At 65.4% G+C, this 57,671-nt stretch carries 44 protein-coding genes and 1 tRNA gene (2 of these 45 running past the window's edge); 22 read left to right on the top strand and 23 right to left on the bottom strand.

Going from position 1 to position 57,671, the window contains the following annotated elements:
• From G6P88_RS01350 to G6P88_RS01325, 6 genes are all read right to left on the bottom strand, one after another.
• Positions 1-135 carry the beginning of a tetratricopeptide repeat protein gene (locus tag G6P88_RS01350; RefSeq protein ID WP_165321483.1) on the bottom strand. It extends 396 nt beyond the left edge of the window, so 135 of the gene's 531 nt are visible here — the first part of the coding sequence; the start codon lies at positions 133-135; the stop codon falls past the left edge of the window.
• Between the two features lie 35 nt (positions 136-170).
• Positions 171-1,337 carry an RsmB/NOP family class I SAM-dependent RNA methyltransferase gene (locus tag G6P88_RS01345; protein ID WP_165321482.1) on the bottom strand — a complete coding sequence of 389 codons (1,167 nt, stop codon included), beginning with the start codon at positions 1,335-1,337 and terminating at the stop codon, positions 171-173.
• Positions 1,338-1,343: 6 nt separating this feature from the next.
• Positions 1,344-2,801 carry an IMP dehydrogenase gene (gene guaB / locus G6P88_RS01340; RefSeq protein ID WP_165321481.1) on the bottom strand — a complete coding sequence of 486 codons (1,458 nt, stop codon included), beginning with the start codon at positions 2,799-2,801 and terminating at the stop codon, positions 1,344-1,346.
• Between the two features lie 129 nt (positions 2,802-2,930).
• Positions 2,931-4,070 (bottom strand): GGDEF domain-containing protein, encoded by a 1,140-nt coding sequence (locus G6P88_RS01335; RefSeq protein WP_165321480.1) that lies wholly within the window; start codon positions 4,068-4,070, stop codon positions 2,931-2,933.
• 51 nt (positions 4,071-4,121) lie between these two features.
• On the bottom strand, positions 4,122-4,574 hold the full coding sequence (locus G6P88_RS01330; protein WP_165321479.1) for a hypothetical protein: 453 nt from the start codon (positions 4,572-4,574) through the stop codon (positions 4,122-4,124).
• Between the two features lie 60 nt (positions 4,575-4,634).
• Entirely contained in the window at positions 4,635-6,233 is a 1,599-nt protein-coding gene (locus G6P88_RS01325) for a phosphoenolpyruvate carboxykinase (RefSeq protein ID WP_165321478.1), read from the bottom strand.
• A gap of 254 nt (positions 6,234-6,487) precedes the next feature.
• On the opposite strand from G6P88_RS01325, the gene G6P88_RS01320 reads away from it, so the two are divergent.
• The 8 genes from G6P88_RS01320 to G6P88_RS01285 all read left to right on the top strand — a co-directional run bounded on the left by G6P88_RS01320 (position 6,488) and on the right by G6P88_RS01285 (position 12,220).
• Complete coding sequence (locus G6P88_RS01320; protein ID WP_165321477.1) at positions 6,488-7,195, top strand: response regulator transcription factor; 708 nt, start codon at positions 6,488-6,490, stop codon at positions 7,193-7,195.
• Positions 7,182-8,771 (top strand): sensor histidine kinase, encoded by a 1,590-nt coding sequence (locus G6P88_RS01315; protein ID WP_165321476.1) that lies wholly within the window; start codon positions 7,182-7,184, stop codon positions 8,769-8,771. The genes G6P88_RS01320 and G6P88_RS01315 overlap by 14 nt, the downstream gene beginning before the upstream one ends.
• Positions 8,772-9,212, top strand: coding sequence for an HPr kinase/phosphorylase (locus G6P88_RS01310; RefSeq protein ID WP_165321475.1), 441 nt, complete (start codon positions 8,772-8,774; stop codon positions 9,210-9,212).
• Positions 9,209-10,135: an RNase adapter RapZ gene (rapZ, locus tag G6P88_RS01305; RefSeq protein WP_165321474.1), complete on the top strand. Its 927-nt coding sequence runs from the start codon at positions 9,209-9,211 to the stop codon at positions 10,133-10,135. Before G6P88_RS01310 ends, rapZ begins: the two co-directional genes overlap by 4 nt.
• A gap of 19 nt (positions 10,136-10,154) precedes the next feature.
• Entirely contained in the window at positions 10,155-10,562 is a 408-nt protein-coding gene (locus G6P88_RS01300) for a PTS sugar transporter subunit IIA (protein ID WP_165321473.1), read from the top strand.
• Positions 10,559-10,831 carry an HPr family phosphocarrier protein gene (locus tag G6P88_RS01295; RefSeq protein WP_165321472.1) on the top strand — a complete coding sequence of 91 codons (273 nt, stop codon included), beginning with the start codon at positions 10,559-10,561 and terminating at the stop codon, positions 10,829-10,831. Before G6P88_RS01300 ends, G6P88_RS01295 begins: the two co-directional genes overlap by 4 nt.
• Positions 10,832-10,922: 91 nt before the next feature.
• Entirely contained in the window at positions 10,923-11,726 is an 804-nt protein-coding gene (locus tag G6P88_RS01290) for a TrmH family RNA methyltransferase (protein WP_165324827.1), read from the top strand.
• A gap of 5 nt (positions 11,727-11,731) precedes the next feature.
• Positions 11,732-12,220: a GreA/GreB family elongation factor gene (locus tag G6P88_RS01285; RefSeq protein WP_165321471.1), complete on the top strand. Its 489-nt coding sequence runs from the start codon at positions 11,732-11,734 to the stop codon at positions 12,218-12,220.
• Positions 12,221-12,389: 169 nt separating this feature from the next.
• Here G6P88_RS01285 and lon read toward each other — a convergent pair whose 3' ends face one another.
• Positions 12,390-14,792, bottom strand: a complete 2,403-nt coding sequence (gene lon / locus G6P88_RS01280; RefSeq protein WP_165321470.1) for an endopeptidase La — start codon at positions 14,790-14,792, stop codon at positions 12,390-12,392.
• A gap of 134 nt (positions 14,793-14,926) precedes the next feature.
• Between lon and opgC the strand changes: the two genes are divergently transcribed.
• Positions 14,927-16,075, top strand: coding sequence for an OpgC domain-containing protein (opgC, locus tag G6P88_RS01275; protein WP_165321469.1), 1,149 nt, complete (start codon positions 14,927-14,929; stop codon positions 16,073-16,075).
• 80 nt (positions 16,076-16,155) lie between these two features.
• Positions 16,156-17,532, top strand: coding sequence for a class II 3-deoxy-7-phosphoheptulonate synthase (locus G6P88_RS01270; protein ID WP_165321468.1), 1,377 nt, complete (start codon positions 16,156-16,158; stop codon positions 17,530-17,532).
• A 118-nt stretch (positions 17,533-17,650) separates the two neighbouring features.
• Here the strand turns inward: G6P88_RS01270 and G6P88_RS01265 are convergent, their stop codons facing one another.
• Entirely contained in the window at positions 17,651-17,836 is a 186-nt protein-coding gene (locus G6P88_RS01265) for a hypothetical protein (protein ID WP_165321467.1), read from the bottom strand.
• A 137-nt stretch (positions 17,837-17,973) separates the two neighbouring features.
• On the opposite strand from G6P88_RS01265, the gene G6P88_RS01260 reads away from it, so the two are divergent.
• Positions 17,974-18,049, top strand: a tRNA-Glu gene (locus G6P88_RS01260).
• A 274-nt stretch (positions 18,050-18,323) separates the two neighbouring features.
• Positions 18,324-23,612 (top strand): lamin tail domain-containing protein, encoded by a 5,289-nt coding sequence (locus G6P88_RS01255; RefSeq protein ID WP_165321466.1) that lies wholly within the window; start codon positions 18,324-18,326, stop codon positions 23,610-23,612.
• Between the two features lie 63 nt (positions 23,613-23,675).
• Here the strand turns inward: G6P88_RS01255 and G6P88_RS01250 are convergent, their stop codons facing one another.
• Positions 23,676-24,290 carry a response regulator transcription factor gene (locus G6P88_RS01250; RefSeq protein WP_165321465.1) on the bottom strand — a complete coding sequence of 205 codons (615 nt, stop codon included), beginning with the start codon at positions 24,288-24,290 and terminating at the stop codon, positions 23,676-23,678.
• Positions 24,283-25,878 (bottom strand): PAS domain-containing sensor histidine kinase, encoded by a 1,596-nt coding sequence (locus G6P88_RS01245; protein ID WP_425594485.1) that lies wholly within the window; start codon positions 25,876-25,878, stop codon positions 24,283-24,285. The genes G6P88_RS01250 and G6P88_RS01245 overlap by 8 nt, the downstream gene beginning before the upstream one ends.
• A gap of 515 nt (positions 25,879-26,393) precedes the next feature.
• Here G6P88_RS01245 and G6P88_RS01240 point away from each other — a divergent pair.
• Complete coding sequence (locus G6P88_RS01240; protein WP_165321464.1) at positions 26,394-27,659, top strand: MgtC/SapB family protein; 1,266 nt, start codon at positions 26,394-26,396, stop codon at positions 27,657-27,659.
• Here G6P88_RS01240 and G6P88_RS01235 read toward each other — a convergent pair.
• Together G6P88_RS01235 and G6P88_RS01230 are read right to left on the bottom strand one after the other, a co-directional pair.
• The gene (locus tag G6P88_RS01235) at positions 27,591-29,225 is read right to left on the bottom strand and encodes an MBL fold metallo-hydrolase (protein ID WP_165321463.1); all 1,635 of its coding nucleotides are present in this window, start codon (positions 29,223-29,225) and stop codon (positions 27,591-27,593) included. The genes G6P88_RS01240 and G6P88_RS01235 overlap by 69 nt on opposite strands.
• Positions 29,226-29,282: 57 nt before the next feature.
• Positions 29,283-30,089: a universal stress protein gene (locus G6P88_RS01230; RefSeq protein WP_165321462.1), complete on the bottom strand. Its 807-nt coding sequence runs from the start codon at positions 30,087-30,089 to the stop codon at positions 29,283-29,285.
• A 260-nt stretch (positions 30,090-30,349) separates the two neighbouring features.
• Here G6P88_RS01230 and gltB point away from each other — a divergent pair, with 260 nt between their 5' ends.
• A complete protein-coding gene (gltB, locus tag G6P88_RS01225) occupies positions 30,350-35,002 on the top strand; it encodes a glutamate synthase large subunit (RefSeq protein WP_165321461.1) in 4,653 nt (1,550 codons plus the stop codon).
• A 13-nt stretch (positions 35,003-35,015) separates the two neighbouring features.
• A complete protein-coding gene (locus tag G6P88_RS01220) occupies positions 35,016-36,452 on the top strand; it encodes a glutamate synthase subunit beta (protein WP_165321460.1) in 1,437 nt (478 codons plus the stop codon).
• Between the two features lie 103 nt (positions 36,453-36,555).
• Here G6P88_RS01220 and typA read toward each other — a convergent pair whose 3' ends face one another.
• Entirely contained in the window at positions 36,556-38,376 is a 1,821-nt protein-coding gene (gene typA, locus G6P88_RS01215) for a translational GTPase TypA (protein ID WP_165321459.1), read from the bottom strand.
• Positions 38,377-38,732: 356 nt separating this feature from the next.
• On the opposite strand from typA, the gene G6P88_RS01210 reads away from it, so the two are divergent.
• Together G6P88_RS01210 and G6P88_RS01205 are read left to right on the top strand one after the other, a co-directional pair.
• On the top strand, positions 38,733-39,920 hold the full coding sequence (locus G6P88_RS01210) for a toxic anion resistance protein (protein WP_165321458.1): 1,188 nt from the start codon (positions 38,733-38,735) through the stop codon (positions 39,918-39,920).
• A gap of 12 nt (positions 39,921-39,932) precedes the next feature.
• Complete coding sequence (locus tag G6P88_RS01205) at positions 39,933-40,646, top strand: hypothetical protein (protein ID WP_165321457.1); 714 nt, start codon at positions 39,933-39,935, stop codon at positions 40,644-40,646.
• Here G6P88_RS01205 and G6P88_RS01200 read toward each other — a convergent pair.
• Entirely contained in the window at positions 40,634-41,494 is an 861-nt protein-coding gene (locus G6P88_RS01200; RefSeq protein WP_165324825.1) for an ABC transporter substrate-binding protein, read from the bottom strand. The genes G6P88_RS01205 and G6P88_RS01200 overlap by 13 nt on opposite strands.
• A gap of 67 nt (positions 41,495-41,561) precedes the next feature.
• Here G6P88_RS01200 and G6P88_RS01195 point away from each other — a divergent pair, with 67 nt between their 5' ends.
• The gene (locus G6P88_RS01195) at positions 41,562-42,566 is read left to right on the top strand and encodes a FecCD family ABC transporter permease (protein WP_165321456.1); all 1,005 of its coding nucleotides are present in this window, start codon (positions 41,562-41,564) and stop codon (positions 42,564-42,566) included.
• A 6-nt stretch (positions 42,567-42,572) separates the two neighbouring features.
• Here the strand turns inward: G6P88_RS01195 and G6P88_RS01190 are convergent, their stop codons facing one another.
• Complete coding sequence (locus G6P88_RS01190; RefSeq protein ID WP_226946676.1) at positions 42,573-43,547, bottom strand: glycosyltransferase family 2 protein; 975 nt, start codon at positions 43,545-43,547, stop codon at positions 42,573-42,575.
• Positions 43,544-45,028 carry a hypothetical protein gene (locus G6P88_RS01185; RefSeq protein ID WP_165321455.1) on the bottom strand — a complete coding sequence of 495 codons (1,485 nt, stop codon included), beginning with the start codon at positions 45,026-45,028 and terminating at the stop codon, positions 43,544-43,546. Before G6P88_RS01185 ends, G6P88_RS01190 begins: the two co-directional genes overlap by 4 nt.
• A gap of 87 nt (positions 45,029-45,115) precedes the next feature.
• Here G6P88_RS01185 and G6P88_RS01180 point away from each other — a divergent pair, with 87 nt between their 5' ends.
• Entirely contained in the window at positions 45,116-46,006 is an 891-nt protein-coding gene (locus G6P88_RS01180) for a LysR family transcriptional regulator (protein WP_165324823.1), read from the top strand.
• 5 nt (positions 46,007-46,011) lie between these two features.
• A complete protein-coding gene (gene mazG / locus G6P88_RS01175) occupies positions 46,012-46,752 on the top strand; it encodes a nucleoside triphosphate pyrophosphohydrolase (RefSeq protein WP_165321454.1) in 741 nt (246 codons plus the stop codon).
• Positions 46,753-46,755: 3 nt separating this feature from the next.
• Here the strand turns inward: mazG and hflX are convergent, their stop codons facing one another.
• The 7 genes from hflX to dusB all read right to left on the bottom strand — a co-directional run bounded on the left by hflX (position 46,756) and on the right by dusB (position 56,029).
• Positions 46,756-48,072 carry a GTPase HflX gene (hflX, locus tag G6P88_RS01170; RefSeq protein ID WP_165321453.1) on the bottom strand — a complete coding sequence of 439 codons (1,317 nt, stop codon included), beginning with the start codon at positions 48,070-48,072 and terminating at the stop codon, positions 46,756-46,758.
• Positions 48,069-48,551, bottom strand: coding sequence for an RNA chaperone Hfq (gene hfq / locus G6P88_RS01165; protein ID WP_247710560.1), 483 nt, complete (start codon positions 48,549-48,551; stop codon positions 48,069-48,071). The genes hflX and hfq overlap by 4 nt, the downstream gene beginning before the upstream one ends.
• Before the next feature lie 175 nt (positions 48,552-48,726).
• The gene (gene ntrX / locus G6P88_RS01160; RefSeq protein WP_165321451.1) at positions 48,727-50,115 is read right to left on the bottom strand and encodes a nitrogen assimilation response regulator NtrX; all 1,389 of its coding nucleotides are present in this window, start codon (positions 50,113-50,115) and stop codon (positions 48,727-48,729) included.
• A 3-nt stretch (positions 50,116-50,118) separates the two neighbouring features.
• A complete protein-coding gene (locus G6P88_RS01155; protein ID WP_165321450.1) occupies positions 50,119-52,377 on the bottom strand; it encodes a sensor histidine kinase in 2,259 nt (752 codons plus the stop codon).
• Between the two features lie 93 nt (positions 52,378-52,470).
• Positions 52,471-53,934, bottom strand: a complete 1,464-nt coding sequence (ntrC, locus tag G6P88_RS01150) for a nitrogen regulation protein NR(I) (protein WP_165321449.1) — start codon at positions 53,932-53,934, stop codon at positions 52,471-52,473.
• Entirely contained in the window at positions 53,931-55,052 is a 1,122-nt protein-coding gene (locus G6P88_RS01145; protein WP_165321448.1) for a two-component system sensor histidine kinase NtrB, read from the bottom strand. The genes ntrC and G6P88_RS01145 overlap by 4 nt, the downstream gene beginning before the upstream one ends.
• Entirely contained in the window at positions 55,028-56,029 is a 1,002-nt protein-coding gene (dusB, locus tag G6P88_RS01140) for a tRNA dihydrouridine synthase DusB (RefSeq protein WP_165324822.1), read from the bottom strand. Before dusB ends, G6P88_RS01145 begins: the two co-directional genes overlap by 25 nt.
• A 122-nt stretch (positions 56,030-56,151) precedes the next feature.
• Here dusB and G6P88_RS01135 point away from each other — a divergent pair, with 122 nt between their 5' ends.
• Both G6P88_RS01135 and G6P88_RS01130 read left to right on the top strand, forming a co-directional pair.
• Entirely contained in the window at positions 56,152-57,303 is a 1,152-nt protein-coding gene (locus G6P88_RS01135) for a bifunctional 2-C-methyl-D-erythritol 4-phosphate cytidylyltransferase/2-C-methyl-D-erythritol 2,4-cyclodiphosphate synthase (RefSeq protein ID WP_165321447.1), read from the top strand.
• Positions 57,304-57,316: 13 nt separating this feature from the next.
• Positions 57,317-57,671, top strand: partial view of a CinA family protein gene (locus G6P88_RS01130; protein ID WP_165321446.1) — the 5' portion only. The gene runs 182 nt beyond the window's last position; the window shows 355 of its 537 coding nt (coding positions 1-355); it begins with the start codon at positions 57,317-57,319; the stop codon falls past the right edge of the window.

Genomic DNA, 57,671 nt, shown 5'->3' with positions numbered 1-57,671 from the left:
CAGCGCCGACTGGCCCTCGGCAAGCAGGGCGAGCGACCGTGGATTGATCTGGTCGTCGGCCTTTTGCCCGCTGACCCCGCTGGACACCGCGAGAAGGGTCAGCGACAGAACCAGAGCAACGGGCGAAACTCGCATCAACATCTCCAACAGCGCGCTTTTCCGGCGTTCTATCATGCACGCACCAGCCTTGCGACGAAAAAGCCGTCGGTCCGGTCGTGCGCCGGGGTGAGCAGACGACCTGCACCATCCTGACGTCCGGCGATGAACCCAGGCTGATCGAAGCGATAATCGCGATACCGCTCGAGAAAGGCGTCGGCCTGAAGGCGGCCTTCCTCCGGCAACACCGAACAGACCGCGTAGACCAGCGCCCCGCCCGGCTTCACGAGTGGAGCAGAAATGTCCAGAAGGCGCGCCTGCAGTTCGACGAGCTGTGCGAGACGGGCCGGAGTCAGCCGCCAGCGTGCCTCGGGATTGCGCCGCCAGGTCCCCGTGCCCGAGCAGGGAGCATCGACGAGGACCACGTCGCAGCGATCGGCCAGATCGGCCAGCGCAGCGCTTTCGCGGCCCGGATCGAGCAGCCGCGTCTCGATGGCGATGCCGCCCGTGCGGCCCGCGCGCGGCGCAAGCCTGGAGAGGCGGGCCCGATTGCTGTCGCTGGCGATCAGGCGACCTTGCCCACCCATCGAGTCCGCCATCGCGAGTGTCTTCCCGCCCGCACCTGCGCACAGGTCCAACACCGTCATTCCCGGCGCGGCTCGCGCGGCAAGCGCGATCAGCTGGCTGCCCTCGTCCTGGATTTCGACGAGCCCCTGGGCCCATGGCTCGCTGGCTTCGACCGGGCTTCCTTCCGGCAGGCGCAGCCCGGCCGGAGAGAAAGGCGTAAGCTCGGCTGCGAGGGCGGACGCCATGCTCGCGCGATCGGTCCGGGCAAGATTGACCCGCACATCGAGTGGGGCCCGCTCCAGAAGCGCGGCATGCTCTTCCGGGGCAATGCGCGTGGACAGCCAGTCGGGCAGGACCAGGCCATCACTCCCCGCCTCGACCGGTTCGATCGGCGACGGCGCGTGCGCCCCGCCATCGAACAGGGCGGCAACGGCATCATCTTCCCTTGCCAGACCGACAAGCGCGGCGCGACCATGGTCAGGGATGTTGCCCGACCGGCGGATGGCCCGGTAGACGAGCTCGCGGATCGCGCGCCGGTCTTTCGACCCGGCATAGCGCCGCGTCTTGAAATAGCGCGCGATCAGCGTATCGGCCGCGGCACCCCCACCCCGGGCGCTGGCGATGATCTCGTCCAGCAGGTCGATCGCCGCCTGCGCGCGCGCGCCGGGCGTCATCCTGCCTCAGCGTGTCGGATAATTCGGTGCCTCACGGGTGATCGTCACGTCGTGGACGTGGCTCTCCTTGAGGCCCGCATTGGTGATCCGGATGAAACGCGCGCGTTCCTTCAGTTCGGGAATCGTCCGCGCACCGGTATAGCCCATCGCCGCCTTCACGCCGCCGACCAGCTGGTGGATCACGTCGCGCGCAGGCCCCTTATAGGGCACCTGCCCCTCGATCCCTTCGGGAACGAGCTTCATCTGATCCTTGATATCCTGCTGGAAATAGCGATCGGCCGAGCCGCGCGCCATCGCGCCGACCGAGCCCATGCCGCGATAGCTCTTATAGGCGCGGCCCTGATAGAGGAAGGTCTCGCCGGGGGCTTCCTCGGTTCCGGCGAGAAGCGATCCCACCATGACCGTGCTCGCGCCGGCGGCCAGCGCCTTGGCGATGTCGCCCGATGTCCGCAGGCCGCCATCGGCGATGACCGGCACGCCCGACTTGGCGGCTTCGGCGGCGGCTTCCATTACCGCCGTCAGCTGTGGCACGCCGACACCCGCGACGACGCGCGTGGTGCAGATCGAACCCGGGCCGATCCCGACCTTCACGCCATCGGCGCCGGCATCGATCAGGGCACGGGTCGCTTCAGCCGTCGCGACATTGCCGGCGATGACCTGGACCGAATTGGACAGCTTCTTCACACGCTCGACGGCCCGCGCGACGTCGCGGTTATGGCCGTGCGCGGTGTCGATGACGATCAGGTCGCACTCGGCGTCGATCAACGCCGCCGTGCGCTCATAGCCCTTGTCGCCGACCGTCGTCGCGGCGGCCACGCGGAGGCGACCGCTCGCATCCTTCGTCGCCGACGGATAGTTCACCGCCTTCTCGATGTCCTTGACCGTGATCAGGCCGACACAGCGGAACGCGTCGTCCACCACCAGCAGCTTCTCGATCCGGCGCTGGTGCAGCGTGCGGCGCGCCTCTTCCTGGCTGACCCCGGTCTTGACGACCGCCAGATTCTGACGGGTCATCAGTTCCGACACAGGCTGCAGCGGGTTTTCGGCAAAGCGCACGTCACGGTTGGTGATGATGCCGACCAGCTTTCCGTCCGCCTCGACAACCGGAATACCCGAGATGCGGTTGCGCGACATCAGCTCGAGCGCGTCGGCCAGCGTCTGCTCCGGCCGCATCGTGATGGGATTGACCACCATGCCGGACTCGAACCGCTTCACCGCGCGGACGGCGGCCGCCTGTTCCTCGACCGTCAGATTGCGATGCAAGACGCCGATGCCGCCCAGTTGGGCCATGACGATCGCCATGTCGGCCTCGGTAACGGTGTCCATCGCCGACGACAGGATCGGAATGTTCAGCGAGATCGCCTTGGTGACCTGCGTCGCGGTGTTCGCCTGGCTGGGCAATACGTCCGACTCGCCGGGCCGCAGAAGCACGTCGTCGAAAGTAAGGCCGAGGCTGATATCCATGAAGTCGAATCCCCGCGAGGTGTTTAAGGATTCGAGGCCATATATGATGGTGGGCCCGCTACGGCTAGCCCCGCCGTCCGCTTTTCGGCACGGCGGCCTCCGGGGGACGTTGCCGTCCCCCGGAGCGGGTCAATCCTCGCCTGCGATCAATACGCGGTTGCGGCCGGCATTCTTGGCCGCATAGAGCGCCTCGTCGGCGCGCCGGAGCATGTCACCCTCGTCTTCCCCGGTCTGAAGCTGGGCGATCCCTGCCGAGAAAGTAACCGTGCCGAGGGGCTCGCCAGTGGTCTTGGAGACAAGATGGCGTCCGGACAGTTCGTCGCGGATCTCGTCGATCCGCATCGCCGCCCGACGCCCCATGATGCCGTCGAACAGCACCAGGAATTCCTCCCCGCCGAACCGGCCGACAAAGGCATCCTCGCCGGCCCCATCGACGAGTGCGTCGGCCACCATCTTGAGGATTCGGTCACCCGTATCATGACCGAAATTGTCATTGATCTTCTTGAAATGGTCGATGTCGCAGAAGGCCACGGACAAGGGCGTGCCCTCCTGCGTCGCCTGAGCCATGGCGCGGGCGAGACGCGACTGGAAGGCCCGGCGGTTGGCGAGGCCGGTTAGCGGGTCGCTTTCGGCCACCGCCTGCGCCTCGGCCAGATCGTCCTGCAGCGACGCCATCTGCGAGCCCATTTCGGCAAGCCGGCGCTCGGCATCCTGGGTCTTGCCGATCATCGTCCGGGTCAGGTCGAGCATCAGTTCGAGCGCCCGAGTGGCGGGTTCGCCACCGGCGTCGAGAGCAGCAGCGCCGCGGTCGAGTGCGTTGCCGTAGGCGCTAGCATCGCTTCTCGACTGACCGACAAGGCTCGCTGCCAGCAACATGCTCTGATGCGCCTGATCGATCAGCTTCTCGAGCAACTCGGACGACACGGTGTTGGCCGTGCTCTCGACGATCTGCTGCGCGACGTCGTGCCGCAGGAAGCCATCCTGTGCGATCGCCGCATCGACGGCCGCCACGACGGCGGGATCGTGACCGCCTAGATATTGGTACCCCAGATCATAGTTGGTCGGCGTCGGATCGAGCCGATGCGTCTTCAGGAAAGCGCCGACGCGAGAGAAGAGGTCGTTTGCCGCCACGTCGGTCGATGCGGGTGTCGACGACACCGACGGCGCAACCTGCCGCTCCGAAACGTCGGCGTCCGCCGAACGCCCGAAGATCGAATCCAGACTCCAACCCTTGCGGGCTGGCGATGACGGGGGCTTTCCTTCGTACATGGCACCTGCTCGGAAAATGACGCGTTAGGGATATTCCCGGCCGCTTAATTTTCAGTGCTCTGAAGATGGTAAATATTCCCTGTCGGGTTCGACCCAGCCCCGCCGCGCTTCCACAGAGAAGAGCCTTTCGCGGCTGAAAAAGCGGAGCGGCCAGTCGCGCTGCCCCTCCTCCACCTGCAGCAGTCCGTTGACGCGATCGAGGAGGCCCGAATCGTCGCAACGCCTCAACCACTGGCGGACCCCAGCCACGAAGCATCGCGTGATCGTGTGATGATATCCGCTGGTGTCGGAGTTCGTCCCGCCGCTTGCTTCGTTATAGGCGCGAATGATCCCTGGCAGGTCGCGGTCGACGTTTACCTCGGGGCATTCCACGAGCAGCCAGAGGCAGGCGGCAAGATGCGCCTCGTGCGTCCAGGCCTGCAGGGGAAGCGACCGGTCCAGCAAGCCCCTTCCGATCGCTCGTATCTCCGACTCATCGTCGAACAATCGCGGCTGATCCATCATAGCTCCAAAGAAAAAGGGCGCCCCGACATGGCCGGGACGCCCTCGATCGGATCGAGCCGATCAGGCTGCTTTTGGCGCAGCCTGGCGGACGCCCTCGTCGACATGATCCGCGAATTGCGCGAAATTGTCGATGAACTGGCCGACCAGCTTCTTCGCCGTCGCATCATAAGCGTCGGCATCGGGCCAGGTTTCGCGCGGATTGAGGATCTTGCTTTCGACGCCGGGGACCGCGACCGGAACCTTGAAGCCGAAATTGGGATCGATGCGGAACTCGGCCGAGTTCAGGCTGCCATCGAGCGCAGCATTGAGCAGCGCGCGGGTCACCTTGATCGGCATGCGGTGGCCGACGCCATATTGGCCGCCAGTCCAGCCCGTATTCACCAGCCAGCAGTCGACTCCGCCCTTGGCGATCCGCTCCTTGAGCAGATTGCCATAGACCGACGGATGACGCGGCATGAAGGGCGCACCGAAGCAGGTCGAGAAGGTCGCCGACGGCTCGGTCACGCCGATCTCCGTGCCGGCGACACGCGCGGTGTAGCCCGACAGGAAATGGTACATTGCCTGGTCGGGGGTCAGCTTGGCGATCGGCGGCAGGACGCCATAGGCATCGGCGGTGAGGAAGATGATGTTCTTTGGAACCGGGCCGAGATTTTCCTTCGATGCGTTCGGGATGAAGTCGATCGGGTAGGATCCGCGGCTGTTCTCGGCGAGGCTATCGTCGTCGAGATCGATCACGCGGGTATCAGGATCGATCACGACATTCTCGAGCACCGTGCCGAAGCGCTTCGTCGTCGCGTAGATTTCCGGCTCGGCCTCGGCCGACAGGCGGATCATCTTCGCGTAGCAACCGCCCTCGAAATTGAAGACAGCCTCGTCCGACCAGCCATGCTCGTCATCCCCGATCAGCGTCCGGCTCGCATCGGCCGAGAGGGTCGTCTTGCCGGTGCCCGACAGGCCGAAGAAGATGGCGGTGTCGCCATTCGGGCCGATGTTCGCGGAACAGTGCATCGGCATCACGCCGGCCGCCGGCAGCTTGTAGTTGAGGATGCCGAACACCGACTTCTTCATCTCGCCGGCATAACGCGTGCCGCCTATCAGGATCAGCTTCTCGCTGAGGTTGACCGCGATCACCGTCTCGCTGCGGCAGCCATGGCGTGCCGGATCGGCAACGAAGCTGGGCAGATCGATGATGGTGAACTCGGGCGCGAAGGCGGCGAGTTCGGCGGCTTCGGGGCGCACAAGCAGCGTACGGATGAAAAGGCTGTGCCAGGCGAATTCGGTGATGACGCGCACGTTGACGCGGTGCGCCGGCTGCGAACCGCCGAAGAGATCCTGGACGAACAGCGTGTCCTTTGTCTTCAGATGAGACAGGAAATCGGCCTTCAGCGCCGCGAACTGCTCGGGAGTCATTCCCTTATTGGTCTTGCCCCACCAGACCGTCTCTTCGGTTTCGGCGTCGCGCACGATGAATTTATCGTTGGCCGAGCGGCCGGTGTGCGCGCCGGTCTTTACGACCAGCGGGCCGTCCTTCGACAGCAGGCCTTCGCCACGCTGTACGGCGAGCTCGACGAGCGGAGCGGTTCCGAGGTTCCAGTGGAGCTGGGCGTCGACGTCGATACCCTGTTTGTCGAGCCCGAAGGCGGGCGTGAGCTGAGGCACATTTATCTCCTATACGGGTGTGGCCACCGTTTTCCGGGTGCCGCTCCTAACGTGTAGGTACGTGAAGACTGCGCCGAATCCAGCCGGGCATCCTCCGTACCTTTGTGTCTTTCTTTTCGCGCATAGTTTCAAAGCCGGGGATCGTAAAGGGTGCGCTGCACGGTTGAACCTGCCCCGGCGCTGGGCTACGCAGACGGCATCATTCAGGCCGTCCGCGCTGGCCGTCATCATCTCTCGGGAGGCCCAACGGTCCCATGTCGGCCACGATCGCGTTAGTCGATGACGATCGCAACATCCTCACTTCCGTTTCGATCGCGCTGCAATCGGAAGGCTTCACCGTCCGGGTCTATTCGGACGGGGAAACGGCGCTGCGGTCGCTGCTGGATAACCCACCCGATCTTGCCGTGCTCGACATCAAGATGCCGCGCATGGACGGCATGGAGCTGCTCCGCCGGCTGCGCGAGAAGAGCAGCATCCCGACGATCTTCCTGACCTCGAAGGATGACGAGCTGGACGAAGCCCTGGGCCTCGCCATGGGCGCCGACGACTATATCACCAAGCCCTTCTCGCAGCGTCTCCTGATCGCCCGCATCCGCGCCATATTGCGCCGGACCGAAGCGCGCAGCGAACAGGATGGTCAGGCCGAGACGCCTGCGGCCGAGAAGATCCTGCGCGGCCGCCTCGAAATGGATCCTGCGCGCCACCGCGTGACCTGGGAGGGCAAGGACGTAACCCTGACGGTAACGGAATTCCTGATCCTGGAGGCGCTTGCCCAGCGGCCCGGCTTCGTCAAGTCGCGCGACCAGCTGATGGACACCGCCTATCAGGACGATGTCTATGTCGACGACCGTACGATCGACAGCCACATCAAGCGCTTGCGCCGAAAGTTCCGGCAGGTCGATTCCGAGTTCAAGGCGATCGAGACCCTCTATGGCGTAGGCTATCGCTTTGCCGAGGAATAGTCTGGCGCTGGGAACGCCCGAAGCTGCGGCACGCACTTCCCTCACCTCGCGAATCCTCGCCGTCAACATCTTCGCCCTCGCGATGCTCGCGGGTGGGTTCTTCTATCTGGACAGCTACCGGTCACAGCTGATCGACGCGCGGCTGGAGGAAACGGAGACCCAGGTCCGCCTTATCGCCGAAGCCTATGTCGTGACCCCGCCCGACGATCGCGGACGGCTGCTGGCGAAATTCGGACATGTCACCGAGACACGCCTCAGGGTCTATCCCTATGCATCCGGGGATAGCACTCCCCCGAAATCCCCGCCGTCGCTCGACAGCTGGTCCTATTCGAGCCCGACCTATGAACTGCGCGATCCCACCCAGGAAGACTGGCAGAAGCGCGCGGCACGTTTTCTCGATCGCACGATCGACGTCATCGTTGGCGCGGATCATCCAAAAAGGTTCAGCGAACCTGCCGTGGACGTGCTCGACGCCTGGCCGCTCGCCTGGCAGGCCGCTCAGGTCCATGGGCTTGCAACCGACGTGCAGCGAGCGCCCGATCGGACACCGATGATCCTCGCGGCTATCGACATCCGTGACGGCCGTGGCGGCGGCAATGTTCTGCTCTCGACCGAAAACCAGCGCGACATAACGCGGATCGTCCGCGCGGAACGGTTGCGGCTCGGCGTCGTGCTGCTGATCGTGGTGCTCGTCTCGGTCAGCCTGTCTCTGTTTCTCGCACGAACGATCGTCAGGCCCTTGCGGCGCCTCGCTCTGGCTGCCCATCGGGTGCGGCTGGGACGCGCTCGCGAAGTTCAGGTTCCCCGGCTGCCCGAGCGTCGCGACGAGATCGGCACGCTCGCCCGCGCGCTGTCCGACATGAGTCTGGCAATCCGCCAGCGGATCGACGCAACCGAAGCCTTCGCCGCCGATGTCGCGCATGAGCTAAAGAACCCGCTCGCATCGCTCCGGTCAGCCGTCGACAGCCTCGATCTTGTTAAAGATCCCGATCTTAAACAACAGCTTATCACCGTCATTCGTGACGACGTGGCAAGGCTCGACCGGCTGATCACCGACATTTCCGAAGCGTCGCGCGTAGATGCCGAACTGGCGCGCGCGCGGTTCGAATCGATCGATCTCGGCGTCATGATCGAAGGCCTCCTGGCGACGCGCGAGGCCCGTGGACGCAATGGCAGCGTGAGAGTCGCCTTCGCGCGCCCGCATCGCGGCACGGCCGTCGTCTTCGGCGACGGCTCGCGCCTGACGCGCGTGGTGGAGAATCTGGTCGAGAACGCCGTATCCTTCTCTCCCGACGGCGGACTGGTGCAGGTGTCAGCGACCCGTGATGGCGACGACGTTGTGATCAAGGTCGAAGACGAGGGGCCCGGCGTCCCGGCCGATGCGCGCGAAGCGATTTTCAACCGGTTCCATAGTGAGCGGCCAGACAAGGAAGCGTTCGGGCGTCACAGCGGCCTGGGCCTGGCCATCGCCAAGGCGATCGTCGAGGGTCATAACGGCACGATCGTCGCCATGGACCGCGACAACGCCCCCCGCGGCGCCAAATTCGTCATCCGGCTGCCGGCGCGGAGCCTTTGAATGGTGGCAGCCGCGAACCCGCTCCATGCGTCCAGTATAGTGATCGGCGGCCGCGCGCTGCTCATCGCCGGCCGCTCGGGCATCGGCAAGTCCGACCTGGCGCTACGCCTCATCGATCGCGGAGCGACCCTGCTGTCCGATGACTATACCCGGCTCGATGCCGAAGGCGGACGGCTGTTCGCCAGCCCTCCCCCGGCGATCGCCGGCAAGATCGAGGTGCGGGGCCTGGGCATCCTCGAGCTCCCGCATGTCGCACGCGCGCCCGTCGCCCTGATGCTCGACCTCGACCGGGCGCCCGAGAGGCTTCCGGAGGACGTGCTCGACGTCACCTCCCTCGAAGGCATATCGATTCCCACCCTCGGCTTTGCTCCTTTCGAGGCGTCCGCGCCGATCAAGGCCGAACTGGCGTTGAAGCGTCATGGGCTGGGAGAATCGCAATGAGCAGGTCGTCGCTACCGCGCAGAATTCTTTTCGTCACGGGCATGTCCGGCGCGGGAAAGAAGACTGCGCTCAAGGCGCTGGAGGACATGGGGTGGGAGACGGTCGACAATCTCCCGCTGTCGCTGCTCGATCGCCTCATCGCCGCAGCGCCGGCCGAGGGCAGCCTGGACGAACGGCGACCGCTGGCGATCGGCATCGACAGTCGGACCCGGGATTTCGACAGCAGACGGCTGGTGCGACGCGCCGCCGCGCTCAAGGCCGAGGGCCGCGACGCCGGCATTCTGTTCCTCGACTGCTCGGGCGCCGAGATCGCGCGGCGCTATTCGGCGACCCGCAGCCGCCACCCGCTGGCGCAGGACCGTCCGATCGAGGATGGCATCGTGCACGAGCGCGAATTGCTGGCGCCGCTCCGCGCGGCCGCCGACGAGCTGGTGGACACGTCGGAGATCTCGACCAATGACCTGCAGGCGTCGCTGCGGCGCAGCTTCGGCGACGCGACGGGAACCGGCACCACGCTGACCGTCATGTCGTTCGGTTTCTCGCGCGGCGTCCCCCGCGATGCCGATCTCGTTTTCGACATGCGGTTCCTGCGCAATCCGCATTGGGATCCGCAATTGCGGCCCAAGACCGGCCTGGATCCCGATGTCGGCGCCTATATCGTTGAAGATCCGACCTATGCCGAGGCCAAACAGCGAATCGAGGAGCTGCTGCTACTGCTGCTTCCGCGCTACGAAGCCGAGGGCAAAAGCTATGTGACGATCGCGATCGGGTGTACCGGCGGGAAACATAGATCGGTGCATTTTGCGGAAACACTCGCAAGCCGGTTGCGCGCTGCGGGATTTTCGCCCACGGTCCGCCATCGCGATCTGACTCAACAGAAGTCGGACGTTCAGGAGAGCACGGTGCCAGGCTTTGGGTCATGACCAGCGGGTTTAATGTCAGATGATCGGATTGGTGCTCGTTACTCATGGCCGCCTGGCGGCAGAGTTTGTTACGGCAATGGAACATGTCGTGGGGCCGCAGACCGCCATCGAGGCGATCTGTATCGGCCCCGATGACGATATGGAGGGACGCCGCGCCGACATTGCGCGGGCGGTCGCTGCTGTCGATGACGGCTCGGGGGTGATCCTGTTGACCGACCTGTTCGGCGGAACGCCGTCGAACCTGGCCATTTCGCTGATGGAGCCGGGCAAGGTGGAAGTCATCGCCGGCATCAACCTGCCCATGCTGATCCGCCTCGAAGGCGCGCGCAAGATGATGAAGATCAAGGCCGCCGTGGGCGCAGCGCGCGACGCTGGGCGAAAATATATTTCCGTCGCGTCCGAAGTGCTGGGAGAGGCCGCCGCATGACGACCGTCAGCCGCGAAGTCCGGATCACGAATATCAGGGGCCTCCACGCCCGTGCCAGCGCGAAGTTCGTGACCCTCGCGAGTTCGCACAGCGCCGAGGTCGAGGTCGAGAAGGACGGGTCCAAGGTCGCCGGAACGTCGATCATGGGGCTGATGATGCTCGGTGCGGCCAAGGGCGATAGCATCATCATCTCAGCCCGGGGCGATGGCGCCGAAAAGGCACTGGCTGCCCTTACCGAGCTGGTCGAAAACAAATTCGGCGAGGAATGACCCGGGCTCCTGTCGCCCCGTCGGTTACCCCGATGCCATCGTCAATCGCCTGCCCGCGCCACCTGCCCGGGCCCTATCGGAGCATGGTCCCCTGCCCCGCCAGATAACCGCCTATTCCAACACGCTGGTGAAGCGGGTCCGGTCGCTTCGCGAGAAGCGTCACCGCCGCGAGGAAGGGCTGTTCCTCGCCGAGGGTTTGCGCATCCTCACCGAAGCTGCCGATGCCGGCTTCCTGCCGGAATATGTCTTCTTCACCCGGGACGGTGCCGATCATCCTCTGACGAAGAAGCTGGTGTTCGCGGTCGAAGGCGCTGGCGGCGAGGCGATCGAGACCGAGCGCGACATCCTGTCCAAATTGTCCGGCAAGGACAATCCGCAGACCGTGCTCGGCGTTTATCGGGAGTGGGACACGAGCCTCTCGGCGGTCGACCGGTCGGCATCGAATATCTGGATCGTCGCCCAGTCGCTGCGCGATCCCGGCAATCTCGGAACCATATTACGGACGGGCGACGCCGTCGGGGCCGGCGGCCTGATCCTCGTCGACGACTGCGTCGACCCCTTCTCGGTAGAGGCCGTACGCGCGACGATGGGTGCGCTGTTCACGCAGAAGATCGCGACCGCGCGCTGGCCCGAATTCCTCTCATGGCTGCGCAGCGGCCCTGGCGAGCTGATCGGCACGAGCCTGCGCGCCGTCCACGATTATCAGGAGCCGCGTTACGAAGCACCGACCTTCATCCTCGTCGGCAACGAGGCGCAGGGGCTTCCCGCAGACTATGAGGACGCCTGCGACCGGCTGGTGAAGATCCCGATGCTGGGAAAGGCGGACAGCCTGAACGCTGCCGTGGCAACGGCTGTGATGGCCTATGAGGTGCTGAACCAGCGCCGGACGCGTTGACCGCGATGGGTCAGGATCGTCCCAACTACATCACGCCCGCCGGATTCTCCGCGATGCGCGCGCGCTATGAGCAGCTTTTCGGTACCGAGCGGCCCGCTCTTGTCGAAGTGATCAGCTGGGCGGCGGGCAATGGCGATCGGTCTGAAAATGGCGACTATATCTACGGGCGCAAGAAACTGCGCGAGATCGACCGCGAGCTGGCGCACCTCTCGCGCCGCATGAAATCGGCGAAGGTCGTCGACCCCGCCCGTCAGGAAGATCGCAGTCGCGTCTTCTTCGGGGCCACGGTCACCATCGTCGACGAGGATGACGAAGAGAGGACGCTGACGCTGGTCGGCACCGATGAGGCCGATGCCTCGGCAGGTCGCATCAACTGGTACTCGCCGCTGGCCCTGGCGCTGAAGGGCGCCGCCATAGGCGATGTACGGCGCGTCAGCCTGCCCGGCGGGACGAAGGATTATGAGATAGTCTCTATCGACTATCCGGCCGCCTAGGACATGCTCAAGTCGACCATAGACGGTCGACGGCCCGAAAATGCGATGCCGAAAACTAGAGTGCGTTCACCGAAAGTGAAAAGAGCTCGAACCCCGGCGCTGCAAGAAAGCCCGGGGCCACCGGCAGACTGGGGCGGGGGAGGACTTCGCCCCGCCCCGCCCAATCTCATCAGTGCCGGACCGCTACTTCGCTGCCATCGGGACTCGTCGCCCCTTTCAGCGTGAGCGCAAGCTCGTCCGCCTCGGTCCAGTCGATCGCCGTAAGCCGACCGGCCAGCGACAATTCGAGCACTTCGTCGACATGGCTGACGGGAATGATCTTCAGCCCCTCGCGAATGGTCGAGGGGATTTCGACCAGGTCCTTCTCGTTCTCCTTCGGGATCAGCACGGTGGTGATGCCGCCCCGAAGCGCCGCCAGCAGCTTTTCCTTCAGGCCGCCGATCGGCAGCACGCGACCGCGCAGGGTCACCTCTCCGGTCATGGCGATCTCCTTGCGGACCGGAATTCCGGTCAGCGTGGAGACGATCGCGGTGGTCAGGCCGATGCCGGCCGAAGGCCCGTCCTTCGGGACCGCGCCCTCGGGAAGGTGGATGTGAATGTCCTTGCGGGCGATCAGGCTGGGCTTGATGCCATAAGCGGGCGCCCGCGCCTTGACGAAGCTATACGCCGCCTGGACGCTTTCCTTCATCACGTCGCCGAGCTTGCCGGTCGTGTTGATCATGCCCTTGCCGGGCACCGTGACCGCCTCGATCGTGAGCAACTCGCCGCCGACCTCGGTCCAGGCGAGGCCGGTGACCGCGCCGACCTGATCCTCTTCCTCACCGACGCCGAAGCGGTATTTCCGCACGCCGGCGAACTCGGACAGGTTGTCGGGGGTAATGACCACCTGCGTGGCCTTGCCCTCGAGAATGCGCCGCAGGCTCTTGCGCGCCAGCTTGGCAATCTCGCGCTCCAGCGTGCGAACGCCGGCTTCCCGGGTATAATAGCGGATCAGGTCGCGCAGGCCGGCCTCGGTCAGTTCGAACTCGCCACTGGTCAGGCCATGCGCCTCGACCTGCTTGTCGAGCAGATGCTCGCGCGCGATCTCGACCTTCTCGTCCTCGGTATAGCCCTCGAGACGGATGATCTCCATGCGGTCGAGCAGCGGCTGCGGCAGGTTCAGGCTGTTGGCCGTGCAGACGAACATGATATCCGACAGATCGACGTCGATCTCCAGATAATGGTCCTGGAACTTGTTGTTCTGTTCGGGGTCGAGCACCTCGAGCAGGGCCGAGGCGGGATCGCCGCGGAAATCCTGGCCAAGCTTGTCGATCTCGTCGAGCAGGAACAGTGGGTTGGAGGTGCCGGCCTTCTTCAGGTTGGTCACGATCTTGCCCGGCAGCGAGCCGATATAGGTCCGCCGATGGCCGCGAATCTCGGCTTCGTCGCGGACGCCGCCGAGCGACTGCCGCACGAACTCACGTCCCGTCGCCTTGGCGATCGACCGGCCGAGCGAGGTCTTGCCCACGCCGGGCGGGCCGACGAGGCACAGGATCGGCCCCTTCAGCTTGTTCGTACGCGCCTGCACCGCCAGATATTCGACGATCCGGTCCTTGACCTTCTCGAGACCGTGATGGTCCGCGTCGAGTACCGCCTGCGCGGCAGCGATGTCCTTCTTGAGCTTCGACTTCTTGCCCCAGGGCAGGCCAAGCAGCACGTCGAGATAGTTGCGGACCACCGTCGCTTCCGCCGACATGGGCGCCATCGCGCGCAGCTTCTTCAGCTCGGCATTGGCCTTGCTGCGGGCTTCCTTCGACAGCTTGAGCTTGGCGATTTTCGAGGCGAGCTCGGCAAGCTCGTCGCCCCCATCCTCGCCATCGGCATTGCCCAGCTCGCGCTGGATCGCCTTAAGCTGCTCGTTGAGATAATATTCGCGCTGCGTCTTCTCCATCTGCCGCTTCACGCGGCTGCGGATCTTCTTCTCGACCTGCAGCACGCCCAATTCGCCTTCCATGAGGGCGAACGCCATTTCGAGACGCTTGGCGGGGTCGAGTTCGATCAGCAGCGCCTGCTTGTCGGCGACCTTGATCGAGATGTTCGCCGCCACCGCGTCCGCCAGCTTGGAGGCGTCGTCGATCTGTCCGAGCTGCACCGACGTCTCCGCCGGCAGCTTCTTGTTCAGGCGGGCATAATTTTCGAATTGGTCGACGACCGACCGCATGAGCGCGGAAACCTCGGCGCCATCGGCGGCGACGTCTTCGATCAGGTCGACCGACGCGGTCAGATGCGCGTCCTCGTCGTTCAGCTCGGACAGGCGCGCGCGCTGTTTGCCCTCGACCAGCACGCGGACCGTGCCGTCGGGCAGCTTGAGCAGCTGGAGCACCGTGGCGACCACGCCAACGTCATAGAGGGCATCGCGATCGGGATCGTCCTCGGCAGGGTCGAGCTGCGCGACGAGGAAAATCGACTTGTCGGCGGCCATCGCGCTTTCCAGCGCGGCCACCGATTTTTCCCGGCCGACGAACAGCGGCACGATCATATGCGGGAACACAACGATATCGCGCAGCGGCAGTACAGGCAGATTCTCAGTCATCTATTCTCCGATCGGCGCGCTGCGGGAGCGCGCCATGGAGGCTATATGGGCCGCCACCTGTTCAGGATCAATGAACGGAGCGCTTTACGGGCGCGAAGTTGTAATTTTCACTGCCCCTGCTGTAAGGCGCGGCCGTGACTGCCACGGAACCCCGCCCCGCCCCCTCGCCTCCCACCCGGACGCGGGACGCCAGCATCGACATCGTGCGGGGACTGGCCCTGCTGACCATCACGATCAATCACATCACCGGCTTCACCGACCGGATGCACATGGTCGGGATGCAGTTTCCGACGCTCACCCTGTGGGGCTTCTCGAGTGCCGCCGAGACCTTCTTCCTGCTGTCGGGCTATCTGGTCGGCGCGGTCTATTTCAGCGCGGAACGCGACCCGAGCGTCGCCACGTTCGCCCGCCGGGTCTGGCAGAGAAGCGGCAAGCTCTATGTGTATAATCTCGGCCTGTTCCTGATTCTGCTGCCCTTGTGCCTGGGATCGCACGATCTGGCCCGGCTCAGCTTCTTCGACTATTTCATCCAGCGCGGTCCCGCGTCGATCATCGACTTCCTGCTGCTCTACGTTCAGCCCTATTGCTTGGAAATCCTGGTCACCTACATGGCGCTGCTGGCCGCCGCGCCGCTGTTCGCGGCCCTGCTCCGATGGCAGCCTCTCGTCGCGGTCGCGGCCTCGCTGGGGCTCTACTGGTTCGCGCACCAGAATCCCTGGTTCAATATCCGGGGCGGCACGCCAGTCGGGGACTGGTTGTGGAACTTCAACCCGGCCTCCTGGCAACTGCTTTTCTTTGGCGCGCTGGCGGCAGGCCGCTTCCAGCTGCTGCGCCGGATCGAGCGGCGTGCCGCCGGCAACTGGCGCTGGCTGATCCTCCCGTTCCTGCTGTTTGCCGGGCTGACCCTGCTGTTCCTCTCCCAGCACTGGTTCTCGTTCGAGGTGCTCTACCAGAGCAAGATCCGCATCGGTCCGGTGCGGGTCGCCCATGCGATGTCGGTCTGCTGGCTGATCATGAGCATCCTGTGGGTATGGCCGCGCCTGCAACGGACCTGGCTGATGCGGCAATGCGCGGTGATCGGCTCCAATTCGCTGCAGACCTTCGTGGTCAGCGTCGCGCTAAGCTATGCGGCGGGCTATATCTGGATCGAGTTCGCGCCCCGCCACGACGCCTATATCGCCCTGTGCCTGAGCAGCGCCGCGCTCCTCGCCGTCTTCGCCAACGCCTATGCGCTGCACAAGGCTCGGGGGGCGGTACGCCCGCTCGAGCAAAGGGCAGGTTGAGCTTCGGATAGCCGGCCTGCGCTTGCCTTTCCCGGTCCCGACGCGCATGGGGAGCCGCCGATTAACGAGTGGAACGGGATATGGCTAAGAATTGGACGCCCGCGAGCTGGCGTGAACATAAAGCGGTGCAGATGCCGGATTATCCGGATCAGCAGCTTCTGGCAGCGACCGAGAAGGAGCTTTCCAGCTATCCGCCGCTGGTGTTTGCCGGCGAGGCCCGCGAGCTTCGCGGCACGCTGGCGCAGGTCGCCGCGGGCAAGGCCTTCCTGCTGCAGGGCGGCGATTGCGCCGAGAGCTTTGCCGAGTTTCATCCGAACAACATCCGCGACACGTTCCGCGTGCTGCTGCAGATGGCGGTCGTCCTGACCTATGCGTCGAAGCTGCCGATCGTGAAGGTCGGCCGCATGGCGGGACAGTTCGCCAAGCCGCGTTCGGCCGCGACCGAGGAAATCGGCGGCGTTTCGCTGCCCAGCTATCGTGGCGACATCGTCAACGACATCGGCTTCGAGGAAGCCGCGCGCCGGCCCGACCCGCAGCGGATGATCCGCGCCTACAGCCAGGCGGCCGCGACGCTCAACCTGCTGCGCGCCTTCGCCCAGGGCGGCTATGCCAATCTGCACCAGGTCCATGCCTGGACGCTCGACTTCATGGGCCGCAGCCCGTGGGCCGCACAATATGGCGAGGTGGCGACGCGGATCGGCGACGCGCTCGACTTCATGGCGGCGTGCGGCATCAACCCCGAGACGGTGCCGCAGCTGAAGGGCACCGCCTTCTACACCAGCCATGAGGCGCTGCTGCTGCCCTATGAGCAGGCGATGACCCGCGAGGACAGCCTCAACGTCGGCGAATATTACGATACCTCGGCCCACTTCCTGTGGATCGGCGACCGCACGCGTTTCGAGGGATCGGCCCATGTCGAGTTCCTGCGCGGCATCCACAATCCGATCGGCCTGAAATGCGGCCCGAGCCTTGAGCCCGACGCTCTCCTGCGGATGCTCGACACGCTCGATCCCAATCGTCAGCCCGGCCGCATCACGCTGATCACGCGTTACGGGCACGACAAGATCGAGAAGCACCTGCCCGCGCTCGTGCGCGCGGTGAAGCGCGAGGGACGCCAGGTCGTCTGGTCGTGCGACCCGATGCACGGCAATGTCGTCAAGGCGCCGAACGGCTACAAGACCCGTCCGTTTGACCGCATCCTCGACGAGGTGCGCGGCTTCTTCGCCGTTCACCGCGCGGAGGGCACCCATGGCGGCGGCATCCATGCCGAGATGACGGGGCAGAACGTCACCGAGTGCACCGGCGGCGCAATGGCGCTCACCGACGAGAATCTCGCCGACCGCTACCACACCCATTGCGACCCGCGCCTCAACGCGGGCCAGAGTATCGAGCTGGCCTTCCTGCTCGCCGAGATGCTCAATCAGGAAATGAAGGAACGCGAGCGGGCTGCGGCCTGACGCGAAAGTCACGGAGCCGGGGCAGCCTCAGGGCGCCGGCTCCACCTCAGGCGAGACAGGCAAACAAGGACTATGGCACGACGGCTGCCGGGCAGACATGCCCGGGCAGTCCTGACGGTCAGTGTCTGGGTTGCTCCAGCGTCCGCTCGACGCACTGGAGAATCTTGTCCAGCAGCGTCACAAGTTCGTCGTCCGAACGCCGGACCGCCTGTGCGATGCGGTCGAGCAGAGTCTGCACCGCGCCCGCGCCATGCAGGGCAATCAGCCCATTCGCCTCTTCGGTAACATCAGCCTCTGATCGCATGCCTGAAGGCTAGCAGCATCGGCCCGTACAAGGCCATTTCGTAATTTCCCCTGCGAAGAACCGCAGAGCTTCGCCAGCGCGCAAGCTTTCGCTTGACTCCCCCCCGCCCCCTTCATAATGACGCCGCTCCGCAGCACGGCCCCTTCGTCTAGCGGTCTAGGACGTCGCCCTCTCACGGCGAAAACACGGGTTCGAGTCCCGTAGGGGTCACCACTTCAAGAAGTTTGCGGATACTCCATATAAACACACTCTCCTTGGCGTCGTCTTTAGGCGTGCCTGTGGGATAAGCTCGCAAATCATATGCATTCGGACATAATTTAAGCCGTAGCCGAATTGCAATCTGACCGTCACCTCTGCTTCACATCGGCTCAATAGGCCCCCGAAAAGCGCCGCGACGGCGCCGAGCGCGATGGTCGCAGGTCTCGCATAGGCCGGCACCCGCCCTCCCCCGCCCGTCGTCCGCCACCGGTCTTTCCCAGGGGGGTATATGGTTGATCTTTCGACATATGTGCGGGTTGGTCGCTACGATCTTCCCGAGCCGACGCGGACGCAGGCGCCGACCGGCAGCGTGCTCGCGCAGGAAGTGTCGGCGGTCACCTATAACAAGGACACCGATACGCTGTTCGTCGTCGGCGACGCGGGCACGTCGATCGTCCAGATCAGCAAGACGGGCGAGCTGATCGACTCGATGACCCTGGCGACGGGCAGCAGCCCGCAGGGGACCGAGTTCTACGATCCCGAAGGGCTTACCTATATCGGCAACGGCCAGTTCGTCATGACCGAGGAGCGCGACCGCAATGTCGTGCTGTTCACCTACCAGGCCGGAACGACCCTGACCCGCGAAACCGCGAAAACGGTCGACATGGGCACCTTCTCCCCCAATCTCGGCTTCGAAGGGATCAGCTACGATCCGCTCACCGATGGCTATATCATCGTCAAGGAAAAGGAGCCAATTTCGGTGTTCCAGTCGGACGTCGATTTCGACGCCGGAACCGCCACCAACGGCTCGTCCTCGACCGAAAATGCCGTGGACCTTTTTGCCCCCGACAATCTGGGCATCGCCGACATCGCCGACGTTTTCGCGCTGTCGAACATCGATCCCCTGGACGAAACCATGTTGATCCTGAGCCAGGAATCGGCGCGCATCCTCGAGGTGGACCGCGACGGCAATGTCCTCAGCGTAATGAACCTCTATTCGGACAGCGGCAATCCGCTGCCGGTCGAAAACCAGCAGCATGAAGGCATCACCATGGATGCCGATGGCTTCATCTATGTCGTCAGCGAGAATGGCGGCGGCGATGCGGATCATCCGCAATTATGGGTCTATGCGCCCGCGAACACGGCGAACGAGGCTCCGACCGCGATCAGCCTCCTCGCCGCGCTCGATGCGGTCGAGGAGAATGTCTCCACGACCAGCCGGATCAAGGTCGCCGGTATCGCGATCGCCGACGATGGCCAGGGCGTGAACAATTTCACCCTTAGCGGTGCCGACGCCGCGCTGTTCGAGGTCGACAATACCGGCGTCTACCTGCGCGCCGGAACCACCGTCGATTTCGAAACCCAGTCGAGCTACAGCTTCACGGTCAATGTCGACGACCCCAATCTGGGGTCCTCGCCCGATGCCAGCATCTCGTACACGCTCGGCGTAACCAATGTGGTGAACGAGGGCGGTGGCGTCTCCTCCCTCTACATCTCCGAAGTCGCCCCCTGGTCGAGCGGCAACAGCCCGGTCGGCGCCGACTGGTTCGAGATCACCAACCCCACCGGCAGCGCGATCGACATCAGCGGTTGGAAGGTCGACGACAGCAGCGGCCTCTTTGCCAGCGCGGTCGCGCTCAGCGGCGTCACCAGCATCGCCGCCGGGGAATCGGTCATCTTCATCGAAGGGTCGAGCCAGGACGTCGTGACGGCGTTCATCGAGACCTGGTTCGACGGCACCGCCCCCGCCGGGCTCCAGATCGGTACCTATTCGGGCAGCGGCATCGGTCTGAGCACCGGGGGGGACGCACTCAACCTCTATGATGGTACAGGCGAACTGCAGACCAGCATCAGCTTCGGCGCTGCCGACGCAGGCCCGGTCTATCAGACGTTCGACAATGCCGCAGGGCTGAATGGCTCGGCCGTAACGACGCTCAGCCTCGTCGGTCCGAATGGCGGTTTCGTCGCAGCGACCGACTTTGCGGAGATCGGCTCGCCCGGCACCGTCGGACGGATTTTCATCTCCGAGGTCGCCCCCTGGTCGAGCGGCACGAGCATCGGCGCCGACTGGTTCGAGGTCACCAACGGCACCGCTTTCGCGCTCGACATCACCGGCTGGAAGATGGACGACAATTCGCAGTCGCCCAATGCTGCGGTAGCGCTGAGCGGGATCACGACGATCGCGCCGGGTGAATCGGTGATCTTCCTCGAAACGTCGACGCCGACGACGACGGTGCAGGCATTCATCGACACCTGGTTCGGCGGCACGGCGCCCGCAGGGCTCCAGATTGGCACCTATTCGGGAAGCGGCGTGGGCCTCGGTGGGAGCGGCGATGCCGTCAATCTCTACGACGGCGGCGGCACGCTGCAGGCAACGGTGAGCTTCGGGGCGTCGGGTGCAACTCTCGCCACCTTCGAAAATGCCACCGCGCTCAACGACACCGCGCTGGCCGTCCGCAGTTCGGTAGCCCTGGCGAGCCCGGCTTATGCGGCACCTGGGGACACAAACCAGCTCGGTTCGCCCGGGGAATTCGTTGCGGTCAACGAAGCGCCGGTCGCGACAGACGACACGCCGCAGCCGGTCGCCGAAGGCGGCAGCTATGTGATCGACGTCTCAACGCTCCTCGCCAATGACAGCGCCGGTCCGCTCAACGACGATGGTCAGACGTTGACCATTACCAATGTCAGCAACGCCGTCGGGGGCAGTGCGTCGATCGTCGGCTCCACCATCGTCTTCACGCCTACCGCCAATTTCTCCGGACAGGCGAGCTTCGATTACAGCGTTCGCGACAATGGCACGAGCTTCGGACTGGACGATTTCAAGAGCGACGTCGGCTCCGTATCGTTCATCGTCACCGCCAATTCGGTCGCACCGGGGTTCACTTCGCCCGCATCCTTCACCCCGGCCGAGAACCAGACCACCGTCGGCACCGTCGCCGCGACAGACCCGCAGAGCGATACGGTCTCCTACTCCATCGTCGGAGGCGCAGATCAGGCGCTGTTCGGCATCGACGCGTCGACGGGAGCGCTGAGTTTCCTCGCGGCGCCGGACTTCGAAGCACCGGGGGATACCGATCGCAACAATGCCTATCTGGTCGATGTGCGCGCATCCGACGGCACGAACGGCGCAACCCAAGCCATCACGGTCACGGTGACGGACGTCGCCGAACGCCAGGAAATCTATGTAACCGAGGTCGCGCCCTGGTCGAGCGGCGACAGCCCGGTCGGTGCCGACTGGTTCGAGCTGACCAATCGCGGCACCACCGCGATCGACCTGACCGGCTGGAAGGTCGACGACAATAGCGGATTGTTCGCCAATGCGGTCGCGCTGGCGGGAATCACCAGCATCGCCCCCGGCGAGTCGGTCATCTTCGTGGAAGGCAGCAATCCCACCACCGCAACCTCGGCCTTCGTGGCCAACTGGTTCGGCGGCACGGCGCCCACCAATCTCCAGATCGGCACCTATACCGGCAGCGGCATCGGCCTCGGGACCGGCGGCGACGCGGTGAACATCTACGATGCCGGCGGAACGCTGCAGGCCAACATCTCCTTCGGCGCATCGCCGTCCGGGCCAACCTTCCAGACGTTCAACAACGCGGCCTTCGCCAATGGAAGCGCGGTCTCGACGCTGAGCGCGGTCGACGTGAACGGCGCCTTCCACGCCCCCGGTGACAGCGATGAGATCGGTTCGCCGGGATCGGTGGGACGCATCTTCGTGTCGGAGGTCGCCCCCTGGTCGAGCGGTACGGCGATCGGCGCGGACTGGTTCGAGGTAACGAACAGCACTGCGGCAGCGATCGACCTCACCGGCTGGAAGGTGGACGACAGTTCGGCCTCCTTCGGCAATGCCGTCGCGCTGAGCGGCATCACCAGCATCGCGGCAGGCGAGTCGGTGATCTTCCTCGAAACCTCCCAACCCGAGACCGCCATCGCGGCCTTCGTCCAGACCTGGTTCGGGGGTGAGGCGCCCGAAGGCCTGCGGTTCGGAACCTACACCGGAAGCGGCATCGGGCTGAGCAGCAACGGAGACGCGGTCAACCTCTACGACGCAAATGGCACGCTCCAGGCGAGCGTCAGCTTCGGCGCGACATCGACCCTTGCGTCGCTGGACAATGGCGCGGCGCTCAACGGCGGCACCATCTCCACGCTCAGCGCCTCCGGGTTGAATGAGGCGATCACCGCTGCGACCGACACCAATCAGATCGGATCGCCGGGCTATGTCACGAGTAACGACGCACCGGTCGCGACCGCGGATTCGGACCTCGTCGACGAGGATGCGTCGATCACCGGAAACATCCTGTCGAACGATCAGGATGCCCAGGCATATGACCGCCTTACCCTGCTCTCGGTCGGCGGGGTCACGGTCGGTGCGCAGGCGACAGTCGTGGAGGGGCAGTGGGGCACGCTGACGATCTCACGCGACGGCAGCTATAGCTATGCGGCCGACGGCGACGCCACCGACGCCCTCCCGAATGGCGAGCAGCGTACGGAGCGTTTCGACTACATCGTCCAGGACAGCGCGGGCGCCAGCACCACGGCAAGCCTGTCGATCACGGTGACGGCGATCAACGACAGCGTCGCTGTAAGCCTGCCGCCCACGCAGCTCAGCTATGAGGGTAGCGATGCCGACGAGCTCGTCACGACCGGAACGGGCGATAGCATGGTGCTCGGCCTGGCGGGCGCAGACGTCCTCCAGGCGGGATCGGGAGCCGACACGCTCGCCGGTGGCGCAGGCGACGACAGCCTCGTGGGCGGAGCAGGCGATGACTATCTCTATGGCGGCGCGGTCGGCAACAGCACATCGGAAGGCGGCAACGATACGCTGCTGGGCGGCGACGGCGCCGACCATATCTATGGCAATAGCTTTGCCGGTGCCGGCAACGATGCGGACGGAGACGATCTGATCGAAACGGGTGACGGTGTGAATGTCGCCTTCGGACACGCCGGAAACGACAGCATCACCGGTGGCGTCGGCCGCGACCGCATTCAGGGCGGTGACGACGCCGATACCATCGACGGCGGGAATGGAACGGACAGCATCAACGGCAATCAGGGCAACGACCTGATCCACGGCGGTGACGGCAACGACATCGTGCGCGGCGGAAAGGGCGACGACGTCCTGTTCGGCGACAGCGGCAACGATATCTTGCGGGGAGAGCTCGGCAACGACAGGCTGGTCGCGGGTGCCGGGGTCGACGTGATGACGGGCGGCACCGGTAGCGACATCTTCCAGTTCACCGAGGCCTCGGCCGGAAATTTCGTCACGCCGGCCTTCTACACCGCCATCACCGACTTCGAGCAGGGCATCGACAGCATCATGCTCAACTTCGCGGTCAGCGCAGGCGATGTGCTGCAGGGTGGCACGCAGGCGTCGGTCACGGCGGCGCGGACGGCAGCGCAGCAGCTTCTCGACAATCACGCCGGAACGCAGGACATCGTGGCCACGCAAGTGGGTGCCACGACCTACCTCTTCTACAACGCCGCCGGAAATGCCGGGGACATCACCGCCATCATCGAGATGCGGTCGGCAACGGCGACGGCGTTCGAAACGACCGACTTCGTCGTAGCGGTCGGCTGATCGGCGGCAGGGGGAGCGCACCTCGCTCCCCTTCCGTCCTCATCCGCTCCAGTCGCGTCCCCCCTACGCCCCCATCCCCGCCGCAAAGGCAATGCGCAGCGCCTCGGACAGGCTGCGCACGCCAAGCTTCGTCATCAGATTGGCGCGGTGAACCTCGACGGTGCGGGGCGAGATATCGAGGTCATAGGCGATCGTCTTGTTAGGCAGCCCCTTGGCCAAGCCTTCCAAGACCTCTCGCTCGCGGCCGGTTAGCTTGCCCAGCATCACATGGGCTTCCTCGTTCCGGTCCAGGTCGGCGGCGTTCTTTTCCAGCCGGGCATGCGCCGCCTCGATCGCGGACATGAGCACCGCCTTCTCGAAGGGCTTCTCGATGAAATCGACCGCGCCGGCCTTCATCGCGCGGACCGCGATGCCGATGTCGCCATGACCGGTCAGGATGATCACCGGCATGGTGATGCCGCGCTCGTTGAGCGCCTGCTGCACCTCCAGCCCGTCCATTTCGGGCATGCGGACGTCGAGCAATATGCAGCCGGGCTGCGCCGTCTTCGCTTCCTTGAGGAAGGCGACCCCCGTTTCCCAGGTTTCCACCGCATAGCCCGAAGTGGAGAGCATGAACTTTGCCGATCGCCGGATCGAATCCTCGTCGTCGACGACATGCACCAGCCGCTTGTCAGCCATCTTGGTCCTCCGTTTCTATTCTGACGATGGTGAATTGAAAAATGGATCCGCCGGACGCGCCGGGTTCGTACCAGATCCGCCCACCATTGGCCTCGACGATGGTCCGGCAGATCGACAGGCCCAGCCCCATGCCGTCGGTCTTGGTGCTGTTGAACGCCCGGAACAGGTCGGAGACGATCTCGGCCGCGACGCCGGGGCCGGTGTCGCGCACCGCGATCCGGACCAGCCCTGCTTCCTCGACATGAGTGGACAGGCGGAGTTCGCGGGGCACCCCTGCGGGAAGGGCCGACATTGCCTCGACCGCGTTGCGCATCAGGTTGATCAGCACCTGCTGGATCTGCACGCGGTCAACTAGGACCGGTGTCGCCTCGGGATCGACGGCGAACTCGACATGGACGCCCTTTTCGCGCGCGCCGATGAGTGCCAGCTTCGCCGCCTCGTCGATCAGCGCCGGCAGGTCTTCGACGGTCTTCTCGACTTCGCCCTTGGCGACGAACTCGCGCAGCCTCCGGACGATCTGGCCGGCGCGCATCGCCTCACTCGCCGTCTCGGACAGCGCATCGCGAATGATCGGGAAATCGCCCGGATCCGGGCTTTCCAGCATGTCCCGGATAGTCTCGACATAGTTCATCACGGCTGTGATCGGCTGGTTCAATTCATGCGCCAGGGTGGATGCCATGGTTCCCATGGCGCTGACCCGCGCGACGTGGATCAGGTTGGAGCGAAGATCCTCGATGCGCTGTTCGGCAAGCATCTGCTCGCTGAGATCGCTGATGAAGCCGGTGAACACCGGCTCGCCCTCGACGGCGGCCTCGCCGACCGCCAATTGCATGGGGAAAGTCGACCCGTCGCGCTTGAGCCCCGTCACCGTGCGCCCGATGCCGATGATCCGGCGCTCGCCGGTGGCCAGGTAGCGCTGGATATAGGCGTCGTGCCGTTCGCGGTCGGGGGACGGCATGAGCCGGCTGATGTTCGCCCCGAACACCTCCCGTTCCGAAAAGCCGAACAGACGCTCCGCCGCAGCGCTGAACGAGATGATCCTCCCGCGCGAATCGATGACGATCATCGCGTCGGGCACGGTTGAAAGGATAGAACGCATCTGTGCCGCGCTCGATCGAAGCTGCCGTTCGGCAGCGCGCTGTTCGGTAACGTCGCGGATCACCTTGCCGAAGCCGCGCAGCTTGCCCTTGTCGTCATAGAGGGCGGTCAGCGAAATATTGGCAAGAAACTGGGTGCCGTCCTTGCGGGTCGCCATCTCCTCCTCCTGGAAGCGGCCCTCGCGACGGGCGCGCTCGAGATCGGCCTCGGGTTTTCCCGCTGCGACCGCGTCGGGCGCGTAGAAGTCCGCGAGATATCGCCCGACAGCTTCGGATTCCAGCCAGCCCTTGAGCCGCTCGGCACCCTTGTTCCAGATCGTCACCCGGCCTTCGGGATCGAGCATATAGATTGCATATTCGGACGCGCCGTCGATCAGCAGGTTGAGTTCGTCGCTGGCCTGGCCTGCAGCACGCCGCGAACGGCCGGCGTTGCGGTCCGTCAGATAGCCGAGCAGAACAAGGATTGCGGCCCCGGCCGCCATGCTGAGCATGGCCGGAGTACCGCTTGCGAAGGCCGCGAAGAAGGCTCCCGCCCATTCGGCGAGCATAAACGCGAAGACTGCGGTGACGAGCGCAGGAATGAAGCCACCCAGCATCGCCGCACCCAGGACCGGCAACAGCAGCAGCAGGTTGCCGCCATCGCCGAGCGCGGGCAGCCGCCCTGCAGCGATCGCCAGTGCCAGAATCGCCGTACCGCCGAGTCCGGCAACGACTCCCTGTCCCAATCTTCGCTTTGGCCCTGTCAAACGCGCAAGCCCCCTGCCCGGCCCACATCCCCCCCGGATGATCGATGCCGACCGATATACCGTCGCACCGCCATGCGACCACGTCCCCAAGCTTTGATTGTATGTACAACAGCATGGCGGGCTTGCGCGCCATGATAATCATGGGCTCATCCGTATTTCTACATATCGCCTCTCGGACCCACCGCGCCGAAGCTGAACCTGCGGCTTGCCCTTGCGGACAGGGCAGGCCCACATTTCGCCCCTTGCCGCTGCGGAGCATCATGGAGCAGATATCCCTTTCGACCCTGTCCGGGCTCGGCCAGGCATTGGCGGCAGGCCTGCTGATAGGGCTTCAGCGCGGCTGGACGAACCGCGACGCCATGACCGGGACCCGTATCGCCGGACTACGCACCCATGGCGTACTCGGCCTGGCCGGCGGCGTTGCGGGCCTGGCCCCGGTGGCGCTGGCGATCGCCATGGCGCTTGCGACCGGCGCCATATTGGCGATCGGATATTGGCGGCGAAGTGCGGAACGACAGGGGCTTAGCGCAACCGGAGCGATCGTCGCGCAACTGACCTTCGGCCTCGGCTTCCTCGCAACGACCGGATATGCGACCGAAGCGGTCGCCGCCGCTGCGGTGGTCACCGCCCTCCTCTCCGCCCGCGAGCCCCTGCATGGGATCCTCTCGGGCATGACCGGTGCAGAGATGCGCGCGGCGGCCCGTTTCGCGATTATCGCGCTCGTCGTCCTGCCGCTGCTGCCGGACCGGGCCATGGGGCCGCTCGATGCCTGGAACCCGCACAAGCTCTGGCTCGTGGTGGTGCTCGTCTCCGGTCTCTGCTTCGCAGGCTATGTCGCCAGCCGGCGCAGCAAGCTGCATCAGGGCACCTTGCTGACAGCGCTGCTCGGCTCGCTGGTGTCCTCGACGGCAGTGACCACCGCCTGCGCCAGGCGCATCGCGACGGAACCCGACGCGCGAGACGCCCTGTCTTCGGCGATACTGCTGGCCGGAGCAGTCATGTATGCCAGGGTCATCGCGCTGACGGCCCTTCTGGTCACGCCGGTCGCCCCCTGGATCGCCGCCATTCTCGCGTCCGCGCTCACCCTGCTGCTCGTGCCAATCCTCGGCACGGCGCGCCTCGGTGCGGCCGGCAGCCCACCCGTCGAGTCCAGGGCGGGCAACCCGCTGGACCTGCACGTGGCCCTGGGCCTCGCGGCGCTTGTCGCGATCATGATGCTCGCCAGCAAATGGGCCCTGATCGAGTTCGGCAATCTCGGTTTTTCGACCGTCCTGCTGCTGACGGGCCTCGCCGATGTCGATGCCGCGATCATGACGCTGTCCGGCGTCCCTGCCGCGACCATAGCTCCGCCTCTTGCGGCAGCCATATTGTCGGGCCCGGTCATCGCCAATACGCTGCTCAAGGCCGGCATAACGCTCGCTCTCGCAGGCCGCCAAGGTCGTTCGACCGCCGCATGGCTAGCCGGCAGCGGGCTCTTCGCCGGCGCCAGCGCGCTGCTCCTTGTCTATGGTCTGCGGAGCTTGTGACCCGGCCCGTCGCTGCGCGAAGCGATCGAGTATTGCGCGCATCTGGCGCAACGCCTCGCGCCGAGCTGCTTCGCCCTCGATACGCTGAAGGTCGCGCTTCAGGTTGACCGCAAGATCGGCATAGGCGTTCTGCCAGTCACCGCCCAATATCGCAGCCACGCGGGGATAGCCGGTCTTCATGCGGTGGGCACCGGTCTCGGCATCGAGCAGATACTGCTCTCCGATCGCCGGTACCACCACGTCGTGCCTGGCCTCGGTCGCACGACGCAAAGCCTCCAGCGCTTCACCCTCGCCATGCCAGAGGAAGAGAGCGCCGCGAACCGGGTCGCGCTGCGCGATCCATCGCAGCAGATCGCTCCGGTCGGCATGCGCCGAATAGGCGTCGATCCGCGCGACACGGGCCCGTACGGCAACGTCATGGCCCGAGATCCGCACGCGGGAGGCACCGTCGACGATCGTCCGGCCGAGCGTTCCCCGCGCCTGATAGCCCACGAACAGCACGCTGGACTCGGGTCTTCCGAGATTGTGCAGCAGATGGTGGCGGATGCGGCCGCCCTCGCACATGCCCGAGCCCGCCATGATGACGGCACCGCTCACATGGTTGAGCCGCATCGATTCGGCCGTGTCCTCGACGAAATGGAAGGCCGGGTGCCGGAACAGGGCCCCGTCGCGCGTCCCCGGCAGATGCTGCCGTTCGAACAAGGCGGTCGCGCGGATCGCCAGAGGCGAGTCGAGAAAGGTCGGACGAAATGGCAGCGCGCCCGATTCGTATAACAGCGCGAGGTCGGCGAGAATCTCCTGCGCCCGCTCGATCGCGAAAACCGGGATGACGAGATTTCCGCCGCGCCTGCCCGCTTCGGCGACCTCCGCCGCCAGCAGCGCCCGGCGCGCTTCCGCATCGACATCCTCCTTCTCGCGGTCGCCATAAGTGGATTCACAGAACAGGAAGTCGATTCCGGCCGGGGCGGCGGCGGGCGGCTCAAGGCTTTTCGTGGCGGAACCGATATCGCCCGAGAACAGGAGCCTGAGTCCGCCGACTTCGACCTCGATCGAGGCCGAGCCCAGGATATGGCCCGCATTCCAGAAGCGCGCGCGAACGCCCTCGACCGGCTCGAACCACGCGCCAAATTCGTGGGGCTGGGCGGCCGCAGCCGCCCGCTCGGCATCCCGGCTCGTATAGAGAGGCTCGACCGCTTCCTCATCGGCGCGATCGCGTCGCCGGTTGCGGCGAAGCGCCTCCCCCTCCTGCAACCGCGCGGAATCGGCCAGCATGAAGCCCAGCAGTTCTGCCGTCGCAGGCGTGCAGCAGATCGCGCCGGCATAGCCCTGTCGGACAAGGCGCGGCAGCAATCCGCTGTGGTCGATATGCGCATGAGTCAGCAGGACCGCGTCGATGGCGGACGGGGCAAAGGCGAACGGCCCTTCGTTCAGTTGCTCCAGGCTTCGCGACCCCTGGAACAGGCCGCAATCCACCAGGAACCGGCGCCCGTTCCAACGGAGTTCGGCACAGGATCCCGTAACCGTGCCGGCGGCGCCGTGAAAGACGATTTCGACCCCGCCGGTCATGGCACACGCATCCCCTCGCGTCCTTGCGGTCCGCAACAGGGCTCCGCGTCCATGCGATCAATGCGCCAGGAAAAGCGGCACGGGACTATCGTCGAGAAGTCGTTTGGTAACCCCGCCGAAAATCGCCTCGGCGAGGCGGGAATGCCCATAGGCACCCATGACGACATAGTCGCTGCGTTGATGACCGATCGCCCCCAGCAAAGTCTCGGCGATACTCTTGTCCCCCGCCTTCTCGGAAAGCACGTTCGGATGAACGCCATGGCGGGACAGATAGGATGCGGCATCGGCCACCGATCCAGCGGTCGAGCCATCCTCGATCTGGAGGAGGACGACCTGTTCCGCCTTGGCCAACAGGGGGACAGCGGCACGCAAGGCACGCTCCGCCTCGTTCGAGCCGTCCCAGGCGACCAAAGCCCGTCCCGCAATATTCAGGCTTCGCGCCGTGGCGGGCACGGCCAGCACCGGCTTACCGCTCTTGAGGACAAGCTCGGCCGCTGCCGCGCGCATGTCCGGGATAGGCAGGCCGTCGAGTCGGCGATTGAGGATGATGAGGTCGTTCAGGCTCGATGCCTTTGCCAGACAGGGCGCGATCTCGCCCGTGGCATCGAACCAGGTCCAGGAGACGCCTTCTTGCGCCAGGCGCTGTTCGAGATCTTCGCGATTGGCGGCCTCGCGCGTCTTTTCCTCGGTCAGCAGCATCGCGGTCCCTGCCCCGCCCGACCACGCGTCGGCTTCGATGACGGGCAATATCGCGACATCGACGCAATTGAGATGGCCGTCGAACGCACGCGCAAGATCCAGCGCAACCTGCAGCCGCGCCTCCTGTCCTTCATCGTCATGCACCAGCAGCAAGAAATTCTTCATCGGAGCCTCCGTCATCGGACGTTAGGGAAGCTGACCGATGCCCGTATCGGGCGACATCCGTTTTAATACGGACGCTTGGCTGACTCACCGGCACCAACGACAGGCTCTGCAACTAAAATGCGTACAGGCGCGCGGCCTTGATAGATCAGGTTGCATCCCCCCGTCTTTTTGAAGGGTTCCTTCGCTCGCGCATCGCTGTATAGGCACCGCTCCGAAGGGCCGGTCGGTACCGGGCCGCATTGGGGGAGCTAGATCGCCGGATGAGCTATCCGCAGAACCAGGGTTTGTACGATTCCCGCAACGAGCACGACGCGTGCGGCGTCGGCTTCATCGCGAATATTCGTGGCATTAAATCCAACGAAGTCGTGCAGCGCGGCCTGGAGATTCTGCTCAAGATCGATCATCGCGGCGCCGTTGGCGCGGACCCGCTGCTGGGCGATGGCGCCGGCATCCTTATCCAGATCCCCGATGCGCTCTTTCGCAACTGGGCACATGGTGCGGGGGTTACCCTGCCGCAGCCCGGCGACTATGCCGTTGCAATGTGCTTCCTGCCCCGCGACGAAGCCGCGCGCGACTTCGCAGTGTCGAAGTTCGAGACGTTCATCGCCAAGGAAGGCCAGACCCTCGTCGGATGGCGCGATGTCCCGGTCGACACCGCCGGCCTCGGCCAAGCTGTGCTCGACGAGATGCCGGTCATCCGCCAGGCCATCGTCGGCCGCGGCGCGAACTGTGCCGATCAGGACGCGTTCGAACGCAAGCTGCTCGTGATCCGCAAGCAGACGCAGAACCCGCTGGAGAAGCTCGCCGAGAAGCATGGACTTCCCGAGCTCACCGACCTCTACATGCCGTCCTTCTCGAGCCGGACCGTGGTTTACAAGGGTCTGCTGCTCGCCGGCCAGGTCGGCAGCTTCTACAAGGATCTGTCCGATCCGCTGACGACCTCGGCGATCGCCCTCGTCCACCAGCGCTTCTCGACCAACACCTTCCCGAGCTGGAAGCTGGCGCACCCCTATCGCTTCATCGCGCACAATGGTGAGATCAACACGGTGCGCGGCAATGTGAACTGGATGAACGCGCGCCGTCGCACGATGGAATCCGAACTGATCGGCGCCGACCTCGACAAGATCTGGCCGATAATCCCGCATGGCCAGTCCGACACGGCATGCCTCGACAATGCACTCGAACTGCTCGTGGCCGGCGGCTATTCGCTCGCTCATGCGGTGATGATGCTCATCCCGGAAGCGTGGGCCGGCAATCCGCTGATGGACCCCGATCGGAAGGCTTTCTACGAATATCATGCGGCGCTGATGGAGCCGTGGGACGGCCCCGCCGCCGTCGCCTTCACCGACGGCCGCCAGATCGGTGCGACTCTCGACCGCAATGGCCTGCGTCCGGCGCGCTTCCTCGTCACCGACGACGATCATGTGATCATGGCTTCGGAATCGGGCGTGCTTCCGATCCCCGAGGAGAAGATCGTCCGCAAATGGCGCCTCCAGCCCGGCAAGATGCTCCTGATCGACATGGAGCAGGGCCGGATCATCGAGGACGAAGAGATAAAGGCGAGTCTCGCCAAGGCCGCGCCCTATGCCCAGTGGCTCGAGGAGACGCAGTATAAGCTGAAGGACCTTCACGTCCTCGACGCCGACGAGATCGGCGAGACGCCCGCCCTGCGCAACGATCCCCGGTCGCTGCTCGATAGCCAGCAGGCCTTCGGCTACACCCAGGAGGACATCTCCAAATTCCTCGAGCCGATGGCGCGCAACGGCGAGGATCCGATCGGCTCGATGGGCACCGACACGCCGATCGCCGTTCTGTCGAACCGCTCGCGGCTACTCTACGACTATTTCAAGCAGAATTTCGCGCAGGTCACCAATCCGCCGATCGACCCGATCCGCGAGGAACTGGTCATGTCGCTGGTATCGATGATCGGCCCGCGCCCGAACCTCCTCGGCCGCCAGGCGGGAACCCATCTCCGCCTCGAGGTCGACCAGCCGATCCTGACCAATGAGGATGTCGCGCGGATCCGCTCGGCCGAGGCGCAGCTCGACGGTGCCTTCCGTACCGAGACGATCGACATGACCTGGGACGCGTCGGCCGGCGCCGAAGGGCTGGCGTCCGCGCTCAAGGAGATGTGCTGGGCCGCGACCGAAGCGGTGCTGGCCGACAAGAACATCCTGATCCTGTCCGACCGCGCGCAGGGCTCCGATCGCATAGCAATGCCGTCGTTGCTCGCCACCGCAGCAGTGCACCATCATCTGGTGAAGCAGGGCCTGCGGATGCAGACCGGCCTCGTCGTCGAAAGCGGCGAAGCGCGCGAGGTTCATCATTTCTGCGTGCTCGCGGGCTATGGCGCCGAAGCGGTCAACCCCTATCTCGCCTTCGACACGCTGGAGGAAATCCGCGTCCGCCAGGGGCTCGAGCTGAGCAGCTACGAGGTCCAGAAGAACTACATCAAGGCGGTCGGCAAGGGCATATTGAAGGTCATGTCCAAGATGGGCATCTCGACCTATCAGAGCTATTGCGGCGCCCAGATCTTCGATGCTGTCGGGCTGTCATCGGCGTTCATCGAGAAGTACTTTACCGGTACCGCGACCACGATCGAAGGCATTGGCCTCAAGGAAGTCGCCGAGGAGACGGTTCGCCGCCACGCGGCTGCCTATGGCGACAACCCGATCTATCGCAACATGCTCGATGTCGGGGGCGTCTATGGCTATCGTATCCGTGGCGAGGAACATGCCTGGACCCCCGAGAGCGTCGCGTCGCTCCAGCATGCGGTGCGCGGCAACAGCCAGGACCGCTACGCCGAGTTTGCCCGCTCGATCAACGAGCAGAACGAACGCGTCCTCACGATCCGTGGGCTGATGGAGCTCAAGAAGGCCGACAGGCCGATCAGCATCGACGAGGTCGAGCCGGCGTCCGAAATCGTCAAGCGCTTCGCCACCGGCGCGATGAGCTTCGGTTCGATCTCGCGCGAAGCGCATACGACGCTCGCCCTGGCGATGAACCGCATCGGCGGACGTTCGAACACCGGCGAAGGCGGCGAGGAAGCCGACCGCTTCAAGCCGCTGCCCAACGGCGATTCGATGCGTTCTGCGATCAAGCAGGTCGCCTCGGGCCGCTTCGGCGTGACGACCGAATATCTGGTCAATGCCGACGACATCCAGATCAAGATGGCGCAGGGCGCGAAGCCCGGCGAAGGCGGCCAGTTGCCTGGCGACAAGGTCGACAAGAACATCGCCCGCGTGCGCCACTCCACGCCGGGCGTCGGCCTCATCTCCCCGCCGCCGCATCATGACATCTATTCGATCGAGGATCTGGCGCAGCTGATCCACGACCTGAAGAACGTCAATCCGGGTGCGCGAGTCTCGGTCAAGCTGGTGTCCGAAGTCGGCGTCGGCACGGTTGCCGCAGGCGTCTCCAAGGCGCGCGCCGACCATGTGACCATCTCCGGCTATGAGGGCGGCACCGGAGCGTCCCCCCTCACCTCGCTGACCCATGCCGGCAGCCCTTGGGAGATCGGCCTCGCCGAGACCCAGCAGACGCTGCTCCTCAACGGTCTGCGCAGTCGGATCGTCGTGCAGGTCGATGGCGGCCTGCGGACGGGCCGCGACGTCGCGATCGGCGCGCTGCTCGGTGCCGACGAGTTCGGCTTCGCCACCGCGCCGCTGATCGCTGCCGGCTGCATCATGATGCGCAAATGCCATCTGAACACCTGCCCGGTCGGCGTCGCGACGCAGGATCCCGTCCTTCGCGCGCGCTTCAGCGGCCAGCCCGAGCATGTGATCAACTATTTCTTCTTCGTCGCGGAAGAGCTTCGCCAGATCATGGCGGAGATGGGCTTCCGCACGCTCAAGGAGATGGTCGGTCGGGTCGACCGGATCGACATGCGCAAGGCGCTCAACCATTGGAAGGCGCACGGCGTCGAACTGGGTCGCCTGCTGCACCGCGCCGAGCCGGCGATGGGCAACACGCTTCACCATTCGCAGTATCAGGACCATGGGCTCGACGGAGCCCTAGACAACGACCTGATCGCGGCCGCGGCGCCGGCGCTGGAAAGCGGTGAGCCGGTCGTCATCGAACGGCCCGTCTTCAACGTGAACCGGACCGTTGGCGCGATGCTCTCGGGCGAAGTTGCACGACGTTATGGCCATGAGGGTCTGCTCGAGAACACCATCACGATCCGCCTGTCGGGCGTCGCCGGGCAGAGCTTTGGCGCCTTCCTCGCCCATGGCGTGACCCTCGAGCTGACGGGTGACGGCAACGACTATGTCGGCAAGGGCCTGTCGGGCGGCCGCGTGATCGTCCGCCAGCCCGGCCATGTGAACCGCAACCCGCTGGAGAACATCATCGTCGGCAACACCGTGCTTTACGGCGCGATCGCGGGCGAGGCCTATTTCCAGGGTGTCGCCGGCGAGCGTTTCGCGGTGCGCAACTCGGGCGCGATCGCAGTCGTCGAAGGCACCGGCGACCATGGCTGCGAATATATGACCGGCGGCGTGGTCGTCGTGCTCGGCCAGACCGGGCGCAACTTCGCGGCCGGCATGTCGGGCGGTATCGCCTATGTCTATGACGCCGATGGGCTGTTCCGTCAGCGTTGCAACCTGGCGATGGTCGATGTCGAGCCGATCGATCCGGCGGCGGACGCCGACGTGGAGGAAGGCCGGCCGCAGCAGCGTGCGGTCAGCGTCCATGATTATGGCATGGGCGACATGCTCCGCCATGACGCCGCGCGGCTCCGCATCCTGCTCGAACGCCATCACCTCCACACGGGCAGCGCCCAGGCGGCTGCCCTGCTGGAGGATTGGGAGAATACGCTGTCGCGCTTCGTCAAGGTGATGCCGCGCGACTATCGACGGGCGTTGCAGCAGCTGGAGGCCGAGCGCCTCGCCGCCGCCAACGTCGCTGCCGAATGACCGGAGAATAAAGATGGGCAAGGCAACCGGATTTCTCGAGATCGAGCGCAAGGATCGCAGCTATGCGAAGCCGACCGAGCGCCTGAAGCACTGGAACGAGTTCATCGTTCCGCTGGGCGACAAGGAACTGCGCGACCAGGCCGCGCGCTGCATGAATTGCGGCATTCCCTTCTGTCACAATGGCTGTCCGGTGAACAACATCATCCCGGACTGGAACCATCTGGTTTTCGAAGAGGACTGGAAGAACGCGCTCGAAGTTCTTCATTCGACCAATAATTTTCCGGAATTCACTGGCCGCGTCTGCCCCGCTCCGTGCGAGGCGGCCTGCACCCTGAACATCCAGGACACGCCGGTTACGATCAAGTCGATCGAATGCGCGATCGTCGATCGCGGATGGGAAGAAGGCTGGATCCGGCCGCAGCTGCCGACCCGCAAGACGGGCAAGTCGGTCGCGGTGGTCGGCTCGGGCCCGGCCGGCATGGCCTGCGCCCAGCAGCTGGCGCGCGCCGGACACAGCGTGACCTTGTTCGAGAAGAACGACCGTATGGGCGGGCTACTTCGCTACGGTATTCCCGACTTCAAAATGGAAAAGCATCTGATCAACCGCCGGCTGGTCCAGATGGAAGCGGAAGGCGTCACCTTCCGCACCTCGACCGAAGTCGGCGTTCAGGTGTCGCTGGAATCGCTCCGAGAGAATTTCGACGCGATTGTCCTGTCGGGTGGCGCCGAAAAGCCCCGCCCGCTGGAGATACCGGGCTTCGAGCTTCAGGGCGTCCGCTATGCGATGGAGTTCCTCACCCAGCAGAACAAGCGCGTTGCGGGCGACGACGAGCTGCGCGCCGCACCGCGCGGGACGCTGACGGCCACCGGCAAGCATGTCGTGGTGATCGGCGGCGGCGATACGGGGTCGGACTGCGTCGGCACCTCCAACCGTCAGGGCGCCGCCTCGGTGACCCAACTCGAGATCATGCCGAAGCCGCCCGAGAAAGAGGCGAAGGCGCTGACTTGGCCGAACTGGCCGCTGAAGCTGCGCACCTCGTCCAGCCACGAGGAAGGCTGCGAGCGCGACTGGGCCGTGCTGACCAAGCGCGCGGTCGGCAACAACGGCCAGCTCACCGGGCTCGAATGCGTCCGCGTCGAATGGGTGGATGGCCGGATGCAGGAAGTGCCGGGCAGCGAGTTCACGCTGAAGACCGACCTGGTCCTGCTCGCCATGGGCTTCGTCGGACCGAATGCGGCGGGAATGATCGAACAGGCCGGCGTCGAACTCGACGCACGTGGCAATGTGAAGGCCGACACCAACGCCTATGCCACGAGCCAGGACGGGATCTTCGCCTGTGGCGACATGCGCCGCGGCCAGAGTCTGATCGTCTGGGCGATCCGCGAGGGCCGTCAATGCGCTCGTGCGGTCGACCTGCACCTGATGGGCACGACCGAACTGCCGCGCTGATATCCGGCTCGTCGGTTCGGCCGGCAGGTCAGGCGAAAACGGCCAGACAAAAAAGGGGCGCCGGATCGACCGGCGCCCCTTTAATTTTTGGGTTTGGCGCGCCTCAGGCGGCCTTGGCCCGGCTTGCGCGCTTGCGCTCATGCGGGTCGAGATGGCGCTTGCGCAGGCGGATCGACTTCGGAGTGACTTCGACCAGCTCATCGTCGTCGATATAGGCGATGGCCTGCTCCAGGGTCATCTTCTTCGGCGGCGTCAGGCGGATCGCGTCGTCCTTGCCACCCGAAGCGCGGAAGTTGGTGAGCTGCTTCGCCTTCATCGGGTTGACTTCGAGATCGTCGGTCTTCGCGTTCTCGCCGACGATCATCCCCTCATAGAGGGCCTCGCCATGGCCGACGAACAGGATGCCGCGCTCTTCGAGCGGGCCGAGCGCGTAGCTGTTCGCTTCGCCCGCACCGTTCGAGATCAGCACGCCGTTCTTGCGACCTTCGATGTTCCCCTTGTGGGGGCCGTACTTCTCGAACAGGCGGTTCATGATGCCGGTACCGCGGGTGTCCGACAGGAACTCGCCATGATAGCCGATCAGGCCGCGCGACGGTGCCGAGAAGGTGATGCGGGTCTTGCCGCCACCCGAAGGACGCATGTCGGTCATCTCGGCCTTGCGGAGATTCATCTTCTCCACGACCGTGCCCGAATATTCCTCGTCGACGTCGATCACGACCGTCTCATAAGGCTCTTCCTTGCCGCCCTGCTCATTCTCGCGGAACAGCACGCGCGGACGACTGATGCCCAGCTCGAAGCCCTCGCGGCGCATCGTCTCGATCAGCACGCCGAGCTGAAGCTCGCCGCGACCGGCAACGTCGAAGCTGTCCTTGCCCGCGCTCTCCGTCACCTTGATCGCGACATTGGACTCGGCTTCGCGGAACAGACGGTCGCGGATCATGCGGCTCGTCACCTTCGTGCCTTCACGGCCTGCCATCGGGCTGTCGTTCACTGCGAAGGTCATCGACAGCGTCGGCGGATCGATCGGCTGCGCCTTGATCGGAACCGAGACCGACGGATCGGCGATGGTGTTCGCCACGGTCGCGACCGTCAGGCCGGCCATGCAGATAATGTCGCCGGCCTTGGCCTCTTCGACGGGCACGCGCTCGAGGCCCTGGAAGGACATGAGCTTGGTCGCGCGGCCGGTTTCGATGATCTTGCCGTCGACGTCGAGCGCGTGGATCGGCTGATTGAGCTTCACCGTGCCGCTGTTGACGCGACCGGTCAGGATACGGCCGAGGAAGTTGTCGCGGTCGAGCAGCGTCACGAGGAAGCTGAACGGCGCTTCAAGATCGAGCTGCGGCGCCGGAACATGGTCCACGATCCGCTCGAACAGCGGGCGCAGCGTGCCTTCGCGCGCCTGCGCGTCTTCGCTCGCATAGCCGTTGCGACCCGAGGCGTAGAGAACCGGGAAATCGAGCTGCTCGTCGGTCGCGTCGAGGCTGACGAACAGGTCGAACACCTCGTTCAGCACCTCTTCGACACGCGAATCCGGGCGATCGATCTTGTTCACGACGACGATCGGGCGCAGGCCGAGGGCCAGCGCCTTGCCGGTCACGAACTTTGTCTGCGGCATCGCGCCTTCGGACGAGTCCACCAGCAGGATGACCCCGTCGACCATCGACAGGATGCGCTCCACCTCTCCGCCGAAATCGGCGTGGCCGGGGGTGTCGACGATGTTGATCCGCGTGCCCTCCCAGTCGACCGACGTGCACTTGGCCAGGATCGTGATGCCACGTTCCTTTTCGAGATCGTTCGAGTCCATTGCGCGCTCTTCGACGCGCTGGTTGTCACGGAAGGTGCCGGACTGGCGAAACAGCTGGTCGACCAGCGTGGTCTTGCCGTGATCGACATGCGCAATGATCGCCACGTTGCGGAGGCTCATGGTCGTAAAGGTCCTGACTGGAGGGATTTGCCGCGCGCATAGCGGAAATGTCGCGATGCAACAAGGGCGGCGTATCGTAGACGCCAGTCTGCGGGTCGCGTCGCGATCCACGAAAGGCAAAAAAAGGGCCGGTCCGAACGAACCAGCCCGAAGTCATTAGGAGAGGATGCCTGAAAGGCCCGTCCCTGTTGCTCCTCCCGACGCGATTCGACAAATGCGGATGCGTCAACGGCAATTGCAATTTCTGCAATCATCGATTGCAAGGGGGTTACGCCGCATGCGGCGCCGTATCGCTTGAATAATGCACCTCTTGCGGCCATCTTTGCGGTCAGCAAAGCACGAGGGAGACGCCGGCAATGGCCAGCACGACGACGACAGAGCAACCCGATCTGGTGCTGCAGCCGCCCGCACCGGTGAAGGCTCTCGCGCCGGAGAAGGCAGCTGGCCTCGTCCCGTTGCGAGACGAACAGCGGAGCCAGCTGGAAGAAAAGGTCGACGCGTTCGTCGATGACCTGGTGGCCCAGGACGTCAACAGCCCGGAGTTCGGCAAGCGGGTCGATTCGATCAGCAACATGGGCCGTCGCGAGATCGCCGAAGCGGCCGGACAGTCGAACCGCTTCCTCGATCGCCCCGTCAAGGCGATCGACGCGGACAATGGCGTCGGCGCCAATCTGGCCGAACTGCGCCGGACGGTGGAGGACCTCGACCCCGGCAAGCGAGACAATTTGTTCACGCGCAAGAAGCTGTTCGGGATCATCCCCTGGGGCGACCGGATGCGCGACTATTTCGACAGCTATCGGTCGGCGCAGAGCCACATCTCTTCGATCCTCAACAGCCTCGCTTCGGGCAAGGACGAACTGATCAAGGACAATGCCGCGATCGACGTCGAGCGGCAGAATCTCTGGGCGGCGATGGGCCGGCTCGAGCAGATGATCCACCTGTCGAAGACACTGGACGAGCGGCTCGAGGCGAAGGCGCTCGAACTCGACAGCAGCGATCCCGAAAAGGCGAAGGCGATCCGGGAAACCGCGCTCTTCTATGTCCGCCAGCGCACGCAGGATCTGCTGACCCAGATGGCGGTCACGGTGCAGGGCTATCTGGCGCTCGATCTGGTCAAGAAGAACAATATCGAACTGGTCAAGGGCGTCGACCGCGCCTCGACGACGACCGTTTCGGCACTGCGCACGGCCGTCACCGTGGCGCAGGCGCTGACCAACCAGAAGCTGGTTCTGGAACAGATCACGGCGCTCAACACGACGACCGCCAACATGATCGAGTCGACCGGCACGATGCTGAAAAACCAGACGGCCGAGATCCACAAGCAGGCCGCTTCGTCGACGATTCCGATCGAAACGCTGCAGCGCGCCTTCCAGAATATCTACGACACGATGGACACGATCGATCGTTTCAAGGTCGAGGCCCTGTCCTCGATGAAGCAGACGGTGAACGTGCTGACCAGCGAGGTCGAGAAGTCGAAGGGCTATATCGCGCGCGCCGAGGGTACCGCCCAGGGGCAGACCGAGCCGTTCAAGGCGCTGGAATAGGACAAGCAGAAGATGGTCGACAGCCGCGCCGCCATGGATCGCGCCGAAGAGGTGCTGGAGCGCATACGCTCGCGCACCACGCCCCGCGCGATCAAGGCGCACCGGCGCCGCGTCGTCGGCTTCTTTCGCCGGCTCCGCCTCGCCTTCTTCGCGGTGCTCGGTGTAGCGCTGGCCGGGGGCATCATCGGAGCCTTCGTGACGCCGCTCGGCATCTGGGGCTTCTTTCTGATGATGGTCGCGATGGCGGTCGTCTTCTTCGGCATCCTCGGCTGGCCCCAGGCGCCCGAGCCGACGCCGCAGCAGATGGCGAAGAGCGACCTGCCGCTTCTCCCCTCACAGACCGAACGCTGGCTGGAAGCGCAGAGGCTCGCCCTCCCCGCCCCGGCACAGAGACTGGCAGACGAGATCGGAATCAAGCTCGAAGCGCTGGGCCCGCAGCTGGCCAAGCTCGATCCGCACGACCCCGCTGCCCATGAGTTCCGTAAGCTCATGGCGGAAGAGCTGCCGGAGCTCGTCGAAGGCTATAAGCAGGTCCCCGAGGCCATGCGCCGCGTCGATCGCAATGGCAGTTCCCCGGACCGTCAGCTCGTCGAAGGATTGAAGGTGGTCGACGACGAACTGCGCCGCATGGGCGAGCAACTCGTCAGCGGCGACCTCGACAAGCTTGCGACGCAGGGCCGCTATCTCGAACTCAAATATCGCGGTGCCGACGATCAGCGCGACTGAGAGCGCGGCGTGGAAAGGCGGTCGGCCTTCCTGATCCCGTCATAGAGGGCCGCCATTGCATCGGGATAGCTCGGTCCCGCACAGGTCGTCAGCGCCTCCGGAAGCAGGATCCTGCGCCGGTCGGGAACGACGCGGCGCAGCAACGGATGTTCGAGCATCTCGGTGCCCCGATCGCGTACCACGCCTTTCTGTTCGACCAGCAGGAAATCGGGCCGCGCGGTCGCCAGCTGTTCGATCGACAGATAGGACAGCATCGGGCGACCGAGGCGGCCGGCGAGATTGGCAAGACCGGCATGCCGCATCATCTCGTCGATCAGCGTCCCCTGCCCGGTCAGATAGCCGCGCCGTTGATAATAAGCGGCAACGCGCCCCCGCCCCGGTGGTGGGCCGAGCGCCCGGAGACGCGCGCGCATGTCCGTGATCAGCGCATCGCCACGCTCCGGATGCCCTATCGCGGCCGCCACCTGACGCGTTACCCGCTCGATCGCCGGGTAATCCTCGGCCCGGTCCAGCGCCACGACAGGCACCCGACGGCGCCGCAGGACCTCCAGCGCGGCGGCGCTGCCGAAACCGGAGGTGAAGACCAGATCGGGGCGGAGCGTCATCAGTTCCTCCGCACTGCCCCGGACAGCGCGAAACGACCTGGCCCGCGCATAGGCCCATGACATGCCGCGATCCTGCGAGAATCGGTTGAGTGCGGCGATCTGCCCGGGATCGGCCAGCAGCAGCAGATACTGGTCCGCGCAGAGGCTGAGCGAGACGATCCGCCGGGGCGCCCCAGGCGTTGCAGATACCTTCGCACCAGTGGTGGGCGCCATGGACACCGTCGCCATAAGCGCGAAAATCATGGTCTTCACGAGGCGCCGCATCATCTTCTCTTGAAAGCAAGGCGCGTCTGCGGTCAAGCCGACCGACATGGCCTCCTCTCCCCCGCCCCGCGCGCTGCTGATCGCATCGCTGGCGATCCTCGCCCTGCTGCTGGCCACGGCTTCGCTGCTGACCGGCCCGACACGCTATGGGCTGCACGAGTTGCTGGGGATCGTCTCCGGCACCGGCGACCCGCTGCTGCGCGATGTCCTGATCGACCTGCGCCTGCCGCGCGCGGTGCTGGGACTGCTCGTCGGCGCGATGCTGGGATTGGCCGGCGCGGTACTCCAGGGCTATCTGCGCAATCCGCTGGCGGAGCCCTCGATCCTCGGCACGTCGAACGCCGCAGCGCTGGGCGCGGTGATCGCGCTCTATTTCGGGCTGTCGCAGATGCAGCCGGCCACGCTGCCGCTGCTCGCCATCGCCGGCGCGTTCATCGGGCTGGCGCCGCTGCTGCTACTCGCGCGGAAAGCGGAAAGCCCGCTTTCGCTGATCCTGGCGGGCATCGCGGTTGGCACGGCGGCAGGCGCGGGGATCAGCCTCGCCCTGAACCTCGCGCCCAATCCCTTCGCGGGGATGGAAATCATGAGCTGGCTGATGGGATCGCTCGAGGATCGCTCCTTCACCCATGTCTGGATTGCGCTGCCCTGCATCCTGCCCGCGATGGCCCTGCTCTTCCGGGATGGGCACGCGCTCGATGCGCTCACCCTCGGCGAAGATGCCGCGCGGACGCTGGGCATCGATCTCTCGGCGGTGCGTATCCGGCTGATGCTCGGCATCGCCATCGGCGTGGGAGCGGCCGTCGCCGTATCGGGTGCGATCGGCTTCGTCGGCCTCATCGTTCCGCATCTGCTGCGGCCCTTCACCGATCGGGCGCCCTCGTCGCTGCTGCTGCCCTCTGCTCTGGGTGGAGGCGCTTTGCTCTGCGCTGCCGATATCGTGGTGCGGCTGATTCCCACGTCGGACGTGGAATTGCGGCTGGGCGTCCTGACCGCCCTGCTGGGCGTGCCGATCTTCGTCTATCATCTGGCGCGAGAACGGCGCCTCTGGTGACTCGCGCTAGGCCGCCCGGTCCTGGTCGCCGGGTGCCGGATGGGCGAGATAGGCGAGCCGCCTGACCTCACGCCGTCCCCGCACCACCGTGGCGAGGATCAGCCCGGTATAGACGTTGAAGAAGGCGAGGATCATCAGGCCCGTCGCCAGCAGGGCCGTCGGCAGGCGCGGCACCAGCCCGGTCTCCAGATAGGTGATACCCAGCGGAACCGCGAGCAGGACCGCCAGCGCCGCGAGCAGCCCGCCGATCGCCCCGAAGAACAGCACCGGCTTCTCGATCCGAAACAGCGTCAGGATCGTCCAGAGGATGCGGAAGCCGTCGCGATAGGTGGAAAGCTTGGAGGCGGACCCTTCCGGGCGCGCACCATAATGGGTCACGACTTCCCCTACCGGCATCTGCAGCTCAAGCGCATGGATGCTGATCTCGGTCTCGATCTCGAAACCGGCAGACAGCACCGGGAAACTCTTCACAAAGCGTCGGGAGAAGACCCGATAACCCGATAAGATATCGGAAAAACTCCGACCAAAGAGGCGTGCCAATATGCCGGTGAGCATCTTGTTGCCGAAGCGATGGCCGCGACGATAGGCCTCCTCCACCTCGGACTTGCGAGCACCGACGACCATGTCGAGACGCTCGGCGAGCATCATGCGGATCAGTTCGGGTGCCGCCGCCGCATCATAGGTCGCGTCGCCATCGGCCATCACATAGATGTCGGCCTCGACATCGGAGAACATCCGCCGGACGACATGCCCCTTGCCCTGCATCCGCTCGGTGCGGACGATGGCTCCGGCGGCACGCGCGACCTCGACAGTGCGATCGCGGCTATTGTTGTCGAAGACATAGATGCGGGCGTCCGGCAGCGCCTTGCGGAAGCCGGCGACGGTCGCGCCGATCGCCGCTTCCTCGTTGTAGCAGGGCAGGATGACGGCGATATCGGGCTTCATGCGCGCGGTGATACTGGCGCCCGCGTCGCTTGTCATCCGTGCATCTCGCCGGCCGGTCGGGCGCGGCGCCACAGCAGAGCGGCAATCGAGGCCATCATCGGCAGCAGCCAGATGATCCGCGCCTGGTAACGCGGCTGAGGCTCCGACACCCCTCCCCCGAGAAGCGCGTTGACGACGGCCCCCAGCAGAAACAGGCCGAGCCAGAGAAGGAGGTCGCGCTCCGCCTGCGACGACGACCGGCCCCGTACCGTCCAGAGCAGAAGCACCAGGATCGACGCGCCGACGATCGCCCGCTGGAGGGCGGCGATGGCCGGCTGCGGCCAGTGATTGCGCCCACCGAGTGACGACAGCAGCGCGTCACGCTGCCGCGGCGGCAGCGACCGCCAGCACCGATCGCCCGGCGTGCAATGATAGTTGAGGATGTCGACCTCGAAGCGGAGAAACTGCCGGACGGCATTGGCAACGACGCGCCCACCCTGCGTGAGCGGATAATCGGCGAGAACGGCCAGGGCAAAGGCCGTGTCCTGATCGGACATCGCCCGCCGGGTCGCTGCGTCGGCGAACATATAGCCGCCCCTTTTCGGATCGTGCGACCAGAGGAACTCACCGGCGACGACCGACCGGCGATCCTTCCAGGCGCAGGCTGCGAAGGACGGGGGGTCGCAATGGCTGCGCAGATAGTCGAGCCCGGGGCCATCGGCCATGAAGCGTGCCGTGAGCAGCGGAACGAGCAGCGGCTTGCGGCCGAAGACATGCTCGACCACCACGCCGGTCACCAGAACCGACGCCAGGCCGATCGCAAGCATCGCCGCCGTCGTCGTGAAGGCTCGGCGCCATTCCGTACTGGGTCGCCGCGCGAACCGCATGGCGATGGGCAGAAACGCGAGCATCGCGCCGACCGTGACGACATGGGTCAAATGGGACAGCAGCGACAGCAGCAGCAGCAGGGCGACGCCCCGGCGTTCCCAGCGGCCCAGTCGGCCCCGCTCGGTCACCAGCAGGAGGAAGGCCAATATGCCCAATCCAGCGAGCAGGTCGGGCATCAGCAGGCCGGCAAAGAAAGGCAGCGATGTCCCCAAAGCGAGCATGGAGACGGTCATGATCACCGCGCCCGCGCTTTCGATGCCGAAGAGCCTGAGCGCCAGGCGAATGAGCCAATAGGCTGCCGCCGCCTGCATCAGCACGAACAGCCAGAAGCTTCCGAACAGGAAGGTCAGCCACAGCAGGGCCCCGAAATAGGGGGACCGTCCCGCCATGATGCTCTGTGTCGCGATGTCGTTCCCGCGAGCGGCGACATGATGGTCGGGTCGGGCAAGCTTCGCGCCGGGATCGAGCGCGTGCCGGTAATGCTCGGTCCACTCGGTCGAGACGCGGCGTCCGGAAAAGAGATAGGCTGCGCTGTCGGCCGCCCGGACATAGGATGTGGTGTCCGGGAAGAAAAAGGGCTGGCCGTTGACGAAGGCAGGCCAGGCAAGCGCGCAGATGCAGGCGACATGCAACAGCCAGCGCTGAATCATCCCTGCCCCCGAAAGCACGCCACACCCCGCGCCCGTCATCCGCGATCGGCCATGGCTTTGCAACCGATGTTGGGGCAGCATGAACCGGTGCATGAGGATTATGACCTGTTCGTCGAGATCGTCGACGCCGGCAGCCTCGCGGCTGCGGGCCGTCGGCTGCGGATTTCCCCCGCCATGGTCTCCAAGAGGCTCGCCCGGCTGGAGGCGCGTCTCGGCGCACAGCTCGTCCACCGCACGACGCGCCGGCTGCTGGTCACCGACGTCGGCCGGACCTTCTACGAGGATGTCAGCCGCATCGTCGAAGCGACGCGCGCCGCCGAGGCACGCGTGGCCGGCCGGATCGGCCAGCCGGGCGGGCCGCTGCGCGTTTCCGCGCCGACCTCTTTCGGGCGGCTCCACGTCGTCCCGCATCTCAAGGGCTTTCTCGACCGATATCCCAAGGTCGAACTGGCGATCGACCTCGACGATGGCTTCGTCGATCTGCTCGGCGAGCGCATCGATGTCGCCATCCGCATCTCTCCCCCGCCCGCCAAGTCGCTGGACGCCTGCCTGCTTGCGGAAAATCACCGGATCCTGTGCGCATCGCCCGCCTATCTCGCCAGCCATGGTGAACCGAAGACGCTCGACGATCTGGCCGACCACCGGCTCCTCGCCGCCGATCATCAATTGCCCTGGCGGCTGGAGGGGCCGGAAGGCCCTGCGACAATCGATGGCCAGAGCGCGGTCAGGACCAATTCCAGCGAAGTGGCCCGTGATCTTGCGCTGGCCGGGCTCGGCATCGCCCTGCGCTCGACCTGGGACATAGGCCTCGCGCTCCGGGACGGCCGACTGGTGCGCGTGCTTAGCGACGTGAGCGGCGCGACCGATGTCGCCATCTATGCGGTGCAGCCACGCGGCGCGCGCGATACGCCCAATGCCAGCGCGTTCATCGCGCATTTCCGCGACATCTTCTCGCCGCAACCGCCCTGGGATAGGTGATCGCCATGATCGAACGACTTCACGCCATCATGGCCCGCCTCCGCGATCCCGAAACCGGATGCCCGTGGGATGTCGAACAGGATTTCGCGACGATCGCGCCCTACACCATCGAAGAAGCCTATGAGGTGGCCGACGCCATTGAGCGGGGCGACATGGATGCCCTCCGCGACGAGCTCGGCGACTTGCAACTCCAGGTCGTCTTCCATGCGCGAATGGCGGAGGAGCGCGGCCTGTTCGATCTGCGCGACGTGCTCGACACGATCTGCGCTAAAATGATCCGCCGACATCCGCATGTGTTCGGCGACGGGCAAAGCCCCGGCTGGGAAGAGATCAAGGCCAGCGAACGCGCCGGCAAGAGCGCCGACAGCAGCGCATTGGCGGGGGTAACGGTTGCCCTGCCCGCCTTGCTGCGCGCGGAAAAGCTGCAGAAGCGCGCGGCCCGCACCGGCTTCGACTGGCCCGAGGCCGAGAGTGCGCGCGAGAAGATCGACGAGGAGATGGCCGAAGTCCTCGCAGCCGAGGACGACGCCCATCGTTTCGAGGAAATGGGGGATCTGCTGTTCGCGGTGGTCAACTGGTCACGCAAGCTCGGCATCGATCCCGAAGCGGCGCTGCGGGCTGCCAATGGCAAGTTCGAACGGCGCTTTCGGGCGATGGAAGCGATCGCGGGCGAAGCGTTCACGAGCCTCGATCTGGACGCGCAGGAAGCGCTCTGGGTACAGGCCAAGCAGGCCGAACGCGGCTGAGCCTCAGCGCGCCTCGAAGCGCGCCAGATCGGCGTCCGACAACCGCACCTCGACCAGCATATGATCGCCGTCGACATCCTGGCCCAGCACCTCGCCATGGGCATGGAGCCAGGCAAGCGCCGCGCCGTCGCCGATGGGAACGCTGAGCGTGCGAACGCGATTTCCCTCCGACAGGCGGTCGGAGACGATCCGCCGCAGCAGATCGACCCCATCGCCCTGAAGTGCGGAGAGGGTGACGACGTCTTCGCGACGGGTTGCCTCCGCTTTGACGGCGGACCGGGCTTCCTCGTCGAGCATGTCGATCTTGTTCCAGACCTCCAGGATCGGCGCGCCCTCCCCGGCCTCTGCATCCGGTGCGCGCGGGCCGACGCCGATCTCGCCCAGCACCGACAGCACGTCGGCAGCCTGAGCATCGCTATCGGGATGGGCAATGTCGCGCACATGCAGGATGATATCGGCGCCGGTGACCTCTTCCAGCGTGGCGCGGAAAGCCGCGACCAGCTGGGTCGGGAGGTCGGAGACGAAGCCGACCGTGTCGGACAGGATCGCCTTGTCGAGCCCCGGGAGCGATATCTGGCGCATCGTCGGATCGAGCGTGGCGAACAGCAGATCCTCGGCCATCACCTTCGCACCGGTCATCCGGTTGAACAGGGTCGACTTGCCGGCATTGGTATAACCGACCAGCGCGATGACCGGCCAGGGCGCGCGCTGGCGGCGCGCACGATGCAGGCCGCGAGTCCGCCGGACCTGCTCCAGCTCGCGCCGGAGCTTCGCCATTCGGTCGCGGATCAGGCGGCGGTCGGCCTCGATCTGGGTTTCGCCGGGACCACCGAGGAAGCCGAAGCCGCCGCGTTGCCGTTCGAGGTGGGTCCAGCTGCGCACCAGGCGGCCGGCCTGATAGTCGAGATGGGCTAGCTCGACCTGAAGCCGGCCCTCGGCCGTCGCCGCACGCTCGCCGAAAATCTCAAGAATCAGGCCCGTCCGGTCGATGACCTTGGCCTCGATCGCCTTTTCGAGATTGCGCTGCTGGATCGGCGTCAGCGCCGCATCGACCACGAGCAGCTCTGCCTCGTCCTGACGGATCGCCAGTGCGATCTGCTCGACCTGACCCGAACCGAACAAGGTCGCGGGCTTGGGATCGCGCAGACGGAAGGCGAGCCTCCCGACCACGTCGATCCCGATCGCGGCAGCGAGACCCGCAGCTTCGTCGAGCCGGGCCTCTGCGCTGCGGGGATTGTCACCCGCACGCTCGGGAAGAGCCACGATCGCCTTTGCGCCGCGGCTCAGCCCGTCGTCTTCCTCACGGTTGAAAACGCTCAATCGTCGTCCGAACTGTCGATCTCGGCCAGATTGATCGGATGCGCCGGCTGCACGGTCGAGATGGCATGCTTGTAGACGAGCTGGCTCAGCCCGTCGCGCCGCAGCAACATGCAGAAGAGGTCGTAGGCAGCGATCTCTCCCTGCAGCATGACGCCATTGACGAGGAACATCGTCACCGGCTCGCGGGTCTTGCGGACCGCCGACAGGAAGACTTCCTGAAGCAGGTGGGACTTCTTCTCTTCGAAGCCCTTGTCGATCTCGGTCATGTCGAGCGGATGCGCCGGCATTACGGTCGAGATGGCGTGCTTGTAGATGAGCTGGGACTGGCCGTCACGGCGGAGCAGCACGGAGAAATTGTCGAACCAGGTGATGATGCCCTGGAGCTTGACGCCCTTCACGAGGAACATCGTGACGGGGGTCTTGGTCTTGCGGACCGAGTTGAGGAAGATATCCTGAAGATTATTGACCTTGTCGGCCATTGCCGGTCTCCGGTCTTGGCGGGTCATGGCCCGCTTCGTGCGCCGTTGCATGGCGTCGTGCCGCCCCCACCCTATGCGGGGACTGACAGACGATAGCCGACCCGGACGCTGCCGTCCATCTCGCACATGCAACAAAAATCTGACGATGCGGCGGGACGACGCCCAAGCGGGGCGATCAGGGCTCCTGATCGTCGCGCGCGTCGACAAGACCGAGCGTCTTCAGCTTGCGGTGGAGCGCCGACCTTTCCATGCCGATGAACGCTGCCGTCTTCGAGATATTGCCCGAAAAGCGCCGGATCTGGACACGAAGATATTCACGCTCGAACGTCTCCCGCGCCTCGCGCAGCGGGGTACCCATGATCGACCGCGCAGCTTCGCCCGGCGCCAGCCTCGCCTGATCGTTCAGCACCTCGGCGGGCAGCATGTCGAGCTCGATCACCCCGATCCGGTCGCCCGGCGCCAGGATCATCGTCCGCTCGACGATATTGCGCAGCTGGCGGACGTTGCCCGGCCAATCATAGGTTTGCAGTGCGCCGACCGCGTCGGGGGTCACCGTCGGCGTCGGCAGGCGCCGTTCGGAGGCGAAGCGCGCCAGGAAATGCTCGACCAGCGCAGGGATGTCCTCCCGCCGCTCGGCCAGCGACGGAATGTTCACCGGCACCACGTTGAGGCGGTAATAGAGATCTTCGCGGAAACGGCCGCCGTCGATCTCCTCGGCGAGGTTGCGCGCCGTGGCCGATACGACGCGGACGTCGACCTTGACGATACGCTGCCCGCCGATCCGGCTGAACGCCTGTTCGGTGAGCACACGCAGGATCTTTGCCTGGGTCGTGAGCGGCATGTCCGCGATCTCGTCGAGAAACAGCGTTCCGCCATGCGCCTGCTCGAGCAAGCCGGGCCGGATCAGTTCGCCATTTTCCTCGACCCCGAAAAGCTCTTCCTCGACCCGTTCGGGCTCCATCCGCGCTGCGCTCACGACGATGAAGGGGGCGTTGGCGCGGTTGCTCCACAGGTGCAGGAGGCGCGCAGCGACCTCCTTGCCCACGCCGGCGGGACCGCTGATCAGTACGCGGCTCCCGGTCGCCGCCACACGCTTCAGCGTCGCGCGTATCCCGTTGATGGCGCTGGAGTTGCCGGTAAGCTCCTCCTCCTGGCCGATCTGCGCCTTGAGCGTGGCATTTTCCCGGCGCAGGCGATCGGTTTCGGTGGCGCGGCCGACGAGCAGGAGAAGCTGCTCGGCCTCGAACGGCTTTTCGATGAAATCGGCGGCACCCCGCCTGATCGCGGCCACAGCGGTATCGAGATTGCCGTGCCCCGAGATCATCAGCACCGGCAAGGTCGGGTCTCGCCGCTTGATTTCGTCGAGCAGGTCGAGCCCGTCGAGCCGCGATCCCTGCAACCATACGTCGAGCAGGACCAGCGAAGGCCGCCGGTCATCGATCGCGGCCAGCGCGGCATCGCTGTCGGCTGCCGTACGCGCGGCATAGCCCTCGTCCTCGAGCACACCCGCGACCAAGTCGCGGATGTCGGCCTCATCGTCGACGATCAGGATTTCCAGAGCCATGCGTCAAGCGGTTCCACTTCTCTTGAGGGACGGAAATTTGGCGTCCTCGCCATCCTGGACGAGGCGGTCCTCGGACACGGTAGCGATGGTCGCCAGCGCATCCTGATCGAAATCGAGATCGACGATGGTGCCGCCACCGGGCCGATCGCGCAGCGACAGCGTACCGAGATGATCCTCGACGATCTTGCGGACGATGGCGAGGCCAAGCCCGGTGCCGCGCTTGCGCGTCGTCATATAGGGCTCGGTCAGGCGATCGCGCTCCACCGGCAGTCCGGGCCCGTTGTCGGCCAGCACGATCTTCAGCCGCCCGTCGCCGATCCGGATCGTCATCGCGATCACTCCGGGGGCATGCTGTTGCGGATTTTCCTCGATCGCCTCGACCGCGTTCTTGACGAGATTGGTCAGCGCCTGGCCGAGCTGACGCCGGTCGCAAACCATCGTCGGTGCGAGGTCTTCGGTGTCGAGGCTGAAGCTGATCGCGGGATGCGCGACCTCATGCAGGAACATCGCCTGCCGGGCGATGTCGACGATCGCTTCTTCACGGAAAACCGGTTTCGGCATGCGCGCGAAGGAGGAGAATTCGTCGACGATGCGGCGCATGTCGCCGACCTGGCGGATGATGGTCGCGGTCAGCCGCTCGAACACGCCCGGATCGGAACTGATCTCCTTGCCATAGCGGCGCTGCAGCCGTTCGGCAGCCAGCTGGATCGGGGTGAGCGGATTCTTGATCTCATGCGCGATCCGCCGCGCGACATCGGCCCAGGCGGCGCGGCGCTGGTCCGCCAGACGCTGGGTGATGTCGTCGAACGTCAGCACCCGCGCGCCTTCGGCCGCCACGGAGCGGACGGCGAGCGTTCGCGGCTCGCCGGCGATTACCGTCTGCACCACCACCTCGCGATTGCCGCTGTCGAGCACCCGGTCGAGTTCGGCACTGATCTCCACGAGCGGGCGGCCTTCGATCGGCTCCTCCAGGTCGAGCATCGTGCGTGCCGAAGGGTTGACGAGAGTCACATGCCGCTGGCTGTCCACCGAGACGATACCGGCGGTAACGCCTGACAGAACCGCCTCAATGAAGGCGCTGCGGTCCTCGAGCTGGCTGTTGGCGGCGACCAGAGCGCCGGTCTGCTCGCCCAATTTGCGCGTCATGCGGTTGAAGGCGCTGCCGAGCGTGCCGACCTCGTCGGAACTGGGGGAAATGTGCACGCGGGCCGTAAGGTCGCCCGCCGCCACACGCCGGGCGGCCGAGACAAGCTCGTTCACCGGACGCACGAGCCGGTCGGCGACGCGCATCGCGACCCAGATGGCAACACCGAGGATCGCCAGCGCCATGATCATCAGGAGGATGTTGAACCGCAGCTGCAAGGCCCGCGCGCGATCGATCGTCGCGACATAGTCACCCAGCGCCGACCGTGCCCGGACCGCCTGTGCGAGCACGTCCGGCGCGGCTTGGCGCGACACGTAGAGATAGGTGCGGCTCGCGCCATCGAGCAGAATCGTCCCCTCGATCCTGTCGCCCGCCTCCGCGGTGATCCGGGGCTGCCCGCCCTGGAGGAAGGGGATGGTGGCCGGTGGCAGGCGCTGGTCCAATGCACGCTTATCGAGGTTCGCCAGTGCGATCAGCTGCGGCGTGCCCGAGCTATCGATGTTGATGATCGCCGCCTCGGACAGCCCGCGATAGGCGATCTGCCGCGCGAACTCGGTTGCGAAGCGGGGATCGTCGATCGTCGTCGCCGACAGGAAATAGCGAAGATCGCCGGACATCGCCGTGATGTCGCCGAGCAGACGCTCCTTGCTCTCGGTCACATAGGCCTGCGCCACCCGCTCCGAGCTGCGCAGCACCACCCGCGCCTTGTCGGAGAACCAGAATTGAGTGCCGAGCTGGAACAGTAACGACGCGAATACCACCACCAGCAGCGTCGGAACGGTAGCGATCAGCGAGAAGAAGGCGACGAGGCGGACGTGCAGCCGTCCCCTGCTCCCCAGTTCCGACTGCGATGCGCGATAGATGGCGACGCGTCGCGCGATCAGCACCATGAGGCTCATGAACGCCAGCAGATTGGCACCCAGCAACAATGTCGCGAAGGTCGGCGAAATCGGAACCTGCGGCCGGCCGCTTGCCGTGACCACGCGATAGCTCGCGATCAGGATCAGCAATGTTGCGATCGGCGTCGCGATCTCGATGAGCGGCATGAGCCGGTGCAGCCGCCAGGCCATAACGAGCCGCCGCCGCACGCGTGTCAATGTCAGACCGGGAAACGCCATCGTTGCCCGGTTACCACAATAGCGTGGCCTCGGGAACACAGTGACGTCGCAGGGAGGGCACGCCGCGTCGCCCTGACGTAGCTCGTTCGCGACCTAGTCCGATCGCTTCGCGGCCAGCGCGTCGATCTGCAGGTCGGTCAGCTTCTTGCGCAAGGTATTTCGGTTGATCCCCAGCAGGCGGGCTGCGCGCAGCTGATTGCCCTTCACCGCCGCCAGAGTGAGTCGCAGCAAGGGCCGCTCGACCTCGGCAAGCACGCGATCATAGAGCCCGTCCGGAGGCAGATCACGGCCGAATCCGGAAAAATAGCTGCCGAGATGCTGTTCCACCGCCTCCGAAAGCCCGGCGGCACTGACCACGCCCGGCTGTGCCAGGATGGTCTCAGACGAAGGCAGCTGCTGCAGCTGCTGCTCGACGAGGCTCGCCGTGATCACATCCTCGCGGCTGAGCACGGCCAGACGGCGCATGAGATTCTCGAGCTCGCGGACATTTCCGGGCCAGCCATGCTGCATGAGCCGCGCGATTGCACCCGGGTCCAGCGCCTTGCGGGGCAGGCCATCGGCCGCCGCACGCTCCAGGAAATAGCGTGCCAGTTCGCCGATATCCTCGCCCCGCTGGCGCAGCGAGGGGAGCCGGATCGGCACCACGTTCAGCCGGTAATAGAGGTCCTCGCGAAAACCGCCCTCGGCGATCAGGCGGGGAAGATCCTTGTGGGTGGCGGCGATGATACGGACGTCGGCCTTGATCGAGCGGGTGCCACCGACCGTGGTGAACTCGCCCGCCTGCAACACGCGCAGCAGACGGGTCTGCGCCTCCATCGGCATGTCGCCGATCTCGTCGAGGAACAGCGTGCCACCCTGCGCCTGCTCGAAGCGCCCCGCTGAACGCGCCTGCGCACCGGTAAAGGCGCCCCGCTCATGGCCGAACAGCTCGGACTCGATCAGTTCGCGGGGAATCGCCGCCATGTTGATGGCGACGAAGGGCGCGGCTGCGCGGGGACCGAAGTCGTGAATCGCCCGCGCTACCAGCTCTTTGCCGGTGCCCGATTCGCCCAGGACCAGGACGGTCAGGTCATTGGCGACCACGCGCGCGATGGTGCGATAGACTTCCTGCATCGGCGGCGAACGGCCGATCAGCGGCAGGTCTTCGGTGGCCTCGCTGGCGGCCGATGCTGCGCCGCTCGCCATCCGCGCCGCAAGGGCATCGGCGACCGCGCGGGTAAGTTCGCCGAGATCGAACGGCTTGGGAAGATAGTCGAAGGCGCCCTGCTCGGTCGCGCGCAGGGCGGTTGTGAAGGTGTTCTGAGCCGACAGGACGATCACCGGAAGGCCCGGATCCTTGGCGAGCATCTCGGGGATGACATCGAGGCCGTTGCCGTCTGGCAGCATCACATCGGTCACCAGCACCTGCGGATCGAAGCTGGCGAACAGGCGCCGCTGATCCGCCACCGATGCGGCGGTCTCGACGACATGCCCCGCGCGCCGCAGCGCTTCCCGGACCACGGTCCGGATCGCAGCGTCGTCGTCGACCACCAGAACACGACCGCCACCGATGCTCATGCCATTACCCTCGCCCTGGGGAGTAGCAGACGGAACACCGTCTTCGGGGGCAGGCCCTCCCGCGCATATTCGATGATGCCGCCCTGGTCGGCCACGAGCTTTTCCACCAGCGCCAGCCCGAGCCCGCTGCCACTGCGTTTGGTCGTGACGAACGGGTCGAACAGATGCCCTTCGATCTCGGGCGGGGCTCCCGGCCCCTCGTCGATCACGCACAGCTCGATCGGCAGCGGCTGCCGGGCGTTGCCGTCCGCCCGTCGCATCGAAACGCCGTGGCGATAGGCGGTGGTCAGCGTGATCGCGCCGGGGCCGCCCTCCATCGCTTCGGCGGCGTTCTTGAGCAGGTTGATCAGGATCTGCACGAGCGAGTCCCGATGGCCCAGCACGGCCGGCAAGGACGGATCATAGATCTCGCGGATCACCCGCCCTTTGGCGAACCCCTGCAAAGCGACTTCGCGGGCATGCCCCAATATGGCGTGGATGTTCTGCGGCGTCATTTCCATCGGCCGCGTATCGGTGAAGCCCTGCATCCGGTCGATGAGCGCCGCCACGCGGTCGACTTCCTCCCGGATCAACCGGGTCAGCGCCCGCGATTCCTCGTCGCAGGTCGTTTCGAGCAGCTGCGCGGCCCCGCGCACCGCCGACAGGGGGTTCTTGATCTCATGGGCCAGCATCGCGGCGGCAGCCACGGCGGTTCTCGTCCCGCCTTCCCGATCGACCGACCGCGCGCCGATTGCGCTGCGCGCATGGGCGTGGATCGAAACGGTCCGCCACCCCGCCCGCTCGGGCAGCGGCGCGACCATCAGATCGACACGCATTCGCCGGCCCAGCGGCAGTACGATCTCAAGATCATAAGCGGCAAAGGGCGCATCGCTGGGCATCGACGTGAGCGGGTGACCGATCGCGTCGATCACCGGTTTACCGACGATCTGGTTGCGGCTGTGGTTGAACAGCGACTCGCAGGCAGCGTTGAGTTCCACCACGATCCCTCCGGGATCGATCACCAGCACGGCCGTTGCCATCGCCGCCAATATCTCGGACGGCGACGGCGCATCCGCCGGCACCAGTGCCGCCGGGCTCCGCCGCGAGAAGCGCATCAGGCCGCTGCGCGGGAGAGCCATGGCGCGTAGAATTCACCGAGCATCGCGATGACGCGCGTCGGGTCGGGCTCCTGGTTGACCTTGTTCCGGAACTCGGCCGACCCGGGAAGCCCCTTGGTGTACCAGCCGATATGCTTGCGGGCCATATTGACCCCGACCTCTTTGCCGTAGAGTTCGAGCATCGCGTGATAATGCCCGAGAATGACGTGATATTGCTCCTCGATCGTCGGATCGGGCCGGCGCTCGCCGGTTTCGAAGAAATGCATGACCTGCGACAGCAGCCAGGGCCGACCGTAGGAACCGCGTCCGATCATGAGCCCATCCGCGCCGGACTGTTCGACGGCGGTGATGGCGTCGTCGATCGAGCAGATGTCGCCATTGACAATCACCGGAATGGACACCGCATCCTTGACCCGGCGGACGAACGCCCAGTCGGCACTACCCTTGTACATCTGGTTGCGCGTGCGACCATGCACGGTGATCATCTTCACCCCGACATCCTCGGCGATCCGGGCGATCTCGGGCGCGTTCAGGCTGTCATGATCCCAGCCCATACGCATCTTGAGCGTCACCGGCACCTCGACCGCCGCCACCGTTTCCTTGATGATGGCGACCGCCAGATCGGGCGTGCGCATCAGGGCCGAGCCGGCATCGCCATTGACGACCTTCCGCACCGGGCAACCCATGTTGATGTCGATGATCGCCGCGCCGCGATCCTGGCTCAGCTTTGCCGCCTCGCCCATCTCGCGCGGGGTGCAGCCGACCAGCTGCATCGACACGGGTTCCTCGGCGGGATCCCACAGCGCCTTTTGCACCGACTGGCGCGTCTCGCGGATGGCGGCCTGGCTCGCGATCATCTCGGTGACGTTGAGACCCGACCCATAGCCGCGCACGACCCGCCGGAACGGCAGGTCGCTCACTCCCGTCATAGGCGCGAGGATGACCGGGCTGTCGATCCGGACCGGACCGACGGTAATGGGACGCAATGTGGGTGTCATGGCTGCCATGTTGCCTAAAAAAGCAGCATCCCCCTAGCCGCTTATCGCTTCCGGGGCAAGCTGGCCCCCCGGAGGCTCCCAACGCTTTACGTCAGGCGCACGGGCCCCTAAAGCGCCGATCGATGAACGGCGCGCCCCGCATAGCTGCCTTGATCGTCGCCGCCGGACGCGGCGTGCGCAGCGGTGGCGAGATTCCAAAGCAATATCGCGATCTGGCTGGCAAGCCGGTCCTGCGCCACGCGATCGATGCGCTGCGGGATCATCCGCGCATCGATATGGTCCAGGTGGTCATCGGCGAAGGCCAGGAATCGCTTTATGCAGCGGCGATAGGCGAGGCGCTTCTGCCCCCGCCCGTGCTCGGCGGCGCGACTCGGCGCAACTCCGTGCTCGCGGGGCTCGCGGCCTGCGAGGCCGATATCATCCTGATCCACGATGCCGCACGCCCTTTCGTTCCCGCTGCCGTCATCGACCGGCTGCTCGCTGCGTTCGACCACCATGACGGAGCAGTCGCGGCCCTGCCCGTGGTCGATACGCTGGCCAGGGGCGACGAGTTGCTCGGCGACACGGTCTCGCGTGAGGGACTGTGGCGCATTCAGACGCCACAGGCCTTCCGACGCGCGGACATCATCGCTGCGCATCAGGCGTGGCCGGAGTACCGCGAAGCGACCGACGACGCTCAGGTCGCACGCGCAGCGGGCTACCGCATCGCGGTGGTCGAGGGAGACCGCCGCCTGGAGAAATTGACCTACTCCGCCGATTTCGACGCTGCTGCCGAGAGGGTAACAATGATCAGCCGATCCGCCTCCGGTTTCGACGTGCACGCCTTTGCCGAAGGCGACCGCGTCCATCTAGGCGGTATCGCCATTCCGCACAGTCGCGGCCTTGCCGGCCACAGCGACGCGGACGTCGCGCTGCACGCGCTGACCGATGCGCTGCTGGGCACGATCGCAGCGGGCGATATCGGCAGCCATTTCCCCCCGAGCGATCCGCAGTGGCGCGGCGCGGATTCGGAAATTTTCCTCGATCACGCGCGGTCGCTTGTCTCCGCAGCCGGCGGGGTCATCGATTTCGTCGATCTGACGATCATCTGCGAAGCACCGAAGGTCGGACCGCACCGCGCCGCGATCCAGGCCAACATCGCCCGTATTCTCGGCCTCTCCGAAATGCAGGTCAGCGTAAAGGCGACCACGACCGAGCGGCTGGGTTTCACCGGCCGAAAGGAAGGCATAGCCGCCCAGGCCATCGCTACGATAAGGATGGCCCAGCCCAGATGAACGGAACCCCCGCATGACCGACAAGATGGACAGCCTGCTTCCGCCGGAACTGCTCGACGCAGCCCGTCGTGTCGTCGATGCAAACCGTGCGGCCGGTCGGCGGATCGCTCTCGCGGAGAGCTGCACCGGGGGACTGGTGGCGGCGGCGATCACCGAGATACCAGGCTCTTCGGATGTCCTCGGATCAAGCTTCGTGACCTATTCGAACGAGGCCAAGGTCTCGATGCTCGATGTTCCGTTCGAGATGATCGAGACCTTCGGCGCCGTCTCGATCGCTGTTGCCTGGGCTATGGCGCGAGGGGCACAGGAACGCAGCGATGCCGACATCGCGGTTGCCATCACCGGCGTCGCCGGACCGGGCGGCGGCA

Source organism: Rhizorhabdus phycosphaerae, assembly GCF_011044255.1.
In the GTDB taxonomy this organism is placed as follows: domain Bacteria; phylum Pseudomonadota; class Alphaproteobacteria; order Sphingomonadales; family Sphingomonadaceae; genus Rhizorhabdus; species Rhizorhabdus phycosphaerae.
The sequence above is the reverse complement of the archived record's forward strand: the minus strand, read 5'-3'. Positions and strand labels throughout refer to the sequence as shown.

Excerpts from the sequence above, each read along its gene's own strand:
- G6P88_RS01345 (WP_165321482.1), bottom strand. The coding sequence starts at position 1,337 with ATGACGCCCGGCGCGCGCGCGCAGGCGGCGATCGACCTGCTGGACGAG.
- guaB (WP_165321481.1), bottom strand. The coding sequence starts at position 2,801 with ATGGATATCAGCCTCGGCCTTACTTTCGACGACGTGCTTCTGCGGCCC.
- G6P88_RS01335 (WP_165321480.1), bottom strand. The coding sequence starts at position 4,070 with ATGTACGAAGGAAAGCCCCCGTCATCGCCAGCCCGCAAGGGTTGGAGT.
- G6P88_RS01330 (WP_165321479.1), bottom strand. The coding sequence starts at position 4,574 with ATGATGGATCAGCCGCGATTGTTCGACGATGAGTCGGAGATACGAGCG.
- G6P88_RS01320 (WP_165321477.1), top strand. The coding sequence starts at position 6,488 with ATGTCGGCCACGATCGCGTTAGTCGATGACGATCGCAACATCCTCACT.
- G6P88_RS01310 (WP_165321475.1), top strand. The coding sequence starts at position 8,772 with ATGGTGGCAGCCGCGAACCCGCTCCATGCGTCCAGTATAGTGATCGGC.
- rapZ (WP_165321474.1), top strand. The coding sequence starts at position 9,209 with ATGAGCAGGTCGTCGCTACCGCGCAGAATTCTTTTCGTCACGGGCATG.
- G6P88_RS01300 (WP_165321473.1), top strand. The coding sequence starts at position 10,155 with ATGATCGGATTGGTGCTCGTTACTCATGGCCGCCTGGCGGCAGAGTTT.
- G6P88_RS01295 (WP_165321472.1), top strand. The coding sequence starts at position 10,559 with ATGACGACCGTCAGCCGCGAAGTCCGGATCACGAATATCAGGGGCCTC.
- G6P88_RS01285 (WP_165321471.1), top strand. The coding sequence starts at position 11,732 with ATGGGTCAGGATCGTCCCAACTACATCACGCCCGCCGGATTCTCCGCG.
- lon (WP_165321470.1), bottom strand. The coding sequence starts at position 14,792 with ATGACTGAGAATCTGCCTGTACTGCCGCTGCGCGATATCGTTGTGTTC.
- G6P88_RS01270 (WP_165321468.1), top strand. The coding sequence starts at position 16,156 with ATGGCTAAGAATTGGACGCCCGCGAGCTGGCGTGAACATAAAGCGGTG.
- G6P88_RS01265 (WP_165321467.1), bottom strand. The coding sequence starts at position 17,836 with ATGCGATCAGAGGCTGATGTTACCGAAGAGGCGAATGGGCTGATTGCC.
- G6P88_RS01255 (WP_165321466.1), top strand. The coding sequence starts at position 18,324 with ATGGTTGATCTTTCGACATATGTGCGGGTTGGTCGCTACGATCTTCCC.
- G6P88_RS01250 (WP_165321465.1), bottom strand. The coding sequence starts at position 24,290 with ATGGCTGACAAGCGGCTGGTGCATGTCGTCGACGACGAGGATTCGATC.
- G6P88_RS01245 (WP_425594485.1), bottom strand. The coding sequence starts at position 25,878 with ATGCTCAGCATGGCGGCCGGGGCCGCAATCCTTGTTCTGCTCGGCTAT.
- G6P88_RS01240 (WP_165321464.1), top strand. The coding sequence starts at position 26,394 with ATGGAGCAGATATCCCTTTCGACCCTGTCCGGGCTCGGCCAGGCATTG.
- G6P88_RS01235 (WP_165321463.1), bottom strand. The coding sequence starts at position 29,225 with ATGACCGGCGGGGTCGAAATCGTCTTTCACGGCGCCGCCGGCACGGTT.
- G6P88_RS01230 (WP_165321462.1), bottom strand. The coding sequence starts at position 30,089 with ATGAAGAATTTCTTGCTGCTGGTGCATGACGATGAAGGACAGGAGGCG.
- gltB (WP_165321461.1), top strand. The coding sequence starts at position 30,350 with ATGAGCTATCCGCAGAACCAGGGTTTGTACGATTCCCGCAACGAGCAC.
- G6P88_RS01220 (WP_165321460.1), top strand. The coding sequence starts at position 35,016 with ATGGGCAAGGCAACCGGATTTCTCGAGATCGAGCGCAAGGATCGCAGC.
- typA (WP_165321459.1), bottom strand. The coding sequence starts at position 38,376 with ATGAGCCTCCGCAACGTGGCGATCATTGCGCATGTCGATCACGGCAAG.
- G6P88_RS01210 (WP_165321458.1), top strand. The coding sequence starts at position 38,733 with ATGGCCAGCACGACGACGACAGAGCAACCCGATCTGGTGCTGCAGCCG.
- G6P88_RS01205 (WP_165321457.1), top strand. The coding sequence starts at position 39,933 with ATGGTCGACAGCCGCGCCGCCATGGATCGCGCCGAAGAGGTGCTGGAG.
- G6P88_RS01200 (WP_165324825.1), bottom strand. The coding sequence starts at position 41,494 with ATGATTTTCGCGCTTATGGCGACGGTGTCCATGGCGCCCACCACTGGT.
- G6P88_RS01195 (WP_165321456.1), top strand. The coding sequence starts at position 41,562 with ATGGCCTCCTCTCCCCCGCCCCGCGCGCTGCTGATCGCATCGCTGGCG.
- G6P88_RS01190 (WP_226946676.1), bottom strand. The coding sequence starts at position 43,547 with ATGACAAGCGACGCGGGCGCCAGTATCACCGCGCGCATGAAGCCCGAT.
- G6P88_RS01185 (WP_165321455.1), bottom strand. The coding sequence starts at position 45,028 with ATGATTCAGCGCTGGCTGTTGCATGTCGCCTGCATCTGCGCGCTTGCC.
- mazG (WP_165321454.1), top strand. The coding sequence starts at position 46,012 with ATGATCGAACGACTTCACGCCATCATGGCCCGCCTCCGCGATCCCGAA.
- hfq (WP_247710560.1), bottom strand. The coding sequence starts at position 48,551 with ATGGCCGACAAGGTCAATAATCTTCAGGATATCTTCCTCAACTCGGTC.
- ntrX (WP_165321451.1), bottom strand. The coding sequence starts at position 50,115 with ATGGCTCTGGAAATCCTGATCGTCGACGATGAGGCCGACATCCGCGAC.
- G6P88_RS01155 (WP_165321450.1), bottom strand. The coding sequence starts at position 52,377 with ATGGCGTTTCCCGGTCTGACATTGACACGCGTGCGGCGGCGGCTCGTT.
- ntrC (WP_165321449.1), bottom strand. The coding sequence starts at position 53,934 with ATGAGCATCGGTGGCGGTCGTGTTCTGGTGGTCGACGACGACGCTGCG.
- G6P88_RS01145 (WP_165321448.1), bottom strand. The coding sequence starts at position 55,052 with ATGGCTCTCCCGCGCAGCGGCCTGATGCGCTTCTCGCGGCGGAGCCCG.
- dusB (WP_165324822.1), bottom strand. The coding sequence starts at position 56,029 with ATGACACCCACATTGCGTCCCATTACCGTCGGTCCGGTCCGGATCGAC.
- G6P88_RS01135 (WP_165321447.1), top strand. The coding sequence starts at position 56,152 with ATGAACGGCGCGCCCCGCATAGCTGCCTTGATCGTCGCCGCCGGACGC.